This window comes from Mariprofundus ferrinatatus (assembly GCF_002795825.1).
Lineage (GTDB): Bacteria > Pseudomonadota > Zetaproteobacteria > Mariprofundales > Mariprofundaceae > Mariprofundus > Mariprofundus ferrinatatus.
The window spans coordinates 453,296-510,966 of the sequence record NZ_CP018800.1 but is presented as its reverse complement, the minus strand read 5'-3'; the positions used below and the strand labels follow the sequence as shown (position 1 = coordinate 510,966).

57 protein-coding genes and 1 tRNA gene (2 of these 58 running past the window's edge) are annotated in these 57,671 nt (G+C 55.1%); 36 read left to right on the top strand and 22 right to left on the bottom strand.

The annotated features are described in order from the left end of the window. Positions 1-1,206, bottom strand: the 5' portion of a protein-coding gene (gene guaB / locus Ga0123462_RS02495; RefSeq protein WP_100266447.1) for an IMP dehydrogenase. Its footprint begins 270 nt before the window's first position; only the first 1,206 of its 1,476 coding nucleotides appear in the window; the start codon lies at positions 1,204-1,206; its stop codon lies beyond the left edge, outside the window. Positions 1,207-1,591: 385 nt separating this feature from the next. On the opposite strand from guaB, the gene rplM reads away from it, so the two are divergent. From rplM to Ga0123462_RS02450, 9 genes are all read left to right on the top strand, one after another. Beyond that, positions 1,592-2,023, top strand: a complete 432-nt coding sequence (gene rplM / locus Ga0123462_RS02490) for a 50S ribosomal protein L13 (protein ID WP_100264849.1) — start codon at positions 1,592-1,594, stop codon at positions 2,021-2,023. 28 nt (positions 2,024-2,051) lie between these two features. Further along, a complete protein-coding gene (rpsI, locus tag Ga0123462_RS02485) occupies positions 2,052-2,444 on the top strand; it encodes a 30S ribosomal protein S9 (RefSeq protein WP_100264848.1) in 393 nt (130 codons plus the stop codon). Between the two features lie 166 nt (positions 2,445-2,610). Beyond that, a complete protein-coding gene (locus Ga0123462_RS02480) occupies positions 2,611-3,114 on the top strand; it encodes a M67 family metallopeptidase (protein ID WP_100264847.1) in 504 nt (167 codons plus the stop codon). Beyond that, positions 3,111-4,850 (top strand): tetratricopeptide repeat protein, encoded by a 1,740-nt coding sequence (locus tag Ga0123462_RS02475; protein WP_100264846.1) that lies wholly within the window; start codon positions 3,111-3,113, stop codon positions 4,848-4,850. The genes Ga0123462_RS02480 and Ga0123462_RS02475 overlap by 4 nt, the downstream gene beginning before the upstream one ends. Further along, complete coding sequence (locus tag Ga0123462_RS02470; RefSeq protein WP_157821238.1) at positions 4,847-5,380, top strand: lipoprotein insertase outer membrane protein LolB; 534 nt, start codon at positions 4,847-4,849, stop codon at positions 5,378-5,380. The genes Ga0123462_RS02475 and Ga0123462_RS02470 overlap by 4 nt, the downstream gene beginning before the upstream one ends. Further along, positions 5,377-6,264, top strand: coding sequence for a 4-(cytidine 5'-diphospho)-2-C-methyl-D-erythritol kinase (locus Ga0123462_RS02465; RefSeq protein ID WP_100264844.1), 888 nt, complete (start codon positions 5,377-5,379; stop codon positions 6,262-6,264). The genes Ga0123462_RS02470 and Ga0123462_RS02465 overlap by 4 nt, the downstream gene beginning before the upstream one ends. Further along, a tRNA-Gln gene (locus tag Ga0123462_RS02460) sits at positions 6,244-6,318 on the top strand. Before Ga0123462_RS02465 ends, Ga0123462_RS02460 begins: the two co-directional genes overlap by 21 nt. 70 nt (positions 6,319-6,388) lie before the next feature. Beyond that, positions 6,389-7,336 carry a ribose-phosphate pyrophosphokinase gene (locus Ga0123462_RS02455; RefSeq protein WP_100266446.1) on the top strand — a complete coding sequence of 316 codons (948 nt, stop codon included), beginning with the start codon at positions 6,389-6,391 and terminating at the stop codon, positions 7,334-7,336. A 37-nt stretch (positions 7,337-7,373) separates the two neighbouring features. Continuing rightward, positions 7,374-8,699, top strand: a complete 1,326-nt coding sequence (locus tag Ga0123462_RS02450; RefSeq protein WP_100264843.1) for a hydantoinase/carbamoylase family amidase — start codon at positions 7,374-7,376, stop codon at positions 8,697-8,699. 10 nt (positions 8,700-8,709) lie between these two features. Here Ga0123462_RS02450 and Ga0123462_RS02445 read toward each other — a convergent pair whose 3' ends face one another. Both Ga0123462_RS02445 and Ga0123462_RS02440 read right to left on the bottom strand, forming a co-directional pair. Beyond that, positions 8,710-9,327 carry an inorganic pyrophosphatase gene (locus Ga0123462_RS02445; protein ID WP_100264842.1) on the bottom strand — a complete coding sequence of 206 codons (618 nt, stop codon included), beginning with the start codon at positions 9,325-9,327 and terminating at the stop codon, positions 8,710-8,712. Positions 9,328-9,508: 181 nt separating this feature from the next. Further along, complete coding sequence (locus Ga0123462_RS02440) at positions 9,509-9,907, bottom strand: response regulator (protein WP_100264841.1); 399 nt, start codon at positions 9,905-9,907, stop codon at positions 9,509-9,511. A 247-nt stretch (positions 9,908-10,154) separates the two neighbouring features. Between Ga0123462_RS02440 and Ga0123462_RS02435 the strand changes: the two genes are divergently transcribed. Further along, positions 10,155-10,337: a DUF2934 domain-containing protein gene (locus tag Ga0123462_RS02435; RefSeq protein WP_100264840.1), complete on the top strand. Its 183-nt coding sequence runs from the start codon at positions 10,155-10,157 to the stop codon at positions 10,335-10,337. Between the two features lie 183 nt (positions 10,338-10,520). Here the strand turns inward: Ga0123462_RS02435 and Ga0123462_RS02430 are convergent, their stop codons facing one another. Continuing rightward, on the bottom strand, positions 10,521-11,156 hold the full coding sequence (locus Ga0123462_RS02430) for a lysophospholipid acyltransferase family protein (protein WP_100264839.1): 636 nt from the start codon (positions 11,154-11,156) through the stop codon (positions 10,521-10,523). A 94-nt stretch (positions 11,157-11,250) separates the two neighbouring features. Continuing rightward, positions 11,251-11,457 carry a hypothetical protein gene (locus tag Ga0123462_RS02425; RefSeq protein WP_100264838.1) on the bottom strand — a complete coding sequence of 69 codons (207 nt, stop codon included), beginning with the start codon at positions 11,455-11,457 and terminating at the stop codon, positions 11,251-11,253. 363 nt (positions 11,458-11,820) lie between these two features. On the opposite strand from Ga0123462_RS02425, the gene Ga0123462_RS02420 reads away from it, so the two are divergent. Then, a complete protein-coding gene (locus Ga0123462_RS02420) occupies positions 11,821-12,174 on the top strand; it encodes a hypothetical protein (RefSeq protein WP_100264837.1) in 354 nt (117 codons plus the stop codon). 98 nt (positions 12,175-12,272) lie between these two features. Here Ga0123462_RS02420 and Ga0123462_RS02415 read toward each other — a convergent pair whose 3' ends face one another. After that, positions 12,273-12,509: a hypothetical protein gene (locus tag Ga0123462_RS02415; protein WP_157821237.1), complete on the bottom strand. Its 237-nt coding sequence runs from the start codon at positions 12,507-12,509 to the stop codon at positions 12,273-12,275. A gap of 234 nt (positions 12,510-12,743) precedes the next feature. On the opposite strand from Ga0123462_RS02415, the gene Ga0123462_RS02410 reads away from it, so the two are divergent. The 6 genes from Ga0123462_RS02410 (at position 12,744) to Ga0123462_RS02385 (ending at position 18,283) form a co-directional block, all read left to right on the top strand. Next, complete coding sequence (locus Ga0123462_RS02410) at positions 12,744-13,376, top strand: 50S ribosomal protein L25/general stress protein Ctc (protein WP_100264835.1); 633 nt, start codon at positions 12,744-12,746, stop codon at positions 13,374-13,376. A 6-nt stretch (positions 13,377-13,382) separates the two neighbouring features. Further along, positions 13,383-13,958 (top strand): aminoacyl-tRNA hydrolase, encoded by a 576-nt coding sequence (gene pth, locus Ga0123462_RS02405; RefSeq protein ID WP_100264834.1) that lies wholly within the window; start codon positions 13,383-13,385, stop codon positions 13,956-13,958. Between the two features lie 27 nt (positions 13,959-13,985). Next, positions 13,986-15,080 (top strand): redox-regulated ATPase YchF, encoded by a 1,095-nt coding sequence (ychF, locus tag Ga0123462_RS02400; RefSeq protein WP_100264833.1) that lies wholly within the window; start codon positions 13,986-13,988, stop codon positions 15,078-15,080. A gap of 69 nt (positions 15,081-15,149) precedes the next feature. Beyond that, entirely contained in the window at positions 15,150-15,683 is a 534-nt protein-coding gene (ppa, locus tag Ga0123462_RS02395) for an inorganic diphosphatase (protein WP_100264832.1), read from the top strand. 98 nt (positions 15,684-15,781) lie between these two features. Beyond that, the gene (locus Ga0123462_RS02390; RefSeq protein ID WP_100264831.1) at positions 15,782-17,785 is read left to right on the top strand and encodes a sodium-translocating pyrophosphatase; all 2,004 of its coding nucleotides are present in this window, start codon (positions 15,782-15,784) and stop codon (positions 17,783-17,785) included. 45 nt (positions 17,786-17,830) lie between these two features. Then, positions 17,831-18,283: a DUF4389 domain-containing protein gene (locus tag Ga0123462_RS02385; RefSeq protein WP_100264830.1), complete on the top strand. Its 453-nt coding sequence runs from the start codon at positions 17,831-17,833 to the stop codon at positions 18,281-18,283. Between the two features lie 65 nt (positions 18,284-18,348). On the opposite strand, the gene Ga0123462_RS02380 is transcribed toward Ga0123462_RS02385, so the two are convergent. The 6 genes from Ga0123462_RS02380 to mgtE form a co-directional block, all read right to left on the bottom strand. After that, positions 18,349-19,065, bottom strand: a complete 717-nt coding sequence (locus tag Ga0123462_RS02380) for a lysophospholipid acyltransferase family protein (protein WP_100264829.1) — start codon at positions 19,063-19,065, stop codon at positions 18,349-18,351. After that, a complete protein-coding gene (locus Ga0123462_RS02375; RefSeq protein ID WP_100264828.1) occupies positions 19,065-19,643 on the bottom strand; it encodes a D-glycero-alpha-D-manno-heptose-1,7-bisphosphate 7-phosphatase in 579 nt (192 codons plus the stop codon). Before Ga0123462_RS02375 ends, Ga0123462_RS02380 begins: the two co-directional genes overlap by 1 nt. A 46-nt stretch (positions 19,644-19,689) precedes the next feature. Then, positions 19,690-22,785 carry a PAS domain-containing protein gene (locus Ga0123462_RS02370; RefSeq protein ID WP_100264827.1) on the bottom strand — a complete coding sequence of 1,032 codons (3,096 nt, stop codon included), beginning with the start codon at positions 22,783-22,785 and terminating at the stop codon, positions 19,690-19,692. 40 nt (positions 22,786-22,825) lie between these two features. Further along, entirely contained in the window at positions 22,826-24,631 is a 1,806-nt protein-coding gene (locus Ga0123462_RS02365; RefSeq protein ID WP_100264826.1) for an ATP-binding protein, read from the bottom strand. A gap of 150 nt (positions 24,632-24,781) precedes the next feature. Beyond that, positions 24,782-25,717, bottom strand: a complete 936-nt coding sequence (gene trxB, locus Ga0123462_RS02360; RefSeq protein WP_100264825.1) for a thioredoxin-disulfide reductase — start codon at positions 25,715-25,717, stop codon at positions 24,782-24,784. A 69-nt stretch (positions 25,718-25,786) separates the two neighbouring features. Next, entirely contained in the window at positions 25,787-27,148 is a 1,362-nt protein-coding gene (gene mgtE / locus Ga0123462_RS02355) for a magnesium transporter (RefSeq protein WP_100264824.1), read from the bottom strand. Positions 27,149-27,294: 146 nt separating this feature from the next. Here mgtE and Ga0123462_RS02350 point away from each other — a divergent pair, with 146 nt between their 5' ends. The 4 genes from Ga0123462_RS02350 to Ga0123462_RS02335 all read left to right on the top strand — a co-directional run bounded on the left by Ga0123462_RS02350 (position 27,295) and on the right by Ga0123462_RS02335 (position 32,788). Then, on the top strand, positions 27,295-27,714 hold the full coding sequence (locus Ga0123462_RS02350) for a response regulator (RefSeq protein ID WP_100264823.1): 420 nt from the start codon (positions 27,295-27,297) through the stop codon (positions 27,712-27,714). A gap of 61 nt (positions 27,715-27,775) precedes the next feature. Further along, positions 27,776-31,141 (top strand): transcription-repair coupling factor, encoded by a 3,366-nt coding sequence (gene mfd, locus Ga0123462_RS02345; protein WP_100266445.1) that lies wholly within the window; start codon positions 27,776-27,778, stop codon positions 31,139-31,141. Positions 31,142-31,168: 27 nt separating this feature from the next. After that, positions 31,169-32,257: a phosphoserine phosphatase SerB gene (serB, locus tag Ga0123462_RS11515; protein ID WP_232726532.1), complete on the top strand. Its 1,089-nt coding sequence runs from the start codon at positions 31,169-31,171 to the stop codon at positions 32,255-32,257. Positions 32,258-32,338: 81 nt separating this feature from the next. Beyond that, the gene (locus Ga0123462_RS02335; RefSeq protein ID WP_157821236.1) at positions 32,339-32,788 is read left to right on the top strand and encodes a hypothetical protein; all 450 of its coding nucleotides are present in this window, start codon (positions 32,339-32,341) and stop codon (positions 32,786-32,788) included. Here Ga0123462_RS02335 and Ga0123462_RS02330 read toward each other — a convergent pair. Next, positions 32,785-34,044: a DUF1015 domain-containing protein gene (locus Ga0123462_RS02330; RefSeq protein ID WP_100264821.1), complete on the bottom strand. Its 1,260-nt coding sequence runs from the start codon at positions 34,042-34,044 to the stop codon at positions 32,785-32,787. The genes Ga0123462_RS02335 and Ga0123462_RS02330 overlap by 4 nt on opposite strands. Before the next feature lie 185 nt (positions 34,045-34,229). Between Ga0123462_RS02330 and Ga0123462_RS02325 the strand changes: the two genes are divergently transcribed. Beyond that, positions 34,230-37,241 carry a PAS domain S-box protein gene (locus tag Ga0123462_RS02325; protein ID WP_100264820.1) on the top strand — a complete coding sequence of 1,004 codons (3,012 nt, stop codon included), beginning with the start codon at positions 34,230-34,232 and terminating at the stop codon, positions 37,239-37,241. A 20-nt stretch (positions 37,242-37,261) separates the two neighbouring features. Here Ga0123462_RS02325 and Ga0123462_RS02320 read toward each other — a convergent pair whose 3' ends face one another. Further along, the gene (locus tag Ga0123462_RS02320; protein ID WP_100264819.1) at positions 37,262-38,059 is read right to left on the bottom strand and encodes a ferritin-like domain-containing protein; all 798 of its coding nucleotides are present in this window, start codon (positions 38,057-38,059) and stop codon (positions 37,262-37,264) included. Positions 38,060-38,099: 40 nt separating this feature from the next. Here Ga0123462_RS02320 and hflD point away from each other — a divergent pair, with 40 nt between their 5' ends. The 4 genes from hflD (at position 38,100) to Ga0123462_RS02300 (ending at position 41,389) form a co-directional block, all read left to right on the top strand. Further along, positions 38,100-38,765, top strand: coding sequence for a high frequency lysogenization protein HflD (gene hflD / locus Ga0123462_RS02315; protein ID WP_198507370.1), 666 nt, complete (start codon positions 38,100-38,102; stop codon positions 38,763-38,765). Between the two features lie 93 nt (positions 38,766-38,858). Continuing rightward, positions 38,859-39,113, top strand: coding sequence for a hypothetical protein (locus Ga0123462_RS02310; RefSeq protein ID WP_100264817.1), 255 nt, complete (start codon positions 38,859-38,861; stop codon positions 39,111-39,113). Continuing rightward, positions 39,110-39,763, top strand: a complete 654-nt coding sequence (locus tag Ga0123462_RS02305) for an OmpA family protein (protein WP_100264816.1) — start codon at positions 39,110-39,112, stop codon at positions 39,761-39,763. The genes Ga0123462_RS02310 and Ga0123462_RS02305 overlap by 4 nt, the downstream gene beginning before the upstream one ends. 108 nt (positions 39,764-39,871) lie before the next feature. Then, the gene (locus Ga0123462_RS02300; protein WP_100264815.1) at positions 39,872-41,389 is read left to right on the top strand and encodes a SulP family inorganic anion transporter; all 1,518 of its coding nucleotides are present in this window, start codon (positions 39,872-39,874) and stop codon (positions 41,387-41,389) included. A gap of 21 nt (positions 41,390-41,410) precedes the next feature. Here Ga0123462_RS02300 and Ga0123462_RS11685 read toward each other — a convergent pair whose 3' ends face one another. Together Ga0123462_RS11685 and Ga0123462_RS02290 are read right to left on the bottom strand one after the other, a co-directional pair. Continuing rightward, on the bottom strand, positions 41,411-42,226 hold the full coding sequence (locus Ga0123462_RS11685; protein ID WP_198507369.1) for an SPOR domain-containing protein: 816 nt from the start codon (positions 42,224-42,226) through the stop codon (positions 41,411-41,413). Between the two features lie 129 nt (positions 42,227-42,355). Further along, positions 42,356-44,317 carry a penicillin-binding protein activator gene (locus Ga0123462_RS02290; protein ID WP_100264813.1) on the bottom strand — a complete coding sequence of 654 codons (1,962 nt, stop codon included), beginning with the start codon at positions 44,315-44,317 and terminating at the stop codon, positions 42,356-42,358. Here Ga0123462_RS02290 and rsmI point away from each other — a divergent pair. From rsmI to Ga0123462_RS02240, 10 genes are all read left to right on the top strand, one after another. After that, positions 44,316-45,173 (top strand): 16S rRNA (cytidine(1402)-2'-O)-methyltransferase, encoded by an 858-nt coding sequence (gene rsmI / locus Ga0123462_RS02285; RefSeq protein ID WP_100264812.1) that lies wholly within the window; start codon positions 44,316-44,318, stop codon positions 45,171-45,173. The genes Ga0123462_RS02290 and rsmI overlap by 2 nt on opposite strands. After that, positions 45,170-45,532, top strand: coding sequence for a YraN family protein (locus Ga0123462_RS02280; protein ID WP_100264811.1), 363 nt, complete (start codon positions 45,170-45,172; stop codon positions 45,530-45,532). The genes rsmI and Ga0123462_RS02280 overlap by 4 nt, the downstream gene beginning before the upstream one ends. Continuing rightward, on the top strand, positions 45,532-46,119 hold the full coding sequence (locus Ga0123462_RS02275; protein ID WP_232726531.1) for a D-sedoheptulose-7-phosphate isomerase: 588 nt from the start codon (positions 45,532-45,534) through the stop codon (positions 46,117-46,119). The genes Ga0123462_RS02280 and Ga0123462_RS02275 overlap by 1 nt, the downstream gene beginning before the upstream one ends. Continuing rightward, positions 46,116-47,069 (top strand): GSU2086 family protein, encoded by a 954-nt coding sequence (locus Ga0123462_RS02270; RefSeq protein ID WP_100264810.1) that lies wholly within the window; start codon positions 46,116-46,118, stop codon positions 47,067-47,069. The genes Ga0123462_RS02275 and Ga0123462_RS02270 overlap by 4 nt, the downstream gene beginning before the upstream one ends. A 72-nt stretch (positions 47,070-47,141) precedes the next feature. Further along, entirely contained in the window at positions 47,142-47,678 is a 537-nt protein-coding gene (locus Ga0123462_RS02265) for a BON domain-containing protein (RefSeq protein ID WP_232726528.1), read from the top strand. Further along, a complete protein-coding gene (rfaE2, locus tag Ga0123462_RS02260; RefSeq protein ID WP_100264808.1) occupies positions 47,675-48,148 on the top strand; it encodes a D-glycero-beta-D-manno-heptose 1-phosphate adenylyltransferase in 474 nt (157 codons plus the stop codon). Before Ga0123462_RS02265 ends, rfaE2 begins: the two co-directional genes overlap by 4 nt. Before the next feature lie 76 nt (positions 48,149-48,224). Further along, positions 48,225-49,229, top strand: a complete 1,005-nt coding sequence (locus tag Ga0123462_RS02255; RefSeq protein ID WP_232726526.1) for a 4-phosphoerythronate dehydrogenase — start codon at positions 48,225-48,227, stop codon at positions 49,227-49,229. Between the two features lie 174 nt (positions 49,230-49,403). Continuing rightward, positions 49,404-49,943 (top strand): oligoribonuclease, encoded by a 540-nt coding sequence (orn, locus tag Ga0123462_RS02250; protein WP_100264807.1) that lies wholly within the window; start codon positions 49,404-49,406, stop codon positions 49,941-49,943. A gap of 94 nt (positions 49,944-50,037) precedes the next feature. Beyond that, positions 50,038-51,474: an OmpA family protein gene (locus Ga0123462_RS02245; protein WP_100264806.1), complete on the top strand. Its 1,437-nt coding sequence runs from the start codon at positions 50,038-50,040 to the stop codon at positions 51,472-51,474. An 87-nt stretch (positions 51,475-51,561) separates the two neighbouring features. Further along, a complete protein-coding gene (locus tag Ga0123462_RS02240; protein WP_100264805.1) occupies positions 51,562-51,774 on the top strand; it encodes an acetyltransferase in 213 nt (70 codons plus the stop codon). A 92-nt stretch (positions 51,775-51,866) separates the two neighbouring features. Here Ga0123462_RS02240 and Ga0123462_RS02235 read toward each other — a convergent pair whose 3' ends face one another. The 6 genes from Ga0123462_RS02235 to kdsA form a co-directional block, all read right to left on the bottom strand. Next, entirely contained in the window at positions 51,867-52,847 is a 981-nt protein-coding gene (locus Ga0123462_RS02235; RefSeq protein ID WP_232726524.1) for an NAD-dependent epimerase, read from the bottom strand. Continuing rightward, positions 52,844-54,208, bottom strand: a complete 1,365-nt coding sequence (cysS, locus tag Ga0123462_RS02230) for a cysteine--tRNA ligase (RefSeq protein ID WP_100264804.1) — start codon at positions 54,206-54,208, stop codon at positions 52,844-52,846. The genes Ga0123462_RS02235 and cysS overlap by 4 nt, the downstream gene beginning before the upstream one ends. After that, positions 54,205-55,590 (bottom strand): glutamate--tRNA ligase, encoded by a 1,386-nt coding sequence (gene gltX, locus Ga0123462_RS02225; RefSeq protein ID WP_100264803.1) that lies wholly within the window; start codon positions 55,588-55,590, stop codon positions 54,205-54,207. Before gltX ends, cysS begins: the two co-directional genes overlap by 4 nt. After that, complete coding sequence (locus Ga0123462_RS02220) at positions 55,587-55,907, bottom strand: FtsB family cell division protein (RefSeq protein WP_100264802.1); 321 nt, start codon at positions 55,905-55,907, stop codon at positions 55,587-55,589. The genes gltX and Ga0123462_RS02220 overlap by 4 nt, the downstream gene beginning before the upstream one ends. A gap of 44 nt (positions 55,908-55,951) precedes the next feature. Beyond that, a complete protein-coding gene (gene eno / locus Ga0123462_RS02215; RefSeq protein ID WP_100264801.1) occupies positions 55,952-57,235 on the bottom strand; it encodes a phosphopyruvate hydratase in 1,284 nt (427 codons plus the stop codon). A gap of 86 nt (positions 57,236-57,321) precedes the next feature. Next, positions 57,322-57,671: the 3' end of a 3-deoxy-8-phosphooctulonate synthase gene (gene kdsA, locus Ga0123462_RS02210; RefSeq protein WP_198507368.1), read on the bottom strand. The gene runs 475 nt beyond the window's last position; only the last 350 of its 825 coding nucleotides appear in the window; its start codon lies off the right edge, out of view — the gene reads right to left on this strand; its stop codon occupies positions 57,322-57,324.

The window sequence follows — 57,671 nt, the reverse complement described above, 5'->3', positions numbered from 1 at the left end:
GTCCTTGCTTCCCTGTTTCATCGCGCCGATCGAACCCATGCCGCGATACGCCTTGTAGGTGCGTCCCTTGTAGAGAATCTTCTCACCCGGTGCCTCTTCAGTGCCGGCAAACATCGAGCCGAACATGCAGGTCGAGGCACCTGCAGCCATCGCCTTGGCGAAATCGCCTGAGAACTTGATACCGCCATCGGCAATGATCGGCACGCCCAGCTCGCGGCCTGCCAGGGCACACTGCATTACAGCTGTCAGCTGTGGTACACCGACACCTGCGACAATACGGGTGGTACAGATCGAGCCCGGGCCGATCCCCACCTTGACGGCATCAGCACCTGCATTGGCCAGATCACGAACTGCTTCGGCTGTGGCCACATTACCACCCACTACCTGAATCTTGTCACCATACTGGCGCTTGATTTCGCGCACCTGTTCAATGACGCCACTGGAGTGGCCATGCGCCGTATCCACGATAATGGCATCGACACCGGCAGCGTAGAGTGCCTCGAAACGCTCCAGCTCCTTCTCTCCAACGCCAATCGCAGCCGCCGCAAGCAGGCGACCAAGATCATCGCGTACCGCATTCGGAAATGCTTTGGACTTCTCAATGTCGCGTACGGTCATCATGCCGCGCAGCACGCCCGAGTCATCAACGACCGGTAGCTTTTCGATACGGTGCTGGCGGAACAGCTCTTTGCACGCATCGAGATCCACACCCTGATGTACGGAAACCAGGCGCTCCTTCGGTGTCATCATATCTGCCACTTTGGTCAGCGGATCACGTTCAAAACGGATATCACGATTGGTAACAATGCCGCACACCTTGCCGTCGTTGTCGAGAACCGGGAATCCGGAGAAACCGTTCTCCTTCGCCAGGCGGTGTACTTCAGCCAGCGTGGTTTCCGGCGACACAGTCAGAGGCTCCTGGACCACGCCAGCCTCATAACGCTTCACACGCCTCACCTCTGCAGCCTGCTCAGCTGCGGTCAGGTTTTTGTGAATCACACCGATCCCGCCCTCCTGCGCCAGAGCAATGGCTGTTCCGGATTCGGTTACCGTGTCCATGGCGGCGGAAACCACCGGGATATTCAGGCGAATATTTTTTGTAAACTGTGCCGAGGTGTCTGCCGTTCTGGGCATAACACTGCTTGCCTGCGGCACCAGCAGCACATCATCAAAGGTCAGCCCCTCACCTAGCAGTTGCTCGTTCATGCGGATATTACCTCCAAAATCGATAAAAAGAGGTCGGCATAATAGCGGAACTGCCGCCTTCCCGAAAGAAGCGATAAACCACCCCGCGGCAGGCAGGCGCCTCCGTCCAGATGCAGCCCCCTTCACCGGCCTCACAATATCACATGGCGCTGCCATCAGGGGCTGTTTTCGGGTTTTCTGATATGGCGCTACCAATTATATAGATAGTGGATGATGAGAATTGCAAAATGCGGCCTGATGTCCGCAGGCTGAAGAATCACAGAACCACCTGATTAATGCGTAATGGCATTTGACATCAACCACCCCCAACTTATAATGCGCCGCCCTTGCATGGCAGACCCTGTTGAAAAAGGTCGCCATAACAAACGCAAACATGGAGAAAAATATGCGTACTTGGACTGTTCGCCCCGGCGATGTTGAACGCAAATGGTATATTGTAGATGCCTCTGATCTCGTACTTGGCCGACTGGCAACTCAGGTAGCAACTGTTCTGCGCGGCAAACATCGTCCGCAGTACACCCCGCATGCTGATTGTGGTGACCATGTTATCGTCATCAACGCTGAAAAAGTTGCTGTAACCGGCAACAAAGAGAGCGACAAAGTTTATTACCGCCACACTGGTTTTGCCGGCGGTCTGAAGAGCATCACGCTGGGTAAACAGCGTGCACAGCATCCTGAGCGCATCATTGAAGCAGCCGTCAAAGGCATGATGCCGAAAGGTCCTCTGGGCCGTTCCATGCTGAAAAAGCTGAAGGTTTACGCTGGCAGCGATCATCCGCACACCGCACAGCAGCCTGAAGCACTGAAACTGAATTAAGCGTTAGACGCATAGAGGAAACGATAAGATGGCAGAGACAATGTACCGCGGCACTGGCCGCCGCAAACGTAGCGTAGCCCGAGTAATCATCCAGTCCGGCAGTGGCAAGGTTCTGGTGAACGGTCGCGAAGTGGAAAACTACTTCCCGGTTGAGATCGTACGTCAGCAGGCACTTCTGCCACTGACCGAGACCCAGCTCTCCGGTCGCATTGATGTTCGCGTTAACGTAAACGGTGGCGGCATCTCCGGTCAGGCAGGCGCCATTCGTCACGGTCTGGCCCGTGCTCTGCTCGAATATGATGCGGGCCTTCGTCCAACCCTGAAATCTGCAGGCTTCCTGACCCGCGACTCACGTAAGGTTGAGCGTAAGAAAGCCGGTCTTAAAAAGGCCCGTCGCGCTCCACAGTTCTCCAAACGCTAAGTTTCGGAAGCAGCTGTTTCAAAAGGGAAGGCATTTTGCCTTCCCTTTTTTTTGGCCTACGCTTAGCAGGTAGTTGGCAAGCCGTGGGCAGACGATAGGCTAGGCCGCGGCCTATACAGGATTGCCACACCACCCGACCCATCATAGTGCCCATGGAGCATTCAACTTGACTACAGCCGTTTACGAACCTGAACGATTCAGAAGCCCCGAATATCTCGACATCATCGACGCGGCTGAATCATCAAACCGACTCCGTATTGCTGATGATTGCCTGAAGGCAATCAAAGAACAGGGCGAGTCAGGCTATCCGCACGAGATCTGCGGCCTTTTGATCGGCAGGCTGGATGCAGAGGGGTGGCAAATCAGCGAAGTCCGGCAGGTGGATAACCTGAACAGTGAACGGGCGGCAGACCGCTTTGAGCTCGATCCTGCTGCCTATCAGCGCATCGACCGCGAGCTGCGCGGCAGCGGCCTTGAGATCGTGGGTGTCTATCACTCGCATCCGGACTGCCCCGCCAAACCATCGCCAACAGATCTCGGCAGCGCGTGGGAGGGGTTCGCCTATCCGATTGTCAGCATCTGTGATGGAAAAGCGGCATCTCTGCGCTGCTGGTCCGTCAACGACAGTGGCAACCGGTTTCAGGAAATCCGCATTCAGGAGCCTGCATGATCCGCTACCCGGGCGTGATCACCGCCCTGATCTCCTCCCTCCTTCTGCTGCAGGCATGTGCGACACAGATGCCTGCGGATCAGGATGAAAGCAGCAGCAAGACAGAGATGGCACAGCAGCAACTGGCAGAACAGATGCAGCAGATGGAGCCGGAGTTTCTATACCTGGCAGCCCAGAATGCTATCAAGGATGGCAATACGGAACTGGCCGCCGAATTCCTTACCGCACTGGTAGTCAGGGATCCCGATTCGATCGAACCACACGTCCAGCTGGCCGGCCTGCTGCTGCAGCTGGATCGAAGTGATGAGGCCGAGATGCAGATTGAGACGCTGCTGAAAAAGCCGCTCCAGGAGGGGGACCACGAAAAGCTGCTGATTACCCAGGCGCGACTGAAAGTGGGCAGCAACAAGCAGGAAGAGGCACTTCAGCTGCTTGATGCACTGTTTGAGAAGAATCCGGTTCATATCCAGGGACGCGACCTGCAGGCGCGCATCCTTGCCGACCAGAACCGTCTTGATGACGCCCTTGCCGCCATTGATAAGGCCATCCTTATTGAAGAGCTTCCGCAGTTCCGCCTGTTACAGGCCCAGCTCCTGCTCAAGCAGCAGGAGTACCGGGCGGCAGAAATATCCCTAAACCGCCTGAGAAAACTCGCCCCTGAAAATGATGCAGCTGTTCTGATGCTGAGCAATATAGCCCTGAAGGAGAACAAGCTTGCCAAGGCCGAGAAGATCCTGCGCGACTTCCTGCAGGCCAATCCGGACGCCATTCTGGTAGGTCATGCGCTCGGGAAAGTGATGATTCAGGACAAGCGCATCCCGGAAGCGATTATGGTCTACAGGGATCTTGCATCCCGTACCGGTGACAATCCGGAGATTCTGCGAACGCTGGGCATGCTCTATTTCCGCTATCACGACTTTGAAAAAGCGGAACAGACTTTCCGGAAGCTGTACCAGGGGAACCCGGACGATGAAAGCAGGTTTTACCTGGCCTCCAGCCTCGAAGTGTTACAACGACCTGCGGAGGCGAGAGAGCTTTATGAAGCTGTCGACCCCGAAGGCAAGGCAGGCCCCGATGCACAGGTGCGCCTGGCAGGGCTGGATTTTGCCGACAAACAGTTCAAAAAGGCTATGGCACGCCTCGAAAGGGTTCTGAAGTCGGATCCGCAACATGTCGATGCACAACTTCTGCGCTCGGCGATCCGGCTGGCCCATAAGCAGTACAGGCTCCTGCTTGAAGAGACTGAGGTCGCCCTGTCGATGGAGACTGTTCACCCGCAGATACTCTTCAACCGCGCAGTCGCCTATGAGAATCTGAATAAGCATGAAGAGCTCGAAAAGACCCTGATACAGCTACTTGCAGCTGATCCGAAGCACTCCGAAGCCATGAACTTCCTGGGCTACAGCTATGCGGTCAGGGGTGTTCAGCTGAATAAGGCTGAGATGCTTATTCAGCAGGCGCTGGGCATTAAACCGGATGATGGCTACTACCTCGACTCACTGGCCTGGGTTTACTATAAGCGCGGCGAATACGGAAAGGCACTGGAGACCCAGCAGAGAGCCATAAAACAGGTCGAAGACGACCCGGTCATGCATGAGCACCTCGGCGATATTCTCTGGAGGGCCGGGGAGCAGGAAGCGGCACGAACTGCCTGGCAGAAGGCCATTGATGCCAATACGGAGAGCCCGGAGAAACTCAGGAAGAAAATTGCCGGCGGGCTGCAGGAAGGCGAGTGAAGAGAATCCCCGCGCCCCCTCTTGTTGCGCTATTGCTCATGATCGGCATGGCGTTAACGGCCGGATGCGCCAAACAGCCGCCGCAACAATCCACGACGATCGGCCCCTACAGCAACTTCTCGGGGCGCCTTATTGTGATGGAGCCAACACGGCGCTGGCAGGTGGTGATACAGTGGCGTGCCGAGAGGGCAGATCGCGGTGATGTACGGTTGACCCATGCCGCCACCGGCACGGTAGTGGAGTTCCGCTGGGCCGGCCGCCAGATGCAGGTCCGCGACAGCAATGACCACTTCTGGAGGGCGATCAGTGCAGATCAGCTTGGCAGCCACGGCATTGTCATGCCGCCGCAACAGCTTGCCCTGATCCTTCTCGGCAAGATGCCTTCCCACTTCACTGAGGCCAAACCGGATCTGTGGGAGAGCCGGAACTCCGGTCACGCCATCCGCCTGCAGTGGTACGCAGAGTCCAAGAAACTGGTGATGACCGACATCAAGCAGGGGCGCCAGGCCACGCTGATCATTACGCCATGAAACGCTCACTGCCCGCTCCCGCAAAAATCAACCTGCACCTGTTCGTCACCGCCATCCGCGATGACGGCATGCACGAGCTGGATACCAGCTTCGCCTACACCGATATCTGCGACGAAGTGATTATCGAGGATTGCGCCGAACTGAAAGTCACATGCTCCAACCCCTCCCTGTCGGGAGAGCGCAACCTGGTCTATCGGCTGCTGGAGGCATTCAGGGCTCGCCACGGGATAAGCGACGGGCTCGCACTGCATATCGTCAAACATATCCCTGAACAGGCAGGCCTTGGCGGCGGCTCATCCGATGCGGCAACTGCACTTCTGGCCGCCAACAGGCTCTGGAAGGCAGGATGCTCCCTGCAGGAGCTTATTGCGTTTGCCGCGCCGTTCGGGGCCGATATCCCCTGTTTTCTTTACGGCAGGACAAGCTGGGCGCACGGTATCGGCGAAAGGCTTAACGACTATCCGGAAGTTTTGCCCGAGAAAACCCTGCTGCTGGTCTGGCCCGGCAGCGGACTTTCTACCGCCGAGGTGTTCCGTCACTTCGATCATGAAGTGGATAGCGGCCGTCGTTCATTGACCCCGTATGGGGGGGTGGATACCATCCGGCCCAATTCAGCCAACCTCGGAAGAAATGACCTCGAAGGCAGCGCCTGCAGCCTGAGCAATGGAGTGTCGCAACTACTGAGCAGCTTGCGAAAAGAGTCGGTTTTGGCATGGATGAGCGGTAGCGGATCTACATGCATCGCCCTGTTCAGCGATAGCGGACAGGCCGGCAAAGTAGCAGCGCAACTCAAGGCGCAGAATCCGAGCTTCTGGACGCATGTCGGAAGTATGCGGGAGAGGCACCCGCTGGATAGAAAATATTGGGACGTAGCCAAGCGGTAAGGCAGCGGGTTTTGATCCCGTCATGCGCAGGTTCGAATCCTGCCGTCCCAGCCAGTTACACAGCAGAACCTTGATAGAAGCGGTTGATGAGGCCTGCTCTATCGAACAGAGGAGTGATCACACCATGGTCCACGAGAAACTTCGGCTTTTTTCCGGCACATCCAATCCGCCGCTTGCACAAGATATCTGTGAACACATCGGAAAGCCTCTGGGCGAGATCTACATGCAGCGTTTTTCAGATGGTGAAATCTTCCTTCAGGTTCAGGAGACCATCCGCGGCCTGGATGCCTTCTTTATCCAGAGCACCAGCAAACCGTGCAACTCCAACCTGATGGAACTGCTGATTTTTATCGATGCGGCCAAACGCGCCTCGGCCCGCAACATCTGTGCCGTAATTCCATATTTCGGCTATGCCCGACAGGATCGTAAAAGTGCCGGACGCACCCCCATCTCGGCCAAGCTGGTTGCCGACCTGATCAGTCGCGCCGGTGCCACGCGGATTCTCACCCTCGACCTCCACGCCACCCAGATTCAGGGCTTTTTCGACATTCCAGTAGATAATATCTTCGCCATTCCGCTGTTTGCCAAAGATATCGAAGCCAGAAATGATATGGAAAATACCATCATCGTATCTCCGGATGTTGGCGGCGTGGTTCGCGCCCGCGCTCTGGCTAACCGCCTGCACGTGGACATGGCCATCGTCGACAAACGTCGCCCCGCACCCAATGTGGCCAAGGTGATGAACATTATCGGTGAGGTCAAAGGCAAACACTGCATCCTCATAGACGACATGGTTGATACGGCAGGCACCCTGTGCGGTGCAGTGGATGCGCTGCTTGAAAAGGGCGCCACCAAGGTCAGCGCCTACGCCTCACACGGTGTTCTTTCCGGCCCGGCGTCCGAGCGCCTCGCCAATTCCGGCCTGCACGAACTGGTGGTAACAGACAGCATCAAGCAACCGAAAAAGATCATGAAAACCGGAAAAGTGCGCATTATTACAATTGCCCAGCTGATGGGTGAAGCGATTACGCGCATCTACGACGCACGTTCGATCAGCAGCCTCTACGGCTGATCTCTGCGCATCGTCGCCAAAGCGACGGATTGCTCACATGAACTCTATCCGCATTCATCCTGAGGCGATCGAGCGGCGATATGCCCCGCTCAATGCCACGGGAGCCATTGACGGCAATGCGGCAAACGGATTCCTGCGCCCCCCCTACTCCGATCCGGAGAGCGCGGCCATGGCCCTTCTCGAACAGGCCGCATCCGGCCGCGGTCTTAATTGCCGCTACGATGCCGCCGGCAACCTTATCATTGAATCAGCCGGCAACTATTCCGAATGGATCGAGACCGGCTCGCATATCGACACCGTACCGGGCGGCGGCAATTTCGACGGCACAGCGGGTGTTGTTGCCGGGCTTGAAGCGCTGCTTGCGATTCAGCAGTCAGAATCGGTATTAACACGGGGGGTTCGCCTGCGCGTCTGGCGCGGCGAGGAGTCTGCCACCTTCGGGGTGACATCCATTGGCTCCCGGGCTGCATTCGCCACACTTGAACCGCAAGCGCTGGAAAAAACATGGCAGGGAGTGACGCTTGCAGATGCGATGCTCAGCCAGGGCGTGGATCCGGTATGTATCAAGCGCAGCCAGCCGGCCATCAGCAGTGCCGAGCGCGACTCGATTGCCGCCTTTATTGAACTGCATATCGAGCAGGGAAAAGTTCTCGAAACCGGAAATCTGGATATTGGCATCGTGACAGCGATTCGCGGTTCAAAACGCAGCTGGATCAGGATTCGCGGCACATTCGACCACTCCGGCGCCACCCCGATGGGCAGTGAATTCAGGCAGGATGCCAACCTGGCTATGGCATACATGCAGGTGGAACTTGATCACCTGATGCAGCGCACAAACAGCAACGGCGCCGATCTCGTACAGACTGTCGGCATGATCAACCCGCACATACACGACTCCGCCCGACTTCCGCTCAATGACAACGCCGTCACCAAGGTGAGCGGCGCGGCCTGCTTCTCGTTCGAGGTGCGGGGAGCGGATGCCGAAGTGGTGAACAGTTACTGTGAAAAGGCATTCGCCCTGATTCAAAATACAGCCGTGCGGTTCGGCGTGACTGTCGAAATCGACACATTTTCAGATCAGCCGGGCATCGCCGAACTGGACCCCGACATTCAGGCCTTACTTGCTGACGGGTGCGACGAACTCAATCTCAGCCAGATGCGGCTGCCGAGCGGCGCATGGCATGATGCGGGCACAGTCGCCTCTCAGATGCGCCACGACGGCTCCCGGATTCCGGTCGGCATGATCTTTATCCCCTGCCGTGCCGGCATCAGTCACTCCCGCGACGAATACAGCTCCCCTGCACAGATTGCCGCCGGCGCATCACTGCTCGCCACGGCAATGGCAAAGCTGGCAACCATGTAGTCGGGAGTGGTTACTGCCCTCCGAAGTTTTCGTTGTAGTCGTTGATTGCCGCTTCGATCACCACCCTGGCATGCTCATAGCCGTACGGCTCTCCGATCGACACCTGATGCTCCTTGCCCGGCACATACTTGTAGGTGAGGAAATAGTGCATCAGGCGGTCAATCAGCGCCGGTGGCAACTCAGCAATATCATCCACCTTCGCCCATAACGGATCGTCCTCGATGACAGCGATGATCTTGTCATCCGCCTCGCCATTGTCGCACATCGGCAGGCCGCCGACCACGCGGGCATTGAGAATAATCTCGGTCTTGGAGATCGGGCGTTCGGTAATCACGCAGATATCGAGCGGATCGCCATCGCCGCGGCTGGCCTCTTCCATCAGCTTGCCGACACGTTCGCCACAGTATGTCCTCGGAATAAAACCGTAGAGGGTCGGATGCTGCGAAGATGAACGCACCGAACGGTCCACACGCAGGTAACCAGTCGCTTTATCCACCTCATATTTCACCATATCGAAGGGGCATATTTCGATAAATGCCTGCACGCGTCTGGGTGGTTCAGGGCCCACCTCCAGTCCGTGCCACGGGTGTGGACGCCAACGGAAAAACGGTGATGGAAATTGATTCATACACACCCCTGTTTCGGTTATTTATCGTAAACTTATGCTGACACTATAGAAGCCCGACAGGGATTGCACTGGCGTTTTTCCGTGATGGCCAGGAGCTCTAAACCTGCACTCCGCTGCAATATGATGACTGGCTTAGAACGGCCAATGCCTGCCGATCTCCAGGGGGCAATAACGGCCACTTTCAGACATTCAGCAAATCAGCACTTGCTCCAAGAGAGAGCTTTTTAGCAATTAATACCTTAGCTAATTTCTCCAAGGATGAAGCTTGGAATGGTTTATCCACATGCTGAAATACATGTATTTCATTCACATTTCCTCTTTCTGCATGAGCAGAGAGAACCACAATTAAACGATTGGGATATCTTCCGATGACTTTTTCTATCATCTCATACCCATCCATTACAGGCATATCTATGTCAGTAAATACAGCTACAGGGCAAGCAGCTTCCTCATCTTCGATGTATTCTAAATATTTAAGCCCGTTGCTAAACGAAATGATTTCATGTCCGAACAACCTCATTATTTCCGAAAATAATTCGCATAGTGGCTTTGAGTCTTCGACATGATGAAAAAGCGCCATATGATACACCTCGCATATCTAAGTATATCACATGCGGATGATTTGCGTTGATAAATTGCAACGCGCTATTTCTGAATGGCCGGGGTTGGCCGTGAGTCGCCTGTCGTGATCGGCAACAGTCGGCCAACAACGGGCACTCAGAGTGTGTCGAGTAAATCAGTGGCGGTTTAATTTATATCTATCGCCATGCTTAGGTATAGCCTAGACATCTTGATCAGAATTTCAGCCTGATCTAGTGGAGTCACAAATGACCAGAAAAATAAAAGTTTCAAATCGGGGTGCTAAAAATAATCCCGAACAGATCAGGGAAAGAATCTCTAATGCTGCTTATTTCCTTTCTGAAAAACGCGGCTTTGAAGGAGACTGTCAGCTACACGATTGGTTAGAAGCGGAGGCCCAAATCCACCACTGCCATGGAACGGGTAACTAACAACGCCATAAATTGAGCGCATTTTATTGCTGCGCATGCAATTTTGCCGCGAATGGCAGACATTAGTTGAAAGTGTAGTTGTCCAAACTTGGACGTTCTAAGCCAGTCGTCTATTGCAGCAGGGTATCGTTTTGGATTGCACTGGCATGCTGATCTGGGAGCAACCTGCAAGAAAGTCAGTCGTCAGGAGAAGTAACTGTCCGCCTTTTGCTGGACCTCATCCATCGCCTGCTGAACACGCTTTAGTGACTCCTGATCATCCGCATCTTCAGCGATAGATACCGGCTCACCATAGACGAACACGCCCCGACTGAACGGCTTGGGAATATAGAAGTGATCCCACGATGAGGTGATGCGCCACTGTCTTCTGCTCGCATAACAGACCGGACGGATTGGCAGCCCGGTTTTCTTCGCCAGCTGCACCGTTCCGATCTTCACCTTCTCACGCGGCCCCTTCGGCCCGTCCGGTGTAATGCCGAAATCGCACCGCTCCTTCTCAAAGGTGCGCACCATCTGCAGCAGGGCCCTGGCGCCTCCGCGCGTCGATGAACCACGGATTGTCCTGAACCCCTGCAGATGCAGAGCATCGGCGATCAGGGCGCCGTCGCGATGCTCGGAGATCAGCGTGTAACCGCGACACCCCTTCAGCCCGGTTCCCATCATCAGCAGGCGAGCGTGCCAGAAAGCAAAGATATGGCGGGCAGGATCGGCAGGGTCATAGCGGTCGCCGACATATTGCCAGCGGACCGTATGCGACAGAAAGGCGATCACCACTTTGATCAGTCGCGGCAGCAGCCATGCAATCAATCGATCTTTCATCCGTTTTTGCACGCCTCCAGAGTCGGGTTAAACAACTGTCGTAAAGTTAGCATCAATGCATGGCATGCGTTAGCCGCCAGTTTCGTGTGGAAGATCAACCCTTATTGCGTTTGATTTTATAAATCCATCTGCCAAGCATGTAGAAAACCATAAACATGAGTGTCCAGACCAGCGCCTGCACGATCGCGAAACCAAGCTGCTCTGAGCCACCGCTGACGAGTGTAATGCCGATGGCTGCAAACCAGATCATCACGACTACAGCCCTGGCGCCATCATCAAGTTTTTTAAGATCAATATCCATGCCGCCTCCTCACCCATAAACACTGCGCCCTATTGTGAGAGTGCGGGGCGACAGTTCAACCCGAATTTCCGACCTGTTTCGCCGCCTGCCTGCCCCCCGCTCCCAGTAAAGCATCGGGAGAGATGATCTGCAGCTGTTGCGCCCGAAGGGTGCAGGCCATTTACATATCAACGTCTCAATGAGTGCTATCCGGCAGGGCTGCACATGACACGCAAAAGCAAACTAAAGCCGAACCGACCTGTTGCGATATAAATAATAGATATCAGGAGATGTAAGTGTGAACCCTTGGGTCCTGGCACCCAAGTGAACAAATGCATTACCGCCCTGCAATGATGGCAAACCCAGGGCGGCAGGAGAGTGACAATGGGCCAGGTAATTCCGTTCCCGGCGAGTAAATCGCGAACAGCGACAATCGTTGACGATTTCATTCAGGAGCTTGCTGTGCAGATCGGCGCAGAGGGTGCTGAATCGTTCAGCTTTATGCGTGCCGAAGCCGAAAAGGTACTGGACAGATATATTAAAGGCATCAATCTGGAGATGAATCTGATGCTGCCGCCGACGGCAACCAGCCATGAGGTAGAAGCAGTGGCGAATCAGGCAAACAGCGCCATGACGAAAATAAGAGAGGAGTTATCGACTGAACTGTTTGGAATGATGGCTGAAATAGTTACCCTGAAAGAGCAACTGCGGATATTAAAAAGAGCAGGCGGACACTGAACCTCCGCCTGGTGATCGGAACATAGGGCTGAAGCTGTTCCAGGCTCCCGGTAAGGGGGTCGGGCCCTGCCGGATTGGTGCGTTTGATCAGCAGCGGCCTAAAGGTTGCGATAAAGCTCGGAGATCAGCAGCAGCGAAGCGGAAGCGCTGGCATAGGTAAGAAGCGCAATTCTCCGGCCTAACGGGTTGAGCATTTTCATTGGCGGCACAGCATCCTCGAAGCGGGCATACTCATCTTCACGCATGGCAATCATCACCTCTTCACGAGGGCAACAGCGGATATAGACATAGAAGCCGAACGTCGCATTCATGCAGACCAGCAGGATTAAAATCATTACCGCCTGGAGGCTCATCCGCGCAACCGTGTCCTGCAATCACAATCCGTCAATCCAGCTCCCTCCGCCATCGTCCTCTCCCCATATATACCAACCTCTACACCCCACACTGTGACTATACAACAATTGGACTTTTACGCTGCAGTGCATAGAGTGCGCGCCCGCGTTGAAAACCACTATCGACGCGACTCCGTCACGGGACAACCCGACGGTGTTATTTTTGGAGGATATACGATGAGTGATTATATTGTAGAAGCTGAGCTTCGTGAAGAGACCGGCCGTGGCGCAACCCGCCGCCTGCGCCGTGCAGGCAAACTGCCTGGCATTATCTATGGCGGCGACAAACCTGACCTGCCGATCAGCATGGACTACAACACAGTTTCCAAGCTGCTGAATGAAGAGCATTTCCACACTTCCATGCTTGAAGTGAAGGTGAAAGGCTCACGCGGCAAGAACACCGTACTGCTGAAGGACTCCCAGTACGACCCACTGATGGACACCGCGACCCATCTTGATTTTATGCGTGTATCCGCCAAAGACAGCATCACCATGGATGTCCCTGTTGTGGCCATCAACTTCGAAAAATGCCCGGGCGTTGCCAAGGGCGGCATGGTTGCACTGATCCGTCACTCGCTGGAAGTTTCCTGCCGTGCGGACTCCATTCCTGAGCACATCGAGATCGACTGCTCTGAACTCGACATGAACGACACCGTTCACATCGAAGACGTTGCGCTGCCTAAGGGTGTTGAGATTCACCACGACACCAACTTCACCGTGCTCAACATCTCGGCTCCGAAGGGTGCCGGTGGTGGCGAAAGTGAAGAAGGCGAGGCTGCTGAAGCCGCTGAAGAGTCCGCTGAGGACTAAGTTTCAGTGAAGCTGCTTGTCGGCCTGGGTAATCCCGGCAGCAAATACGAGCAGACGCGCCACAACATCGGCTTTCGTTTTCTCGACCTGCTGGCAAAATCGGAGGGGCTGCGCTTTGACGCAGCCCCTCGTTTTCATGCCGAAACATCAATCTGGAACCGCTCGCCAAGCCAGCGCGTTTTGCTGATTAAACCGCAAACATTCATGAATCACAGCGGTGAAGCCGTCGGGGCCCTGGCCCGCTACTATCAGGTGGATGTCGAGGATATCTTTGTGGTTTACGATGATCTCGACCTGCCAAGCGGGAAACTCAGGATCAAAAGCGGTGGCGGCCACGGCGGCCATAACGGGCTGAAGTCCCTCAACGCCCATCTGGAAACAGCGAACTATACCCGCATCAAGATCGGCATCGGGCGCCCGCCCCACGACGATGTTTCGGCCTGGGTTCTGGGCAAAGCGGATGAGGGCGATCGCGCGGATGAAAACCGTATCTTTGCAGCGCTGATGGATGAAATCGGCACGCTGCTCGACGGCAGGGCCGACACTGCAGCCAACCGCATCCACCTCTCTTTGAACAATTAATATGGAAGCAAATTTCAGGAGCAATCCATGGCATTAAGTATCGGCATTGTCGGTCTCCCCAATGTAGGTAAATCCACCCTGTTCAATGCGCTGAACGGCGGCGGAGCAGAAGCGGCCAACTACCCCTTCTGCACGATCGACCCGAACGTTGGAATCGTTCCGGTTCCAGACCGGCGCATCGATGAACTGGCCAAAATCGTCAACCCGCAAGCGATCCAGCATGCCGTGGTAGAATTTGTCGACATTGCCGGACTGGTTGCAGGCGCCTCATCCGGTGAGGGGCTGGGGAACAAATTCCTTGCCAACATCCGCGAGTGTGCGGCCATCGCCCATGTGGTCCGCTGCTTCGAGGATGAGAATGTCACCCATGTGGCTGGCAAGGTCGATCCGATCTCCGATATTGAGATCATCGATACCGAACTGATGCTCAAGGATATGGAGACCGTTCAGAAGGCGAACATCCGCGTTGAGAAGCTCACAAAAACCGGCGACAAGGATGCCAGGGCGCAGCTTGAGCTGCAGCAGCGGGTTCTGAAGGCGCTTGAGGATGGAACACCCGTTCGCAGGCAGGGGCTGAGCGACGACGAGAAGAAGAAACTCAGAGAGCTGTGGCTGCTGACCGACAAACCGGTTCTTTACGTCACCAATGTCGATGATGGCTCGCTGCCCGATGGCAATGCATATGTGGAGAAGGTGCGCGAGTATGCCGCCCAGGAGGGGGCACGCGTGGCCGTGGTGTCGGCGCAAATCGAATCTGAACTTGTTGAGATGGATGCAGATTCAAGAGATGAGTTCCTTGCCGATCTGGGGCTCGCCGAACCGGGCCTGAACACCGTCATTCGCGAGGCGTATACGCTGCTCGACCTGATCTCCTACTTTACTGCCGGAGTCAAAGAGGTGCGTGCCTGGACCATCCATCGCGGCGACACTGCGCCGAAAGCGGCGGCTGTGATCCATAACGATTTTGAAAAAGGCTTTATCCGTGCCGAGACGATCGCCTATGAAGATTTCGTGACACTGGGTGGCGAAGCCAAGGCCAAAGAGGCGGGCAAGATGCGCCTGGAAGGTAAGGAGTATATCGTCAAAGATGGCGATGTGATGCATTTCCGTTTCAACGTATAACAGAAAAAGTCAGTGCAGACAGAGCGATTCGCATCTACACTATCGAAAAAACATCAGGGGGAGTAAATCTTGGATATTTCTAAAATTCCTGTAGGGGCCAATGCGCCCGAGGATATCAATGTCGTGATCGAAGTGCCGCAGCACGCCGATCCGATCAAGTACGAACTGGATAAAGAGTCCGGCGCCGTATTTGTTGACCGTTTCATGCACACCGCCATGCACTACCCATGCAACTACGGCTTTGTGCCGAATACGCTCTCCGATGATGGTGATCCGGTTGATGTACTGGTCGTGAGCCAGTATCCACTGATTCCCGGCTGTGTGATTCCATGCCGCCCGGTTGGCGTTCTGCAGATGGAGGATGAGGCGGGGCTGGATGCGAAGATTCTGGCTGTCCCTGCTTCCAGGCTCAAGCCGTACTACTGCGATGTGAAGGGGCCTGAAGACCTTCCTGCATTCCTGATCGATCAGATCAAACACTTCTTCGAGCACTACAAGGATCTGGAGAAGAACAAGTGGGTGAGGGTGACCGGCTGGGGCAATGCAGAGGAAGCCAAAAAAGAGATCATGGATTCAGCAGCGCGCTATCAGGCAGAAGCTTGACGGTTCAGGTTTAAAACTTCATAAAGGCGGTTGAGCAATCAACCGCCTTTTTTTTGGCTTGCAGCAAACGATAACAGTTCGTGTTAGGGGAGGATTTCATGATCACAAACCTGATTCCGGTCATACTCGGCATTCTTGGCCTGTCGGCAGCATGGTATATCTATCAGACCATCAAAAAATATCCGGCAGGTGAAGGCAAGGTGAGCGCCATTGCTGAAGCGATTCACCTCGGCGCCATGGTGTTCATGAAGCGTGAATACACGATTCTCTCCATCTTCGTGGCCATCGTCGCATTTGCTCTCGGTGTCAGCCTTGGTATCAATACGACAATTGCATTTCTCGTCGGTGCGGCATGTTCCGCCCTTGCCGGCTATTGCGGCATGTTTGCCGCCACCAAGGCCAATGTCCGCACCGCCATGGCCGCACGCGATCAGGGTGCGGGCCAGGCTTTGACCATCGCTTTCTTCGGCGGCTCTGTTATGGGGCTGACCATTGCCTCTGTCGGTCTGCTGGGGCTCGGCACCCTCTATCTCTTTTTCGGCGGCGACCCTGAAACCGCGCACGCCATCCACGGCTTCGGCATGGGAGCATCTTCCGTTGCCCTCTTCTCTCGTGTCGGCGGCGGCATTTTCACCAAGAGTGCGGATGTCGGCGCCGATCTGGTGGGCAAGGTAGAGGCAGGTATCCCCGAAGATGATCCGCGCAATCCGGGCGTAATCGCTGATAATGTGGGCGATAATGTGGGCGATGTTGCCGGCATGGGGTCCGATATCTTCGAGTCCTACTGCGGTGCAATCATCGCGACGATCGCCATGGCTTCCACACTTACTGCGGATGTGCTCGACCCGCTGGGAGCGCAGCAGACGCTGATGTTCCTGCCCCTGGCTTTGGCCTCGGCGGGGCTGATCTGCTCCATGATCGGCATTGCCATTGTCAAAATGCTCTCAGCCCATCAGCCGAAGGCCGCGCTGCGTGCCGGCACCATCGGCGCTTCGCTGCTATTTATCGCCGCCGCCTACTTCGTCATTACGTTAAGTGAGATCTCTTCCCATGTCTGGGGCGCGGTGCTTTCCGGCGCCATTGGCGGCATCATTATCGGCCTGATCACCGAGTATTATACCGGCGACAAGCCGGTACGTGATATTGCCAAGGCGGGTGAAACAGGCCCTGCCACGGTGATCATATCAGGCCTCGCTGTCGGCATGCAGTCCGTGATTATTCCCGTGCTGACCATCGCCGCTATTATATTTATCTCCACCAAGTTGTGCGGCCTCTACGGCGTGGGCATTGCGGCAGTTGGCATGCTGGCCACCGTCGGCATGACCATGGCAATCGATGCCTACGGCCCGGTTGCAGATAATGCCGGCGGCATCGCCGAGATGGCCGGCCTTGGCAAAAAGACCCGTGCCATCACCGACTCGCTTGATGAGCTGGGGAACACCACTGCCGCTATCGGCAAAGGCTTCGCCATCGGAGCCGCAGCGCTTGCTGCACTGGCCATTATCACCGCCTTTGTACAGACCGTGTCTATAAATATCCCTGGCTTCAGCCTTGAGTTATCCAAACCGATTGTACTGGTCGGCATGTTTATCGGCGGCCTGTTCCCTTTCTGGGTTGCTTCGCTGACCATGACCGCAGTTGGTGATGCGGCCTTTGCCATGATCAAGGAGATCCGCCGCCAGTTCAAAGATATCCCGGGACTGATGGAGGGGACGGCAGAGCCCGACCATGCCCGCTGCATCAGCATTGCCACCAATGCTGCCCTCAAGAAGATGGTGCTACCCGGTGTTCTGGCTGTCGTTGCCCCGGTTCTTGTCGGATTCGGACTCGGTGCTGAAGCCCTCGGAGGCATGCTTGGCGGCGCGCTCGTCGGCTGTGTTCTGCTGGCACTGACCATGGCAAATGCAGGCGGCGCCTGGGATAATGCCAAGAAGTATATTGAGAAGGGACACCTTGGCGGCAAGGGCTCAGATACGCATAAAGCGGCAGTCGTTGGTGACACGGTCGGCGATCCGTTCAAAGACACTTCAGGACCATCCATGAACATCCTGATTAATGTGATGGCTATCGTTTCTCTGGTGATCGCACCTCTGCTAGGATAACCGCATCGGTAAAACACCGGCCAATAATTCGAGGAGAGATTAACCATGAGCGATGAACTGAGAGAACACATTACAGACAGCAACATCTGGATGCGGCTGGTCTTCATGCTGCTGTTTGCCGTTATTTTCGGTGCAACCCGCCTGATCCTGGTACTTGCCGTTGCCGTGCAGTTTCTCTGGGTTCTTTTCAGCGGCAACAAAAACGAACAGCTGCTCTCTTTTTCAAGCCAGCTGGCCACCTACCTCTACCAGGCTTACCGCTATCTGACCTTCAACACCGAGAAACGCCCCTTCCCCTTTGACGCGTGGCCATCCGATGCAGCGCTGATTGACGATGCCGTAGCAGAGCCTGATGTTGATGAAGAGCCAGCTGCCCGGGCGAAAGAGAAAAAAGAGCCTGAGGTCATCAAGGCAGCTGAAGAGGAGACACCGGAGATTGATGATGCGGCAGATGTAGCTTCTGAAAGCGGCATCGAAATTGAAGAGAGTAAGAAGTAATTCGCAACCGTTGACTGCAATCAAAAAGGGCCTGCAAATGCAGGCCCTTTTTCATGTTGACCTGCTTAGCCGCCAAGCTCGCGGGTGGCAGCTTCGATATCGTTCTGCAATCGCTTCAGCAGTTCGTTACGGTGAATGGACTTGACCTCATCCGCCGGAATATAGGGGAGAAAGCGGAAGGTGATGGTGCCGGGCTTCTTGATAAAGCCGCGCTTCGGCCAGAGCGCGCCGGCATTATGCGCCAGGGGCAAAATCCCCACCTCAGCCTTGTGGGCGAGGATCACGCCGCCGGGCTGATAGTTGCCGGCAGTGCCAACTGCAGAACGGGTTCCTTCCGGGAAAATCACCACCCAGCGTCCCTCATCGAGTTTTTTCGAACCGTCACTGATCACCTGCTTGATCGCCTCACGCGGGCTTCCCCTGCGGATGCCGATCGTGCCCATCAGTGCCAGAGCCCAACCGAAAAACGGAATATTGAACAACTCGCGCTTGAGAATCCATGTATAGGGGGGTACGAGAATCGGCATGGCCACGGTTTCGGCGGCCGACTGGTGCTTGGCCACCACGACGCAGGCGTGTTCAGGCAGATGCTCCCTGCCTTCGATCTTAATACGAATAGCGCAGAGCAGCCTGAGCAGCACAAAAATGGTGTTTGACCACAGCTTTGCCCAGAACCATGAGGCGGAAAATCCGAACGGCCGAAACAGGATCACCAGCAGCGAAAAGAGCGGTGTCAGGATCATAAAACAGGCATTAAACAGGGCAGATCTTACGGCCAGCATCAGCTATCTCCCAACACGAAATCAACGGCCGATGCCAGATCGGCAAAGGCCCTGATCTCCGGCATCAGCTGACGGGATTTTTGCAGAATCGCATCGCTATCGCCATATCCGCTCTGCACCAGCATGGCGGGCACGCGCGCTGCAAAGGCCGCCTGCACATCACGGACGGAATCGCCGATAAACAGCGCCTGTTCAGGCGAATCGGGAATACCCAGTGCGGCAAGTGATTCAAAAACCATGCCAGGCAGTGGCTTACGGCAGCTGCAGCAGTCGTCCGGCCCGTGCGGGCAATAGGCGACATGCGAGATAAAGCCTCCCGCCTGCTCGATGGCCAGCATCATCTTGCCGTGAATCGCATTAAAGGTATCCCGGTCAACCATGCCACGCCCGAGAGCCGACTGATTGCTGACGATGGCGATCCTGATTCCTGCCGCATGCAGGCGCGCAATCGCCTCCAGACTTCCAGGAACCGGAAGCCACTGATCGGGGGTAAGGATATAGTCAGGAGAATCGAAATTGATCACACCATCTCGATCAAGAAGCACGGCTTTGGGGGTGAAATCGGGGCTATTCGTCATGCATGAACATTACGCAGCATGCACTGCATTGAAAAGGTGAAACAGCCTACGCGTCAATCAGATTGCGGATGACCTGGCTAAGGTATGCAACTTCAAACGGCTTATTCAGAAGCATGCTTTTGTCACCGCCGTGGCTGTCGGCCAGCGACTGCTCGCGATCATAGCCTGTGATAAAGATAACAGGGATATCCTCACGAATTTTTCGAGCCGCCTCGGCCAGTTCGACACCCCCCATCCTTGGCATGACGATATCGGTGATGAGCAGGGATATCTCCTTGCTGCTCTCGCGGAACAGTTGCAGGGCAGATTCGCCATCAGCCGCATCAATAACCCTGTAGCCGATATTCCGCAGCAGTTCAGCGGAGGTATTACGCAGCATATCCTCATCATCGACAAGAAGAATCAACTCATTTTGTCCGGCGGACAACTCATCAGCATGCCCTTCCTGAACATCCAGCACGTCACTCACAAGCGGCAGGTAGATGATGAACTCGGTTCCTGCTCCCTCGGTACTCTCTACATCAATTATGCCGTCATGCCTTTTAACCGCACCAAACACCATGGCCAGGCCAAGCCCAGTACCCTTGCCCACCCCTTTGGTGGTAAAGAACGGTTCAAAAATCTTTTGCAGATTCTTCTCGCCAATTCCGCAACCGTTATCTGCAACAGAGAGGCGCACCATCTGTTCCGTGGCGGCAGGGTAGTGCATCCTGAATGCCTCATCGGGAATAAAGGGATCGAGTCGAACCGTGATTCTGGGCTCAGCCACCCCTTCAACTGCATCGCGGGCATTGTTAATCAGGTTCATCACCATCTGCTGAATCTGAGTACTATCCCCGTGCACATGCAGCATCTCCTTACAGATATAGGAGGCAATCGAGATGTTTTCGGGGGTGGCGCTTCTGGAGAGCGAAATCGCCTCCTTAATGTAGGGACCGACAAGCAAACCACCCATGGAAACCGAATCCCTGCGGGCAAAGGTAAGCAGCTGCTTGACCATCTCGGCGGCCGAGAGGCTGATCCGCTCGACATTCTCAATCTTGTCCAGCGCCTCCTCCGGCACCTGCCTCTTCAGCCGCATCTTGGCCAGGTAGAGGTTCCCCTGTATCGCCGCCAGCATGTTGTTGAAATCGTGGGCGATACCGCCAACCAGCGTGCCGATGGACTCCATCTTCTGGGCCTGCAGGAACTGCTCCTCCATCTGTTTGTACTCGGTCATATCCTGCTGAAGCGATACGTAGTGCGATATCCGCCCATCGTCATCATGAATGGGAGAGATAGTCGTCAGGGCCGGATAGAAGGAGCCATCCTTGCGTCGGTCGATCAGTGTTCCCTGCCATATCCGGCCACTGCTGATCGTTGCCCACAGCTCCCTGTAGTAGTCCGGATCCTGCGCCTCACTTTTCAGTATTGAGGGGTTCCTGCCAATAACCTCTTCGCGCAAATATCCGGTGGTGCGACAGAATGCGGGGTTTACATACTCAATTTGCGCATCGCGGTTGGTGATCATAACCCCCTCGCCCGCCTCTTCCACTGCCTTGGAAATCTTACGTAGCGATAATGCTGTTTTCTCCTGCTCCAGCATGGCAAGTTTGAAATGCGTGATATCATGAACAGTGCCCACTGAGCGCAGGGGTGTTCCACTATCATCATAATAGGTGTTGCAGCGCTCATGGACCCACTTGACGGATCCATCAGGCATCAGCAGGCGATGATCGATATCATATAAGGTTCTGTTCGCCACGGATGAGCGGAAGGCGTCGTTGACGTGTGCCAGATCATCGGGGTGTACCGTTGCCAGGAAGGTCTCATAAGTATTCACAGTGCCGGGCTGCACCCCGAAAATGCGGTAGTTCTCATCCGACCAGCTCAATTCATTGCTGATCAGGTCAAGCTCCCAGTGGCCCAGATGAGCCACCTGCTGTGCCTCCTCATGCCTCTCCATCGTTCTCTTCAGAAGATCTTCAGCCTGTTTGCGCTGCTGATCGATATTGTATGCCGAGATGAGCTGGGCTGATGCCGAGATCAGTGGCTCCAGCTCCGCCTTGATAGCCTCATGATACCCCTCAGCCCTGTTGGCGACACCGACCATGCCGACAAACTGGGCGCCGATAGTAATCGGCAGCCCCATAAAACTGTTCAGAGGCGGGTGCCCGGCCGGAATACCACAGCCTCTCGGGTCATTGGCGGGATTGTTGGCGATGACCATCTCTCCGGACCGGATTGTCTCTCCGAACAGCGATTTCAGGTTCCGGAACTCCATGCCGGAATCTTTATACTTCTCATACAGCGCGTGCGTCTCTTCATTCCACGCAATATTGGTCAGGGCAAATACCTTGAGATAGGGCACGCCCTCATCCGTATGGAGAATGCGGCCGATAAAACCATATTCACTTGCTGTAATGGAGAGGTATTCATCCAGCAGTGTACTGAATATCTCCTGCGCTGGTGCCTCCCTGATAAACAGCTCCTGCGCCAGGTTTATGCTGTCCGTCATCTTCCTGTCGCGCGCTCTCTTCATCTCAAGCCGGGTACGTGAAGAGGTGTTTTCAAAGCTCACGCCGACACATTGATCCGGCAATGCGAAGGCCTTGAACGAGAAGCTGGATGGAGCAATCCGTTCATCACCATAGTGAACATCATCAAGGGTAAACGATTCGCCAGTGCACGCCACCCTGGCAAACTTTGCAGGCAGGTCTAACGCACGAAGCCCGGGAAACGCCTCATCAATGGTCTGCCCGACATGGCTGGAGATATCAGAACGGATAAGCTCAGAGGCAGCAGGATTTGCGCTTATAAGCCGCAGGGTGCGGTCGTTATCGACATTTTCAAGCTGGTATACCAGCAGGCCAACGTCCATGTTGTTGACGATATCATGGATATAGGTTTCGGACTTCCGCAGCCGACTTAACGCACCCCTGGTTTCCCGCCAGCGCCGCCAGGAGAACCAGGCAGCAGCGAAGGAGGCAAACAGCATGGCCATCAGCAGCTCATCAAGCTGAAACGCCTCATATGTATGGAGATAGTCATGAACGACCTCGAAAAGGTCGAGATAGAAGCCTGCTGTCCAGAATATCAGAAATGAAACAACGACGACGACAAGGTCGTTTCGGATACTCTCCCGCTGTTTCTTCATATTCATCGTCAAACAGTACGTCGTATTGCGTACTGATAAAAGTTTTTTAGCAGAGGCTGGCCCTGGCTCCGAGCATTGATCTCATCATCCGGCTAAGCTCAACGATGGCCACTGGCTTACTCATCAGCTTACAGTTATCGAACTGCTCCACCTCTTCTATGCTGCCTGAAGCGTCGTATCCGCTAATGAGGATTGCCGGAATCTTGCTGTTGAGCTGGCGGATCCGCCTGACCAGTTCGGGGCCACCCAGCTCCGGCATCACCATGTCCGAAATCACCATATCTATCTCATCACGATGTGTCATGAAATAGTCCAGCGCTTCCTGTCCATTGGCGATATCAACCACCTGATAGCCGAGGGTCCGCAGAACCTCACCGACAACGACACTCACGGTCTGCTCATCGTCCACCAGCAATACCGTCTCTCCCTCACCGGCAACGGCTTGATGTACGACCCTGCTCAGCTCTTCCCGGGGCTCATGCAGCAGCGGAAGGTAGATGTGAATGGCCGTGCCTTCACCCTCGCGGCTGACAATTTCAAGAATCCCCCCATGCGACTGGACGACTCCGTAAACCATGGCCAGCCCAAGTCCTGTACCCTTACCCGCCCCTTTGGTGGTAAAGAACGGATCATATACCTTGTCGATATACTCAGCGGGAATACCGCAACCATTATCGCTTACGGAAAGCTTCACAAGCTGGCCGCCACTGACTTCGGGATGCGCATTTTGAAACCGATGCGAAGGTTGATAGCGTTCAAGAGTGATTCGAATAGCCGGTTTTTCGACCCCGGCAACTGCATCGCGGGCATTGTTAAGCAGATTCATAAGCACCTGCTGCAGCTGTGTGGTATCGCCATTCACCATCACGCTCTGATCAGTAACATCTGTGATAAAGCTGATATTTTCAGGAATCGCACTCCGCCCCAGCTTAATCCCCTCTTTGATAAAGGCATCAAGCTCAATGGCATGCATCTCAACCCTGCCCTTGCGGGCAAACGTGAGCAGGTGATCCACCATTTCAGCAGCCTGAACACTCAGCAGTTCGATATTATCCAGCTTCTCGGACAGAGCATCCGGATTGTCCATCTTCATCTTGGCCAGGCAGACATTGCCCTGTAGTGCAGCCAGCATGTTATTGAAGTCGTGGGCAATGCCGCCAACCAGCGTGCCAAGCGCCTCCATTTTCTGTGCCTGCAGGAGCTGCTCCTCCAGCTTTCTCTGTTCTGTCATATCCTGTTGCAGAGAGACAAAGTGGGTAATTTCTCCGGCATCATTATGAACCGGTGAGATCCTGATCATGGCGGGATATTCACTTCCATCCTTGCGCTTTTCGATCAGTATGCCGCTCCACACTTCACCCCGGCCTATCTTCTCCCAGAGTGCCTTGTAATGTGCCGGGTCCTGCGTATCACTTTTCAGGATTGAGGGATCTTTGCCTATCACCTCATCAAGTGAATACCCCGTATTCCTGCAAAATGCCGGATTGGCATACTCGATGACGCCATTAATGTCGGTGATCAGAACAGCTTCGCCCGTCTCCTCAACTGTCTTGGAAACCTTTCTCAGAAATTCTAACGATGCATTCATCGCTCCGCTGCTCTGCTCCAACTCCTTCCAGCGGCGCCAGAAATACCAGGACAAGGCAACGGAGATCAGCAGCAGGGGGCCATTAAGATCCCACTGGCCGGAGATGCGAAGGTGGCTGCGCAGAGCGTCAAACAGACCAAAACCGAACCCTGCAAGGCAGACCACACCTGTGACAGCAGCAACAAGAATCAGGTCACTGCGGTACTTCTGGCCGGCTATGGAACCAGACGTACCCTTTTCCGGTCTTCCGATCAAGCCTTGCATGAGATCCTCCCCTTCCTGGGCGCTCTGTTCACCGCATACCGCTCCCACGGTAGAAACTCAGACTACGCCTAACGGCTAAAGCGCCAAACAGTTAAATTCTAAGCGATCACAGGCAAGTGCAGGCCGACCTTATACGAGCCGGCTGCAATACTACTCCTGAGAGGCCAACCAGCGCTCCACATCGAGGGCAGCCTTGCACCCCTCCCCGGCACTTGTAACAGCCTGGCGATAGACAGGATCAGCCACATCGCCAGCAGCAAACACGCCCTCTACCGAAGTGGCCGTACCCTTGCCTCTGGTGATGATATAACCGGTCTCATCCATCTCCAGTTGGCCGGCCAGGAAATCGGTGTTCGGCTTATGTCCGATTGCAATAAACACGCCGTGCACATCAATGTCACGCTGACTGCCATCGACAGTCGAATCCAGCCGGATACCGGTCACGCCCGAATCATCACCAAGGATTTCGTTGGTGGTGCTGTTCCAGGCCACATCAATATTCTCAGTTGCCAGCAGTTTGTCCTGCATGATCTTCTCGGCACGCAGTTCGTCGCGACGATGAATAAGGGTTACCTTGTTGCAGAGATTGGAGAGGTAGAGCGCCTCTTCCACAGCAGTGTCACCACCTCCCACCACGGCCACATCCTTACCACGATAAAAGAAACCGTCACAGGTGGCACAGGCGGAAACGCCACGGCCGGCAAAAGCCTCTTCGCTAGGCAGGCCGAGGTATTTCGCAGATGCGCCGGTGGCAACAATCAGGGCATCGCAGGTGTACGTTCCATCATCGCCTTTCAGGGTGAACGGGCGCGATGAGAGGTCAGCCTCATTGATATGATCCCATATCATCTCGGTGCCGAAACGCTCGGCCTGAGCTTTGAAGTCCTCCATCATCTCCGGACCCTGTACGCCATCCTTGTAACCCGGATAGTTATCGACATCGGTAGTGGTCGTCAGCTGACCACCCGCCTGATGCCCCTGAATCAGAACCGGGTTGAGATTGGCCCGGGCAGCATAGATTGCAGCGGTATAACCGGCAGGCCCCGAGCCGAGAATGATCAGAGAGTGATGAACAGCGTCAGACATTGAGAACTCCATAGAAAAAAATTGATAGTAAACCTAGCGCCACGCCTTTGAATGGCAATCGGCGACAGCTCAGATCAGGAACAGCGTAGCCAGGCCCAGAAACGAAAAGAATCCCACTACATCGGTAACCGTGGTCAGGATCGTTCCGGAAGCCAGTGCAGGGTCAACATTAAGACGCTGCAGCGTTAGTGGGATCACGGAGCCGGCAAGGGCTGCAGCAAAGAGGTTCACCATCATTGCCGCCGCAATAATCCATCCAAGCCGAATACCGAGATCGGGAAACCAGAACGATGCGATCGTACCGATCACGAGAGCGAACGCGAGTCCGGAAACCATGCCGACGGAGACCTCCTTGACCAGCGTCCTGCGCGCATTGTCGAATGTCACGCGCCCCAGTGCGATGCCGCGCACAATCACTGTAAGCGTCTGGGTGCCGGCAATACCGCCCATACTGGCCACAATCGGCATCAACACGGCAAGCGCCACAACCTTGGCAATTGTCGCCTCAAACTGGGCAATCACAAACGAGGCGGCAATGGCAGTCACAAGATTCAGAGCCAGCCATACGCCACGCCTGCGTGCTGTCGTTCCGACAGACTCTGCCAAGTCGTCATCATCCGAGAGAGCAGCCAGCCGGAACATATCCTCGGTAGCCTCGTCCTGAATCACATCAATCACATCATCGGCTGTAATGCGTCCGATCAGCACCCCCTGCTCATCGACAACCGGCAGCGCCAATACATCATACCTCTCAAAGATATGGGCCACCTCTTCCTGATCCTGTCCTGCAAGTGCCCGTGGAAAATCGGCCTTTGCGATCCCTGAAACGATCACCTCCGGTTCAGCGAAAAGGATAGCATGCAGTGAGAGAACACCCGTCAGCTTATCCTCGTCATCCACCACATAAACGTAGTTCAGGTTTTCAATTTCTCTGCCGAAGCGGCGCAGAACCTGCAGAACCTTCTCAACCGACCAGTTATGGCGCACCTTGAACAACTCGGCCTGCATCAGGCCACCGGCAGACTCCTCATCATGGGTCAACAGCTGCTCGATTTCACGCCGCTCAGAAGGGTCCAGCTGTTCGATGACCTCGCTGGCCACACCTTTATCAACAACCTGCAGAATATCGGCGGCATCATCGGAATTGAGATGCTCGACCATATCCTCAACTTCATCCGCCCTGAAATCGGCCAGCAGCTCTTCCTGCATACGCTCAGGCAGTTCGAGCAGCGCCTCTCCCAGCAACTCATCGGGAATATATTCGATCAGGGTCTGGCGCTCGCTGTCTTTGCGACAGGCCAGCAGCAGCTCGCCCAGTTCCGAGCCATGCATCGCTGCAAGCAACTCCTCCAGCCGAGACTCATCCCATTTGGCAAGGTGGAGCGCCTCTTTGCTGCTTAGCAAATTCTGGCTTTCATCATGGTTCTGCACAGGCGCCCTCCTTCTCGTTTGTCGAACAGCGCAAACCTACACCACTGCCCAGATGCTTGAAACGATCACTTCACTAGCCAGATGGGCAAGTACACACAGCCGTCACATTCGCCTAAGTTTAGCTCTTCCCGGGAGGAACAGGCACCATGAGAGGAACGCCCCTTATTCTTACTGTCGATGACGAGGAGATCATTCACATCATCCTCGACAAGATGATCCACCATCTCGGCTATTGCCCGATCCATGCCTCAGGCGTCAGCCATGCACTGCGGACCATCAGGGAGCTCAGGCCTGATGTGATCCTTCTCGATATCATCCTGCCCGGCGGCAACTGCGATGAAATTATTGAAGCGGTCAGAAGCACCCCGGAACTCCGCAATACCGGCATCATCCTGATCACCCACAGCGAAGACCATCGGGAGATCGCCAAACATATCGAGGCCGGCGCCGACGACTTCCTGCTCAAACCGTTCAATACCACCCTCTTCAAGGCACGCATCAACAACACCCTTGCGCTCATCTCGCATCGCAACATGTCAGCCCCGAGAGCAGCCTCAGCAGGCTGAGCCGGGCAGCACTGCTGACAGGTGGCTGCCCCTGCTGCTTTGAGGCAGTATGCGCCGCCCGATGACAGAGAGTAATACGACCGAGAAAACTCAGGCTTTATCAGCCCTGACAGGTCTTGCCTGGCAGCTGGCAGCGCTCGCCCGAAGCAACAGGCTGTCTGTATGGATTTGCCCTGATCTTCGCAGCTACCGGCAACTGGCAGAAGAGACCGCCTTCTTTCTACAGCATGAACCCGGACTGCTCTGGCGATTTCCGGCCTGGGAGGTGCTGCCGTACGATCGTGTATCACCGCACCACGGGATTGTCGGCGAGCGTTTTGCCACACTTGGCCGGCTGCTTGGAACGCCCAATCCGACGGGGCTGATTCTGACCCCCCTGCCCGCCTGGCTGCAGCGCATTGCACCACCTGAATCGGTCGCCTCGCATGTATGGCAACTGGAACAGGGGAGTCCGTTCGATATCACCACCCTTAAATCGCGCCTCTCGGAAGCCGGCATGATTGCAGCCGAGCGCGTGCTGGCACCCGGCGAGTTTGCCGCTCGCGGTGGCCTCTTCGACGTCTGGCCTGCAACCGAGTCAACGCCGCTTCGCATCGACCTGTTCGGCGACGAGATTGAATCCATCCGCCGTTTTGACCCTGAAACCCAGCGCAGCGGTGAGGCGTTAAAGTGTTTCACTTCGGTTCCCGTACGTGAAGTGATTCTCGATGAACCGGGACGAGAGCAGTTTGTCGCCGCATTCCGTTCCCGCTTCCCGCAGCTGCGTAAACATCCGATGCTGACTGCTGCCATGGCCGGACGTCCCCATCCCGGCATTGAAGCGCTGCTGCCATTGGCATACCAGAAAACATCCCGCCTGCTCGACTATCTGCCCGAAGATGTGGCGGTTTATGGGCCTGAAGGGCTTGATTCACAGCAGCTTGCTTTTGCCGGTCAGGTGCGCGCCCAGTTTGAAATGGTGAAGGCCAGTGCGGAGCCGAGCATCAGCCCGCAGGAACTCTATGCGGTAGAAACCCCGACACAGCCCCAACCCCTTGCCCGAACCGCCATCGAAGCAGCGCCATCGATCAGCGATTTCAGCAACCGCAGGCAGCCGCTGCATGCGATGCAGGAGACGTTACTGGATAGAGTCAACAGTGGCTGGCGCATCTCGCTGGTCGCGCATGGCCTTGGCCAGCAGGAGCGCATGCTTGAAGTCTGCAGCGACCTTGCCGGAGAGATCCCCGAACTGCATCCCCTGAGCATTGCCAAAAACCAGAAGTTCGCCAGCTGCATCGGCTACCTCGATACCGGCTTTGCCGTGCCTGATGAAAAACTACTGCTGCTCACTGGGCGTGAACTGCTGGGGCAGCGGCTGCCGCGCAAACGCGGCCGTGGCACTACCGTGCTTCGCGCCGACATTTTCAGTTCGCTCGCCGAACTGAAAATCGGCGACCCGGTGGTTCATGAGGACCACGGTGTCGGCCGCTACCAGGGCCTTGAAACCATGGGCGATGAGGAAGAGCTGGCTGACTTCATCAAGATCGAATATGCCGGCGGAGCCCATGTCTTCGTACCCGTCGAGGAGCTCTCCCGCCTGCACCGGTATAGCGGTGAGGAGTCGCCACAGCTCAATAAGCTGGGCTCGGAGAGGTGGAGACGCACCCGCGAGCGCGTCCAGCGCGACCTGCTGGCCATGGCCCATGAGTTGATTGATATCGAGGCCGAACGCACCTCTGCACGACGCCCGCCATGCAGGCTCGAGGGGCCGCTACTGGATGCCTACGAGGAGTTTGTGGCCCGCTTCCCGTTCGAAGAGACCGATGACCAGGCCGAAGCGATCGACGCAGTGATGGCGGATCTCGCACGGGAGCGTCCGATGGACCGCGTTATCTGCGGCGATGTCGGTTTCGGCAAGACTGAAGTTGCCATGCGCGCTGCTTTTGTGCTGGCCGAATCGGGACGCCAGGTGGCACTGCTTGCTCCCACCACAGTGCTGGCCAACCAGCACTTCAGCAGCTTCTCCGAACGTTTCTCAGGCACCGGACTAAAGGTGGCGATGATCTCGCGCCTGCAGGGGAAAAAAGAGGTCGAGCGTATCACCCGTGAACTGGCTTCCGGTGAGATCAGGGTGCTGGTCGGCACCCACCGGCTGCTCACCGACACATTTGAATTCGCCGATCTTGGTATGGTCATCGTCGATGAGGAGCAGCGTTTTGGTGTCAAACACAAGCAGAAGCTGAAGGCGCTCCATGCCGGCGTTGACCTTCTTACCCTCACCGCCACGCCGATTCCACGCACCCTGCACCAGACCCTTTCGGGACTCCGCTCCGTTTCAATCATCAGCACGCCACCTGCAGAGCGCGAGGCGATCCGCACCATGGTCTCCAGCTTCGATTCGCACATCGCGGCTGAAGCGATCCGGCGCGAACTCTATCGCGGCGGGCAGGTCTATTACCTGCATAACCACGTGAAAAGTATCGGGCGCATTGCCGACAGGTTGAGAGAGGAGGTGCCGGAGGCGGAGATCGGTATCGCCCACGGCCAGATGAGTCCGGCTGAGCTGGACCGCCAGATGATGGCCTTCTACGAAGGGCGACTGCACATCCTTGTCTGCACGACCATTGTTGAATCGGGGCTTGATGTGCCCAATGCCAACACGCTCATTATCGAGCGCGCCGACCTGCTCGGCCTCTCACAGCTACACCAGATTCGAGGCCGTGTCGGACGCAGCCACCGCCAGGCCTATGCCTACCTCTTCACACCGGATCCGCGCGCCATGACCGCCGATGCACGCGAACGGCTGCAGGCGATCGCCGAGCACACCGAGCTCGGGGCCGGTTTCCTGCTGGCCCGTCAGGACATGGAGATTCGCGGCGCAGGCAATCTGCTCGGTGCTGAACAGAGCGGCAGGATTGAAGAGATCGGTCTTGATATGTACATGGAGATGTTAACCGAGGCGGTCTCAGAGGCACGGGGTGAGAGCAGGAAGCCGAAGCAGCCTGTCGACATGCATCTCGGCCTGAATGCCATCCTGCCACCAGACTACGTGCCCCAACCGGGCGAACGGCTGAACCTCTATCGCCGCATTTCACGCGCAACGGATGATGCGCAGATTACTCTGCTCTTCGAGGAGATGAGCGACCGCTTCGGCCGGATGCCCGATGAAGCAAAATATTGCCTGGAGCAGCAACGAATCCGCTGGCGCTCAGAGCAACTGGCACTGGCATCGCTGCGCGGTTCAGCGCAGGGGATGCGACTGAACTTCACCGCCGATTCGCCAATTGAGCCGGTGGACCTGCTGATGCGGGTTCAGAAAGAACCGAACCGCTTCCGTCTCACACCTGATGGCAACCTGACACTACTGCAGGAATCGTCGAATTTTCGCGAACAGCTTAAAGGCTGCATTGCCTTTCTCGATTCACTGCTTGAGAGTTCATCATCGTAATCCCCACCCCTTGCAAGGAGCCGCCACATGCTGAGTAATTTTCTGCTGCCGCCTGACTACGAACTCCCGATCCGGTTAACCTCCCCGCTCTTTGCAACACCCGGAGGCGGCCAGCTGCTTCTCTGCAGCACCCATGATGCATGGCGGCTGCGCGACCATTACGGCTGCGACACACTGGAAGCGGTACAGATGCAGATCAGCCTTGGCGAAGGCAAACGCCTGGATATCTGGCAGTCCGAACTTGAAGCGGCGCACATGAACGCACATATCTTTGGCTGTGACAGTTTCGAGGCCTTCAAGGAGATCTGCGAATCACTGGCGCTTGAGCGTATCGGCATCCTGCAGGTGGCAACCCAGCCGGATTACTGCCGTCTGCTGCTGGCAGGTAGTGCTGATGCCAAAACGATGACCATGCGCCTTCGCCCGCTCTCCGAACGCCTGAAAGTCGATATTGCAGTCACAGACCTTAAACCATCACCCAGTCTATCAGAGCCGGGGCTGCTGCTGATGGATATGGATTCCACACTGATCCAGTGCGAATGCATCGATGAGATTGCCGATTTCATGGGCATCAAGGATCGTATTGCAGCGATCACCCAGCTCTCGATGGAGGGCAAACTCGATTTTGTCGCCTCCTTCACAGAGCGCGTAAAACTGCTCAAGGGGCTTGATGCGGGTGTGCTGCAGCGTGTTCTTGATGAACGCATCACTCTGACCGAAGGTGCGGAATCGCTGATCAGGGGACTGCAGGCACACGGCTGGAAAACCGGCCTCGTATCAGGTGGCTTCACCTTTTTCACCGGCCACTTTGAAGAGAAGCTCGGACTCGACTTCTCCATGGGCAATGAACTTGAGATTATTGGTGGCAAACTGACCGGCGGCTTTATCGGGGACATTGTCGATGCCTCCAGCAAACGTACCGCCTTGCTTACTAAAGCGAAGGAGTGGGATATCCCGATGTCGCAGACTATCGCCATCGGCGATGGCGCCAACGATCTGCCGATGATCGAGGCTGCCGGCATGGGCATCGCCTTCCACGCCAAGCCACGTGTGCGCGAACTCGCCCCCTATGCGCTCTCCTACGGCGGACTTAACCGGGCTCTCGACCTGCTATAGGTAACCCACAATTCCAGTCCTGTTTTGATAAACCCTCTTCTGTTGCTATAGTAGTAGCAACCAAGAAGAGGGCGAGACTATATGAATGTACGTCGAGACATGTTTGTCATTCTGGCGATCACCTTTGCCGCCTACTTTATTTTTTCCCGCTTCGATGCGCTGGAGCGGATCGTCCGATTTACCTCAACGCATGAAAGCCTGGAACTGGATGAACTGATCTCCGCCTCCATCGTCTTTTCCGTCTGCATGGCCATCGCCGCATTCAGATGGTGGCGCGAAATGAAACTGATCAATGATCAACTCAGCAGAAAGAACCGCCGAATCGAAAAGGCGATGCACGAGATCAGGGTACTGCGGGGAATCCTGCCCACCTGCTCCTACTGCAAGAAGATCAAGAATGAGGATGGCTCATGGATGCAGATGGAGAGCTACATCGACAATCACTCCGAAGCGCAATTCAGCCATGGCATCTGCCCCGACTGCTACGAGAAGATAAAAGATATGGGGGAGTTTAGTCCGCCAGCAGATTAATCACCTGACGCTCGGGCCTCCAGCAGCTGGGATACCACGCCATCGGCAAGCTTGGGTTCGAACCAGGTCGATTTCGGCGGCATCACATTGCCGGAATCTGCGACTGCCATGAGGTCATCCATTGAGGTGGGAAACATCGAAAAGGCAACGGCCATTTCGCCCGAATCAACACGCTTCTCAAGCTCGGAGAGACCGCGAATACCGCCGACGAAATCGATGCGCGAATCGCGGCGCGGATCGGAGATGCCCAGCAGTGGTTCAATCAGGTGATCTGCCAGCAGGGATACATCGAGACGGGCCACAGGATCATGCTGTGGAATCAGTTCATCGTGGATGGCGAGCGCATACCATGATCCGGCCAGATACATACCGAAGCTACCCGCCCTTTCAGGGTGAACAGGATCGTCAGCGATTTCAACATCAAACGATTCAGCCACTCTGGCAAGCAGCGCGTTCACATCCAGGCCGTTCAGGTCAGTCACCACGCGATTGTAGTCGAGGATATACATCTGGTCGTGCGGGAAGATCACACTCAGAAAATAGTTATACGCCTCTTCCCCGTTATGACCGGGGTTTTTCGCCTTGCGGGCTGCAGCCACGCGTGACGCGGCCGCCGATCGGTGATGGCCATCTGCAACATAGAGCGCATCCATCTCATCGAATACAGCGGTGATGGTATTGATCTGCTTCTGATCACGAACCACCCAGAGGGTATGCTGCACCCCGCTATCGGCCCTGACATCCATATCAGGCGCATGCCTGGCAACATCAGCAAGAATCCCGTCCACAACGGCATTGGCGCGATAGACAAGAAAGACAGGGCCGGTCTGGGCGCTCAACGCTTCGATCTGGCGTACACGGTCATCCTCCTTGGCAGGGCGGGTAAACTCATGCTTTTTGATGCGATCGGCGTCATAGGCATCCACCGATGCGGCGGCTGCAATGCCGGTCTGCACATGCTCACCCATCTGCAGGCGATAGACGTAGTAGAGGGGGGAATCATCCTGAACAAGAACGCCCTCAGCCAGCATGCGGCCGAAGTTCTCCTTCGACTTTGCATATACGGAGTCATCAAAAGGATCAGTGGATTCTGGCAAATCGATCTCAGCCTTGGAGACATGCAGGAAACTCCATGGTTTTCCTGCAGCTTGCTGGCGTGCTTCGCTGCTGCTCAACACATCATAGGGTGGCGCAACCACGGCATCGGCAAAATTGGCGGCAGGCCTCAGGCCAGCGAACGGACGGATTAATGACATGGGATCTCCAAGGAAAAAGAGACAGGCGTTTTCTTGCCCTGTCGCAGTATCGATTCTGCAATTCTGTTCTTATTGGCATAAATCGACAAGCAAGAAGCAGAAGATACCTGGCCGCCATATATGATCGCCATTTATGCCTGCACGGTAGGTAGCCAAAACAGAGAGAACGATGCTAAGCTCAAGCCATGGTAAGTTCGGACTCCAACGGACATCGTCAAAGTGCCGCCTTTTCCCTGTCAGGGAGAACCATCCGCTACTTTTTACTTACCTTCTTCCCCATTGCAATGCTAATTGCTGCTGTTGGTTTTTCGATCTACTACCTAGAGGCAAAAAACAGGGTAAAGGTTCTGATTGAGCAAAATCGCAGCATGATCGAACGGCAGAGGGAGGCGATCATCCATGACTTCGATTTAATCCTCTCGGATGTGGTCTATCTTGCTGCACAAAGTGAGTTATCAGACGCCTTTGGCGAAAGAGGGCCGGAAGCGCTTGAGGATATTGCCCATGAATACATGGTTTTTTCCCAGTCAAAGAAGATTTACGATCAGGTGCGGTTCATCGACAACGAGGGCATGGAGCGCATTCGTATTAATTTCAATGATGGTCTTGCGTCTGTTGTTCCTGCGGAACAGCTGCAATCCAAACAGAATCGATACTATTTCACTAAAGCGATAAACCTCAAGCCGGGCGAAGTCTATATTTCCAGGTTTGATCTCAATATGGAACATGGTGAGGTTGAGGTTCCGCACAAGCCGATGATCCGCTTTTCCGCACCGGTGTTCACAGAAGATGGCAGCCGCCTCGGAATTGTAGTGGTGAACTATCTGGGAAACCAATTGCTGGAACACTTCGTCAAAATCCATGCCCGCAATCCCCATCTCAGCCATCTGGTCGACAGCAACGGTTACTGGCTGCACAGTAATCCGCACGGTCTCGCATGGGGCTTTATGTTCAAGGATAGGCGTGATGTGCGCTTCCAGAGAGATCATCCCGAAGCGTGGCGTGAAATATCCAGTAAGCTTCGGGGTCACATTGAGAACAAGATGGGCGTCTACTGTTACTCCACCGTAGACATATTTTCCGATGAAGAAAAGAACCCCGAATCGCGCTACAAGTCTGATACCGGCAACTGGAAGATTATCGCCTATAACCCGACAGCCGAAATCGAGGCCATGCTTGCCAGCACGCGACATAGAACCTTTTTATGGGGTGGTGTTGCACTGCTGATAGCTGCATTTATCTCCTTGGCTCTTGCTAGGGCGGTGTCGAGAAGAATTGACGCCGAGAGAGCCGCTTACCTGTCTGAGATCAGGATAAACGAAGCTGTTCGCATAGCACTGGACAGCGTCATCTCTATCGACCATGAGGGGCGTATCATTGAGTTCAACAAGGCCGCTGAAGATACATTCGGCTACAGAAAAGAGGAGATCATCGGCCAAACCATACAGGAGAGTATTATTCCGGACCGCTTCAGAGCAAAACATCTGCGGGGTATGCGGAAACACCTTGATGCCGAGAAGCCATTGGCAATCAACAAGCGCATTGAAGCCATGGCCCAGCACAGGGATGGCCATGAGTTCCCGATTGAACTCTCAATCTCTCCCATTAAAACTGAAGATAGCCCCATATTCACAGCCTTTATCCGCGACCTGAGCGAAAAGAGGCAGAGTGAGGAAAAGATCCTCAAGCTGTCGAAAGCGATCGAGCATGCCGGTGAGTCGATCATGATTACCGACAAAGATGGAAGTATCGAGTATGTGAACCCGGCCTTCTGCAAGATAACCGGCTTCTCTGTAGATGAGGCGATCGGCAATAACCCAAGGATCCTGAACAGTGGCGAGCACCCTGCCGAATATTTTCAGGAGATGTGGGATACAATTCTGGGCAGGAAAACCTGGCAAAGAAGAATCGTGGTCAAACGCAAAGAGGGCAGCCAATTCCCGGCGATCCTGACCATCTCGCCGATTTTCGACAGTGAGGGCAACATCAGCCACTTCGTTGGCCTCCATCAAAGTATCGAGGATTATGAAGCACTGGAAGAGCGGTTCCATCAGGCGCAGAAAATGGAAGCGATCGGTACGCTGGTGGGTGGCATCGCCCACGACTTCAATAACACACTGGCAGGCATCACAGGCAATCTTTACCTGCTCAAGAAAAAGACGAAAGTGCAGCCTGAGATCATCAAACGGCTTGAAACCATCGAAAACCTCTCCTTCAGGGCCTCGGACATGATCCAGCAGTTGCTTTCGTTTTCGCGACGAACCATCGTACAGATGAAACCTCTGAACCTGCCGCCTTTTATCAAGGAGACGGCCAAGCTGCATAAAGTTTCGATCCCTGAAAACATCACCCTTGAATATCAGGTGGGCAGTGAGGCCATCTATGTCAGGGCGGATCTGAACCAGTTGCAACAGGTGATGGTTAACCTTCTCAACAATGCCCGTGATGCCGTTCAGGACAGGGATGATCCGCGAATCACCATCTCCCTGAAGAGATACTCTGCTTCAAAGGCTTTCAGACATGAGCACCCTGAAGTTGATACGCAGGATTTCGCGCTGATCTCTGTTGCCGATAACGGCTCCGGAATAAACGAGAATGATCTTGATCTCATCTTTGACCCCTTCTTTACCACCAAAGACGTTGGCAAAGGTACGGGCCTGGGACTGTCGATGGTCTATGGCACCGTTCAGACACATGGTGGCGTGATCACGGTCAAATCGAAGACCGGCAAAGGAAGCCGCTTTGACATCTATCTCCCGGTCGTTGATTCCGAACCGGCTGAACAGCATGCGCAAAGCGGCCACGAGCCCTCTATCGAAAAAGGTGAGGGTGAAACGATCCTGGTGGTCGATGACGACGAAGTGTTGATTACAACGGTGCAAGAAATAGTGGAGGGCATGGGCTACCGTGTTCTCACTGCGAACAATGGTATTGAAGCCGTTGAACTGTTCCGCTCCCATAACCGGACGATCAGACTGGTTGTTCTTGATCTGGTAATGCCGAGGCTTGGCGGCGTCGAAGCTCTGCTTGAGATGCGCAAGATTGATCCCGATATCCCATGCATATTCACCACCGGCTACGACCAACAGAAAGTGATGAATACTGAGAAAGTCAACGGTGTCGAGGTTCTGCGCAAGCCCTATGAGGTAACTGAACTAGGCCGTCTTATCAGTGAAAAACTCAAAAAAGGCCAGTGATAACAACCCTTATCCCCAGTTTATTGTTCGCCAATCAACATCGCCAGTTCGCTTTCAGAGAATCCCGCCCGCTCGCGTGCATCAATATTGAACGGGCCAAACAGACCCTTTGGATAGTGTTTCTCCAGCAGCTGTAAAAAGTATGGAACCGGCTCCAACCCCCGTTCCCGGCAGAGGTGGCGATACCAGCGATTGCCTATTGCCACATGGCCGATCTCATCACGCAGGATCACGTCGAGAATCGTGGCCGCATTCTCATCTCCGGCCTGGATCAGTTTCTCCTGAATGCCGGGGGTCACATCCAGTCCGCGTGCCTCAAGCACACGCGGCACCAGCGCCATGCGGGCCAATACATCGTAAGCCGTTTTTTCGCACATCTCCCACAGTCCTCCATGCGCGACAAAATCACCGTAATCGGCCCCCAGATGGCGCATATGGGCACGGATCAATTCGAAATGGTAGGCCTCTTCATGCGCCACGCGCAGCCAGTCGCTGTAGAACTCCTCTGGCATTCCGGCAAATCGCTGCACGGCATCAAGCGCCAGATTGATGGCGTTAAACTCGATGTGGGCAATGGCATGCATCATGATCGCACGACCCTGGGTGGTGCCGAAACCGCGCCGAGGCACCCTGCTCGCCTTGATCATCTCCGGACGTTCCGGCCTTCCGGGTGACTCCACTGCGGGAGCACTCCACAGCCGATCCAGCGCTATATCTTCAGACAACCACAGGCTATTCAGCTGCCTTACTGCAGAAAGTTTATCATCAACATTGCTTATCAGCAGGCAGTGTTGCGCCGCTGCTCTTAATTCATTCATCTCTTGAGAAACTCCGCTTCAAACTCCAGCATATCAAACCATGTCCACCGCAGCACATTCCACACACACGTCGCCAATGCATAACCGCGCCATCGCACTTGCAGCACTCACGCAGGCGGTCTATCTGGTCGACGCCATTGCCCGCAAAGGCCTGGCCGATGCGGAGGATAGCAGAGCATTGATCGAAAGTATTTTCATCAAAAGCGAGGAATACACCTCTCCTGCCGATATTTACGGCAGCCTGAACCAGCTGCGCACCGGCATCAGGGTAAGTCGTGAAATCCTCGTCGGCAGGGCCATCCCGCAAAGCAAAATTCTGATGAGCTACTGCGCCGGCCTTCTCACCATTGAACAGCGGCTGAACAAGGATAGTGCGCTACGGGGCAGGCTGGCCGAGGGTATGATACGCATTGACAAACAGAGGCACTATTTCGGAAGCGCCTCACACCCCAGCGTAATTGCTGCCATTGCCGACCTTTACGGGGAGACGATCAGTACGATGAAACCGCGCATTATCGTGCGCGGCAAAACCGAACATCTCAGCCAGAGCGAAAATACCCGCCGGGTACGTACCCTGCTGATGGCCGGATTGCGCGCAGCACACATCTGGCGTAACAATGGCGGCGGACATCTGACACTGCTGTTCAGAAGAAAGGGGCTGTTACGCGAACTGGATCAGCTGCAGGACTCCACTTCACGCATTTGACCCGTTTTTCTCCAGCAACGCGTATATTTTCCCCTTATGAAGATCAAATTATCTGCTAAGCTAGAGTTATCTCTGAAGGAGGAGGTTGAAATAATGAAAAAAATTCTACTCTTATTTTCACTGCTTGCTTTTGCTATGCCTGCACAGGCCGGCATGTTCACAAGCATCGAAGATCGGGCCCAGCAGCTGAGATCACAGCTGGAAGGAAACAACAGCTACCATGCGCATCTGGCACGGGAGCTGACCAAGGTGGCACTTGAAGAAAAAGCACAGCACGACACCAGTGTTGCCAAAGAGTTTATGCGGATGGCTGAAGATCATGCATCTCAGGCTGGGGGTGCACAATGATTATGCGTCTGACAATACTCATCGCGTCCATCTCACTGGCCGCGTGCGCGTCTCATACCAATGTTGATATCGATGAACTGGCTGAAGCAAGGGCTGCCATTGCTGCAGCCAAGGATGCCGGAGCCGAACAGTGCGCACCCGCACTGCAAGCCAAAGCAGTAGCCTATCTCTACTGGACAGCCCATGAAATCAACGAGCATGGATACCACCCGGAAGAGACTGCAGAGCTTAAGGCAAAAACGCTGTCGCTGGCCAACGAGGCACGCAAACAGAGCGGTGTAAACTGCGCTCCTCCTGCTCCAGTCGTTGTCGAAATCATCAAGCTGGACGGTATCAACTTTGAGCACAACAGTGCCGATCTGACTGCTGCATCGACTGCAACCCTCGATAAAGCAGTTGCAACACTGAACAGGCGCTCCGAGATCAATGTTGAAGTTGCGGCACATACCGACAGCTCAGGCAGTGATGCATACAACCAGGCGCTCTCTGATCGTCGTGCAGCCAGTGTGATGGATTATCTGGCAGGTCACGGCATCAGCACCAACAGGCTGAGTTCGAAAGGCTACGGTGAGTCCCAGCCGATTGTCGGCAACGACACAGCGGAAGGTCGGGCCAAAAACCGTCGTGTTGAACTGCGTGTCATGAAATAACCGATCTTATTTATAGTTCGGCAATATCTACGGGTCGCCTCTGGCGGCCCGTATTTTTTGCACTCCGGTTATTAGCGGCTAGAGTGCCGCTCCCCAAGGAGTCACCCCATGTTTCAGCTCTATTACGATCACGCCGCAAAAGCCAAGGATGATATCCTCTCCGGCCTTACCGTAGCCCTCGCTCTGGTTCCGGAAGCGGTCGCCTTTGCATTTGTTGCCGGTGTGCATCCGCTGGTAGGCCTTTATGCGGCGTTCATGGTCGGCCTGATCACTTCACTGATCGGTGGTCGCCCCGGCATGATCTCAGGTGCAACAGGCGCGCTGGCCGTGGTGATGGTAGCACTGGTTGCCCAGCACGGCGTTGAGTATCTCTTTGCCACGGTAGTACTGATGGGAGTGATCCAGATTGGTGCCGGCCTGCTGAAGCTGGGTAAATTTATCCGCATGGTTCCCTACCCCGTCCTGCTCGGATTCGTGAACGGTCTGGCCATTGTCATCTTTCTGGCTCAGCTCAAACAGTTCCAGACCCCTGAGGGCGAATGGATGAGCGGCTCCCCGCTCTACATCATGGCCGGGCTTATCCTGCTGACCATGTTGATCATGCATTTCCTGCCCAAGCTCACGCGCGCAGTGCCATCTGGCCTTGCCGCCATTGTGGTCATTTCAGTGATCGTGATCTTCGGAGGCCTGGACACGAAATCGGTCGGCGATATCGCCAGTATCGGAGGCGGATTTCCGCCGTTCCATATTCCGGAAATCCCGCTGAACTTCGAGACCCTGCAGATCATCTTCCCCTATGCCGTGATCCTTGCCGCCATCGGCCTGATCGAATCGCTGCTGACCATGAGTGTGATTGATGAGATGACCGGCACGCGCGGCCACGGTAATCGCGTCTGCATCGGTCAGGGCGCCTCCAACCTCGTCTCCGGATTCTTCGGCACCATGGGTGGCTGTGCGATGATCGGACAGAGCATGATCAACATCTCATCCGGCGGCCTGCGAAACCTTTCCGGCATCGCAGCGGCCCTGTTCCTGCTCAGCTTTATCCTCTTCGCATCACCTCTGATTGAGATGATCCCTGTAGCCGCACTTGTCGGCATCATGTTCATGGTGGTGATCGGCACTTTCGAGTGGGGCAGTTTCAACCTTCTGAACAAGATTCCGCGCGAGGACTCCTTTGTCGGCATTCTGGTTGCCGTGGTCACCGTTTTCACAGATCTGGCTATTGCCGTGGTCGTCGGTGTGATCGCTACCGCCCTGATCTTCGCATGGAAACAGGCGCGCCACATCTATGCCGACACCCATATCAACGAAGCAGGCAGCAAGATTTATGTCGTCCACGGCCCGCTCTTCTTCGCATCAGTCCATCGCTTCAATGAGCTCTTCGATATCAAAAACGATCCTGAAGATGTAATCATTGACTTCGCCTACTCCCGTGTTGCCGACCACTCGGCAATTGAGACGATCGATTCTCTGGCCGACAAATACACGCAAGAGGGCAAAACGCTTCACCTGCGCCATCTGAGCATCGAGTGCAAAGAGCTGCTGGAGAGAGCCGGTGACCTCGTCGAGGTGAACATCAAGGAAGATCCGCACTACCATGTCGCCGACGACAAACTGGCCTAGCCTGCCTCTGCGCCATATGACCTATTTCGGGTAGCGGTTAATCCAGGCATCTTTATAGGCGCTGTTACGACCCAGACTGGCACGCACCTCATCTGCAGCCTTCCTGCTCTCAAGGTTGGCGATGCGAACCCGGTGATAGAGCTGTTTTCCTACCATGATCTGTACGGTCTCGGCATCCAAGCCATTTGACTTTAACTGATCGACAAAAGCCTGAGCGGACAAAGGATCAGTCACTGAAACCAGATTAACCGCCCATGCAGCCTGATCGGACTGGTTGCCAGTTGTTTCGGCGGCCACGGGTTCAGCGGCCACGGGTTCAGCGGCCACGGGTTCAGCGGCCACGGGTTCAGCGGCCACGGGTTCAGCGGCCACGGGTTCGGCTGTCACAGGTTCGGCTGTCACAGGTTCGGCTGTCACAGGTTCGGCTGTCACAGGTTCGGCTGTCACAGGTTCGGCTGTCACAGGTTCGGCTGCCACGGCTTCGGCTGCCACGGCTTCGGCGGCCACGGATTCGGCTGCCACGGATTCGGCTGCCACGGGTTCGGCTGCCTCGGGTTCGGCGGTCACGGGTTCATCTGCCACGGGTTCAATGACTATCGCTTGATCTACGCCGGAAAAAGCAGGGGCAACCGGAGGATGATATGTTCGTTCAACCTCGCCAACCGAACCGGAAATGGGCCGCTTTGCCGGCTCTTCCTGAGTCATCCAGAGATAACCCGCTAATGCGGCCGCAATGACCAGAAAACCTATGGTCAGGTAGAGGTCCTTTTTGCGCTCCTGTTCATAATAGACCTTTTCAAGGTTCACAGTTTCTGTTGCGGACAGCTTGTCTTTCATGGCTTCACCCGTGTCATCAATGTGATTCAATGACTGAATCCCTTTCCCGGGAACAAGTTATAGATCATTAATATCATTTTCACAACATGACGGCATGAAAATGGGCGACCTGTTTTCGTCTGGATGAATTTATCCTGCAGGAACGATCTCGCCACCCTTGATTCTGAAGATGTCGAGCTGCTTCTGGCCGATGCCGGATTCATCAAAGCGGACATGGCCGGTCATGGCAGGAAAACCCTCTTCATTGTGCAGTTCACGGCCAAGTTCGGATTTTGACAGCCCCAGGCGACTGGTCATTACCACAGCGATACGCATCGTATCATAAGCCAGAGCCATCAGCTCCGAAGTACGGTCACTGCCCCAGGCTTCCCGGTGCGCGAAGCGGAACCGGCGAAGTGAGGCATCATCAGAACCCTGAAGCTCAGCAGATGTGGTTGAAGCTGCAAAACGGGCCCTGGAGAGATAGCGCCCGCGATCATCCATCAGGTGCCCATCCTGCCAACGGCTGCTGCCATAAATCGGCACACCGCTGATATCTGCATAGGCAAGCTGCCCGGCAAGCAGTGACACCTGCCTACCCTCAAGTGCCAGGTAGACTGCATCAAAACCGACCGGCACGCGCATCTCCATATCCATCTTTGGCAGGAACACGCTCAGCTCCTCATCCAGCTCGGCCAGGATCTGATCATCGTCAGTTGCAAGGCGAAGCTCCCTTAGCCTGCCGCGCTGGTCCATGACCCGCGTATCAAGTCGCAGGGTGTGGAGCACTTCGCCGCCCAGCGCCTCAAATGATGAACTGAACATCTCCGCTTCAGACTGCTCTGCAGAGGAGTCGGTAATCACCACCATGCGCCGTGCTTCATGCTGCCATGCATAGTTGGCCATCACATAGACCTGGGCGAGAGGTGAAAGGGTATGGATAAACAGGGAACCGGAGCGTTTGGCAAGGTCGATTCGGCCGGTCAGGCTGATGACAGGCAAGCCCGATTTCAGATGCGGCACCAGCGCCTCGGTGGTATCAGAGAGCAGCGGGCCGATAATCATATTTACAGATTCATCAGCCAGCCTTTTGTACGCCGCCACTGCGGCATCGGACTCCCCTTTCGTATCCTCAACCCGCAGGGTAATAAAGGCGTCTGATCCGACATCAGAAAGAGCAATTCGCAGGCCGCGCAGCGCCTCCTGACCGTATCGGGCATAGGGGCCGGAAAGTGGCAGTAGCACACCAATCGTTGCAGCCCGGAACTCGCCGGATGCCCATGCCCGCAATTGCGATACAACGGCGTGATTCGGCATGGTTGCCGAAAGAAGGTCGGCGATACGACTTACGCCTGCACGATCCCCTGTCATCAGATAAGCGCGTCCGGCATGAAGATCGAACAGCGGCATTAATTCAGCGGAGAGCGAGCCATCACGGTGCATCTCTTCAATCGTTTCCAGTGAAGCCCGTCGGGCTGCCATTCGCAGCCAGCTGTCCCGACCGCCCTGATCAACATCGGCAGCTATCAGGAACCAGCTTACCGCCACGCGCTCAGGCGCTTCCCGGGTAATGGACGGAGCTATATCGAAGATCTCATCTGCCAACTCGCGCGTCAGCCGCTTGTGCTGAAGCGACCACTTCATCCGCTCCAGTGCCCGTCCGGACTCATCCTGTGTGAGCCACCATTTTGCAACCCAAAACGATGCATAAGGAACAAGAGCATGTTCCGGATAGCGTTTCATAACAGCATGCAGTGCATCTGATGCGCCCGGCCTCTGTTTTTCGAGCATCAGCTGCACCTTGCGAAAGGCCGCCTCCTCGCGAATGGGTACTTCCGCATCACGACTGAGTCGATCGAGTTCGGCCAGAATGCGCTCAAGGTCTCCCCCTGCCCGGGCCTGCTGCATCAATGTCTGGATCTCGGCCGCACTCTGCGGCGCTTCAAGCAGCACCCTTGCAGCGGGTCGCTCCTTCATGACACCCCCCTGCTTCGGTCCACAGGCGCTGAGCAGAAGCAGTGTACAGGCAGCGGCAACCAACAGTTTAATCCATCCAGAGGATGAGGCCGCCATTGCAGCATCAGGGTGAGAGCGATAACGTTTCCAGAACATGGAATCGCAAACTAACCGTCAAACCGCTACAGGCCAACTATTCGTCGTTGCCACCCCTATCGGCAATCTGGGTGACATTACCTTCCGGGCTGTCGAAGTCCTGAAAAATGTTGATCTTATCGCAGCCGAGGATACCCGCACCAGCCGCAAACTGTTGCAGCACTGCGGCATCTCAACGCCGATGATGGCGCTGCACGAACACAACGAAGAACAGGCAGCAAAAAAGCTGCTGTCCCGGCTTCTGCAGGGTGAAAGCATTGCCCTGATCTCCGATGCCGGGACACCGCTGATCAGCGATCCGGGCTACCATCTGGTCCGCAAACTGCGCAGCGAAGGCATCCGCATCACGCCGATTCCAGGTGCCAGCAGTGTGTTGGCCGGGCTCTGTGCGGCTGGACTCCCCACCGACCATTTCCGCTTTGAAGGCTTTCTGCCGCGTAGCGGCTCATCGAGAACAACTGCACTACAGAGGCTTGCTGCGTCGAACGAAACCAATGTAATTCTTGAGTCCCCCCACCGCCTGCTAAAAAGCCTGAAGGATTTAATGCCTCTTCTGGAGGAGCAGCGCGAACTGGTAGTGGCCCGCGAACTGACCAAACTGCATGAGGAGTTTGTATCCGGCTCGGCAGGCAGGCTGATCGAACATTTTTCTGAACGTGCACCGCGCGGAGAGATTGTACTGATGATCGGTCCTGCCCTGCCGAAAAACCGGGGAGACATTACCGATTCCGAAATCCACAGCCTTCTGGAAACAGAAGCCATGCAGACCCTTGCACCCTCGGCCAGAGCCAAAGCTGTGGCCAGAGAGCTCGGCATAAGCAAATCCCGGGTCTATGACCTGATCACCGGACAATGAGCACAGCGCAGGGGCGATGTGGAGAAGATGCTGCGGCCCGCTATCTGGCCCGTCGCGGATACAAGATACTGGATCGCAACGTGCGCATCGGACGCGGCGAGCTCGACATTGTTGCAGGCTCAGAATCCCTGCTGCTGTTTGTAGAGGTAAAGGCGCACAAAACAAGAGAGTCAGGACTACTCGCGGTGGATGAGGACAAGTGCACACGCCTCTACTCTGCGGCTGAAGCCTGGCTGGTCCGGCATCCGCAATATTCCGGTTTGCAATGCCGCTTTGATTTAATGATCGTCACCCCTAGGATAGGCTTACCCGGCTGGGTGCCGCCACACATCGAGCACATGAAGGATATCATTAACTGATGAAACCAGAACTGATTAACCAGGCCATGACAGATGGCATCGCACTACGCAGGCAGTGTACGGAAACGTTGACCGAAGTACTGCTGGAAGCTGCCGGTGCGGTTGTCGATTGCCTCAAGAGCGGCGGCAAGATTCTCGCATGCGGCAATGGCGGCTCTGCAGCCGATGCCCAGCATTTCGCAGCAGAACTGGTCAACCGCTTTGAAATTAACCGGAAGGGGCTGCCGGCTGTTGCCCTGACCCATGATGCTTCGGTAATCACCAGTATTGCCAACGACTTTTCATTTGACCGTGTCTTCTCAAGGCAGGTAGAGGCGCTCGGCAAATCCGGCGACCTGCTTCTTGCCATCTCAACCAGTGGCACCTCAAACAACATTACAGCCGCAGCTGATGCCGCAGCCGCTATAGGCATGAAGACCATTGCCCTGACCGGGCGCGATGGCGGTGATCTGGGTCGCAGCAGCAGCGTAAACGTTCATATTAACATCCCGCACAGCGCCACACCACGAATCCAGGAGATGCATATCACCTGCCTTCACATTCTCTGCTCCCTCGTTGATGACCATATGTTCGGAGAAAAACCATGACCGTAAAACCGCTCTCGTTCGCCAAAATGAAACCCGTACCCATTGCCAAACGCAAAGTGGAGAGTGACGGCATGGATTTTGCCGCCCCATACCGTGCCGGGAGCGGATTTGAGAGCTTCCTGTGCAGCCTGCCGAATCTGGGCTGTGCTGCAGACCTGTTTCGGCTTCGTGATGCCATTGTAACCGCACACAGACACAAGAAGCAGGTGATCCTGGCTTGTGGCGGCCATGTGCTTGAATCCGGATTGGGGCCACTGATCTGCCGACTCATTGAGCAGCGCATCATCACTGGCCTTGCCCTTACCGGTGCGGCACTGGAGCAGGATGTCGAGATTGCCATACTCGGCCACACGGTTGCCCCGAGCGAACGCGAGCTCAATGATGGCCGTTACTGCCTGACCGAAGAGACCGGTTGCCTGATCAATGATGCCATCAACTACGGCACCACTGAGAACTGGGGAATTGGGAAAAGTGTCGGCAAACGGCTTCTCGAATCAGAGTTCGAACACCTTGAATACTCGGTGATTGCAACAGCTGAACGTTACGGTACCCCAGTCTCTGTTCACCCTGCGATTGGTGCCGATGCGTTCGGCATGCACCCTGCCTCGCATGGTGAATCGCTTGGCGCCTCGAGCTTCAGAGACTTCCGGCTGCTTGCCGGCATGCTTGCCGAATGCAGCAGCGGTGTAATCGTCAACATTGCCTCGAGCGTCGTCATGCCTCGTGTGCTGCTGCAGGCTCTCGATGCCGCCCGCAACGTCGGTAAAAGCGTTGGGAATGTAACCACAGCGATCATTGACCCGGCAGCCAGTTCATCCGCCATTACTGATGTCATTGAACGGCTGACCCGTCCCGATGGCGAGGGTTATTGGCTGACCGGACCTGATGAAATCATTGTACCCCTGCTCTTCGCCTCGGTGCTGGAAGCACTTGGTGATGAAGTCGGGTGACCACCTATATCCATAATCATATTTCAAGGAGTATACATGTTTAATCTGCGCCTTATTTTTACAGTAATAGTGATGTTTTCACTGACAGGTTGCTTTACAGCTGTTGTCGGAGGCACTGCCGTAGCAACCAATTCAATCCATGATGAGCGCAAGATTGGCACCCAGTTTGATGATGCCGCACTCACCGCCAAAATCGATGCGCGCCTGATTGCTGAAAAGGATATGCCGTCGCGCTGGGTCAGCGTGCAGGTGATTGAAGGCAATGCCACATTGACCGGCCATCTGCCCAGTCAGTCACATATTGACCGGGCCCTCTATATCACCAAGTCCATAGACGGTGTTCGCTCAGTGCGCTCAGAGTTGCTGATTGGAGAGCCTGCAATCAAAAGCATGGTGAGCGACACATGGATCACCACCAAGGTCAAGACGATGCTATTGAACGACGAGCAGGTTTCCGGCCTCACCATCAAGGTGGAAACAGTTGAGGGCAAGGTCTATCTGCAGGGCATTGTTGAGGACTTTGTACAGCGCCAACGTGCCAAGGATCTGACCAACGCGGTTGATGGCGTCACTGCCATTATCGACCTGATGCAAATCGCGCAGAAGTGAACCACGCTGTCGAATGGCAAGCGGCTCGCACCCTGGTTGAACAGTGGCATGCGACAGGCAAAACCGTCGTATTCACAAACGGCTGTTTCGACCTGCTTCATCCGGGCCATATCGACTATCTGAATAAAGCCAGGGCATTGGGTGATGCCCTGATTGTGGGTCTGAATGACGACGACTCCATCACCCGCCTGAAAGGCCCAACCCGCCCGATCAACCCGCTGGCCGACAGGCAGGTGATGCTTGCGGCATTAAAGGCAGTCGATCTGGTTGTGCCGTTTGAAGAGGATACCCCGCTTGAACTGATCAGGCTGCTTCTGCCGGACATGCTCGTAAAAGGCGGTGATTACCAGCCGGATGAGATCGTCGGCGCCAGAGAGGTGCGTGAGAACGGTGGCCATGTCACTGTCATCGATTTTGTCGATGGCCATTCAACCACAGCCCTGATCAGGCGCATTCAGCAGGTCGGATAAATCTGCACAGCAATCAGACGCCTTCAGCCCCTAAAAAATCACTTGATGCAACTCTCTTAACCGTCAGCCTTGATCCATGTCCAGTCCGCTGAAAATTGTCGCCGATGCTCACATCTGGGGGGTCAGGTCCGCCTTCACGCAACTGAACGGATTAAACAGCGAACTCACAGTTCTTGAGAACCGGGATATTACCCGCGAAAAGCTGCTGAACACCGACATCCTGCTCACCCGCTCCTCCACCAGAGTGAATGCGGAACTGCTGCAGGGAACACCTGTTCGCTTTGCCGCCACGGCAACCATAGGCGATGATCACTTCGATAAGAGATGGCTTGATGCCAACGGCATCACGTGGGCCAATGCAGCCGGCTCATCCACCGGCTCGGTTATCGAGTATATGGTGACACTCCTTCTCTACCTGCATCAACAAGGTCGCATCTCCATCCCATCAACCACCATTGGCATTGTCGGGGCAGGTCGAATCGGATCTGCTTTGGGCAAAGTATGCGAGGCAATCGGCATGAAGGTGCTGCTGAATGATCCTCCGCGGATGCGGATTGAGGGAGATGCAGACTTCTCAAGCCTGGATGGAGTTCTTGAAAGGGCCGACCTGATCTCTCTGCATACGCCGATGATCAACACCGGTGAAGATACCACCTGGCATCTTATCAACTCGGGGGTCCTGGACCGCTTTCAGGGGAATGGTCTGATCAATGCAGCTCGCGGTGGCTGTGTAGACAATGCAGCCCTGCTCAGATGGCTGGATGGCGATGCTTCACGCTTTGCTGCACTCGACTGCTGGGAGTTTGAGCCCTCCCCCATGCAATCGCTTATAAAACATCCGCAAATGGCTGTTGCCACACCCCATATCGCCGGCCATTCACTCGACGGTAAGGCCGCCAACACCCTGTATGTCTATCGCGCCCTCTGCCGCTTTCTGAGTATCGAGGCCGACTGGGACATGCTGCTTCAGCTCCCCCCCCGCCGGCTCCCCTTGGCATCGAAGCGGGAGAGGAAGTATGGGACACCCTCTTTCAAGCGGCCACTCGGCTATATCCGCTTCCTGAAGACCATGCCATCATGAAGTCGTGGTCGAAAATTCCAGCCTCAGAGCTGGCAAATGCATTCACCGGCTATCGCAGAAATTATCCGGAAAGACGCGCCTGGTCTCACTGCCCAGTCCGGTTTAACAGCGCCAACAATGAGCTGCTGCAATTTGCACATGCGTTCAGCATGCAAATTGTCTAAAGTAGGGGCTATGACAGTAAATCGAAGTAATCTGGTCTGGATGGATCTTGAGATGAGCGGCCTTGACCCTGATCGCGAAACCATTCTTGAGATCGCTACCATTATTACCGACGGTGATCTCAATATCATCGCCGAGGGACCGAGTATCGTGATTCATCAACCCGATGAGGTACTCGACAACATGGATGAGTGGTGCACCCAGCATCATGCCCAGTCCGGGTTGACCGCCAATGTACGCAATTCCCTGATAAGCATGCGGGAAGCGGAGCGGCAGACGCTCAGATTTATCAAAAAATATGTGCCTGAAAAAACATCACCGCTTTGCGGCAACTCCATCCATCAGGACCGGCGCTTTCTTGTCCGATACATGCAGGAGCTGGAGGCATTTGTTCACTACCGTAATATTGATGTAAGTACGATCAAAGAGCTGGCCAGGCGCTGGTATCCGAATATACAGGCACCCATCAAACAGGCCGAACATCTGGCACTCGCAGATGTTCGAGAATCAATCAGGGAAATGGCTTTCTACCGCGACAAATTATTCCGCTGATTTGTGCCAGTCATCACATAATCCGCGAATAGCATCTGGATGATCCCCGCTTCATAATTCCCGGCATACCCATATGCCGGCAGAGGAGTAGCAGATGCAGTTGCGTCCCTATCTAACGGTTTTACTTTCACTTTCATTTCTGGCCTTCAGCAGCCCCGTTCAAGCCGCCCCAATGGATGATGCCAAATCCGCAATCGGTGAGGCTGAGGCACTTCGTGCCGCTGAATTTGCACCCGAACATTACAATGCCGCCACTGGCAAGCTGGCCGAAGCTGAAAGCCTTCTCAATGCACGTAAAGACACATCTGAGGTGGTGCGTCTGCTTCATGAAGCAACGCTCGATGCCTTGCAGGCTGCCGAACTCTCACAACAGTTTACCAGCAACTTCCCCGAACTTGTCGAGTCACGCGATCGTCTATCTCTGGCTGGTGACGAATATGTACGCGGTGATTTAGGTGAACGTTCCGAGAAAGAGTTTGCAGGTGTGGTCGCCTCAGCAGAAGAGGGAAACATCAGCACTGCGCACCGTAAAGAAAAGATTGCGCTGGGAACCTTTCATGCAGCGCAGGTCGTGGCGGCTCGCGAACAGTTTGTGCGTCCCATCTCCAAGGCAGTAGCTGAGGCCAGAAGAAACAAGGCTCGCGACTATTCCCCCAAAGCGATGAATGAGGCCATCCAGACACAGTCAATGGTGGAGAAGCTCATCAAGGAAAACCCGAATGCCCAGAGTGAAGCTTACAGCCTCTCTCAGAAGGGTCAGTATCTGGGTAACCATGCCATCCGGGTTTCCGGGCTTGGCATGAAATTCAGCAGCAATCCATCTTCGGTTGAATCCTGGGTTGATGCCAGTGATGCACGCATGACGACCCTGGCCAACACCCTCGGACTGAAGCTGGATCGCTCCCAGAGCCCGGATGTGCAGCTGGCACTGCTAAAACAGGCCATTGAAGAGATGCAGGCCGAGCATAAAGCTCAAATCGCTGACGCTGACAAACAGGTGCGCGAGTTGGGTGACAAACTGGCAAAATATGAAGGCGAACTCTCCGATATGGCTGAAGTACGCCGTAAACTGCAGCTCAAGCGTGAGGCTGAAGCGAAAATCAAGCAACTGACCAAACTTTTTGATCCGGAAGCTGTTGAGATTCTGCTTACCCCCGATGCCGACGTTATCCTGCGCATGAAGAAACTGAACTTCCTCAGCGGCAGTGCGGTCATTCCACCGGCAGGTTATCCTCTGCTGGACAATGCCATCAAATCAATCGAACTGTTCGCCGGTCGAAAGGTGCGCGTAGAGGGGCATACCGACTTCATTGGCAACAACGACTACAACCAGAAACTCTCCGAGCGACGTGCCAAAGCTGTAGAAGAGTATCTGAAGCTTCAGATGAGTGCTGAGGGTGATGTAATCACAGCTATTGGTCACGGTGAGGAGAAGCCGATCGCCAACAATGAAACTGCAGCAGGGCGCACCAAAAACCGTCGCATCGACATCGTTCTGATTGCCCCTCCTGCAGTGCCCGGAAACGATTAAGTGGACCCGTCTGCTGGCAAAATTATTAGCTATCGCCTATACTAGTAATACAGTTAGATGACTGAATGATACCCACAGGAGGCTGATATGTTTCTAAGGAATGTTAGTAATGGCGATCTGGCTCAGGTGTTAAAACAGGGCGAGTTGACTGATCCCAACTCAACATCAGTCACTGTTCGCTATCATGCTGGTGAAGAGGCGGGCGATCCTGTCAGTGTCGAAAAATCCGGTCTGGTCTTCCCATCCGGCGAGGCACTACCGAAATGCTGGCTTGATGCGCACTACAGAGTCAGCTTCTAAACAGTTTACGAGGGCCCTCAAGGTAAAAAAGCAGCAGCCGTATGGCTGCTGCTTTTTTATGCGTTATCGAAAGTGGCCATTAAATACAGCCTCTAGCACTTGTAGTAGCCGCGATACCAATCTGCGAATTTCTTGAGGCCTTCTTCAATGGAGGTCGTCGGGGAGAAGCCAAAATCGCGGCGGATTTTGGTGAGATCAGCATGGGTGGACTGCACGTCGCCTGGCTGCATCGGATACATCTCTTTGATTGCTTCGACACCGAGCACGTTCTCCAGCGTTTCGACGAAATAGCCGAGTCTTTCGGGATGGTCGTTGCCAATATTGTAGATGCGGTAGGCAGGACCGGCCTCATCCGCTTCAGGAGGGTTGTCGAACACCTTCAGCACACCATCGACGATATCATCGATATAGGTGAAATCGCGCTGCATATCTCCGTGGTTGAATATTTTGATCGTCTCGCCTGCAAGGATCGCTCTGGTGAACCCGAAGTAGGCCATATCCGGCCTTCCCCATGGGCCGTAAACGGTGAAGAAACGGAGCCCTGTGCATGGGAAGCCATAGAGATGCGCATAGGAGTGAGCCATCAGTTCATTCGCCTTCTTCGTGGCTGCGTAGAGCGAGATCGGGTGATCGACAGGATCGGACTCGCTGTAGGGAAGCTTTTTGTTGGAACCGTAAACGGAACTGGATGATGCAAATACCAGGTGTTCGGCGTCAACCGCACGGCACCCCTCAAGAATATTTACAAAGCCGGTGAGATTGCTGTCGGCATAAGCATGCGGATGCTCCAGCGAATAACGCACGCCGGCCTGTGCAGCCAGATGGATGACACGGGATGGTTTCTCGGTCTTGAACAGATTAGCCACCGCATCGCGATCAGAAATATCAATCAGAAAGAATCTGAAGCCTTTATGCTTTTTCAGGCGAGCCAGTCTCGCCTCTTTCAGGCTGACATCATAGTAATCATTAAGATTGTCGATGCCTATCACCTGCAGGCCGCGATTGAGCAGCTGTTCGCAGACATGCATACCGATAAACCCGGCAGCGCCAGTTACCAGCAGGGGAGCAGTCACGCCTTCTTCCAGATTGTGCCGCCCACCGTATCCTCCAGCACTATACCCTGCGAACTCAATTCATTACGAATGGCATCAGCGCGGGCGAAATCACGTGCCTTCTTCGCCTCTGTCCGTTCCGCAATCAGCGCTTCGATCTTATCGACATCGGCATCACCGCCCTGAAACCATTCATTCAGATCATGCTGGACAATGCCGAGCAGGCTGACAATGGCATTAAACGATCCTGCCAGTTCTGCAATATCCTCGCCGCTATCAGCTGCCCGGTTCACGGCCCGGCATAGATCGAACAGAACAGCCAGCGCTTCAGGCGTATTGAAATCGTCATTCATCGCTTCGATAAACTTCCCGGGAAGCTCTCCCGCACCATCATGACCGGAAATGCGCTTCTTCGTCTCATAAAGGCGGTCGAGCGCTGTCTTGGCCTCATCAAGTGCCTGATCCGAGAAGTCGAGCGGTGAACGGTAATGGGTGCCCAGCATGAACATGCGCATCACTTCCGGATGATATTTCTTCAGCACTTCGCGAATGGTGAAGAAGTTACCCAGCGACTTGGACATCTTCTCGGCATTGATATTCACAAACCCGTTATGTAGCCAGTAACGGGCAAAGCCGCCATCGTTGGCAGCCCTGGCTTGGGCAATCTCATTCTCATGGTGGGGAAATTTAAGATCCATGCCCCCGCCGTGAATATCGAATGTGGAACCAAGGTGTGAACAGCTCATCGCCGAGCACTCGATATGCCAGCCCGGACGCCCCGGACCCCAGGGCGAATCCCAGGCAGGCTCACCTTCTTTGGCCATTTTCCACAGCACGAAGTCCAGAGGATCGCGCTTGGATTGATCGACATCGACGCGGCTTCCGGACTCCAGATCATCGATATTCTTGCCTGATAACTTGCCATATTCGGAAAACTCCCGAACCGCATAGAGCACGTCGCCGGAATCCGAGACATAGGCATTGCCTCTCTCCACCAGCACCGCAATCATGGCAATCATCTCATCCATGTGCGCGGTGGCACGCGGCTCATGCGTCGGCCTCTCGCAGCCCAGTGCATCGGCATCCTCGTAAAAGGCAGCAATCATTTCGTTGGTCAGTTGATCAATGGCTATGCCGCGTTCAGCAGCACGGTTGATGATCTTGTCATCCACGTCGGTAAAGTTGCGTACGTAATCAACCTCAAATCCGAGCTGTTTGAACCAGCGACTGATCACATCGAATACCACCATCACACGTGCATGACCGACATGGCAGTAGTCGTAAACGGTAACGCCGCAGACATACATGCCGACTTTGCCCGCAACCAGGGGCTCAAACGCCTCCTTCTTGCGGCTGATGGTATTATAAACCTGTAACGTCATGACTCTGCCTGCCTTATCGTATCTCTTAATCGAATCTCGATTTCCTCACTACCGAGAAAGTCGACCACAGCCGACATCTCTGGGCCGTGCAATGCTCCGGAGAGTGCCACGCGCAGCGGCATAAACAGTGCCCTTCCCTTGCAGGCGGTTCTCTCTTTCACAGCATTCGTCCACTGTTTCCAGTCTCCATCGGCCAGCTGCTGCCAGCACTCCAGTGCAATACGGTAAAAGTCGGCCCCCGCTTCCTTCACAACTGCGATTTCCTCAGATCCGAACGGAGCAGCCGCATCCAGCAGACGCTGAAAATGCTCGGCATCGCTCGCCAGTTCCAGATTCCTGACAACCAGAGAGGTAAATCCATGCAACTGCTTCGAGTCCACATCGGGAACATAGGGAAAAAGCAGCGGCATCAACGCAGTGATATCCAGTTCATGCAACAGGCGAGTATGCCAGCGCCACATCTCCTGATCCGACCAGCGCACCGAACTGGTCGATACATGCTCAGCGTTAAAATGGTCGGCAAGAGCGACGGGATCATGCAGGCCATCCGGCATATTGGGGTGGCCAAGGCGCGTCATAGCCTGCAGCAAAGCCTCGGGAAGCAATCCATCCTCGCGCAGTTCGGCGATACTGTGACTGCCCGTACGTTTAGAGAGCTTGGAACCGTCCTCGCCGAGCAGCAGCCCGTGGTGAAGGTAAACCGGAGGTGTGTAATCGAGACTGTGAAGAAGCCATACCTGATAGGCTGAATTGGTCAGGTGATCATCGCCGCGCAGTACATGGGTGATACCATCCAGCGCATCATCAACTGCATTGGGCAGCAGAAATGTGAAACTGCCATCAGAACGGACAACAACCGGATCATCGAGATCACGGCGCGCAAAGGTAACATCCCCATGCAAGGCATCGGCGACAGTGACCTCGCCCTCGGGTGCATGCACAGCCAGACGCCAGACATACGGTTCGTTTTCTGCACGCTCTTTTGCCTCGTCGGCAGGGATGGCTCTGCAGTGCCCCGCATAGCGCGGCGGCAGGCCGCGAGATGAGGCGAGTTTACGATCCAGGCTCAGCCTGGTTTCACTGCAGAAGCAGCGGTAGGCGAGCCCCTTCTCAGCTAGGCTATCAAGCGCGGTGCGGTGTTTTGCAGCATGTTCTGACTGAAGGTGAATCGCACCATCCCAGCTCAAACCGAGCCAGGTCAGATCGGCCTTGATCGCTTCGATATATTCGCGCTCGGAGCGACTCTGGTCAGTATCTTCAAAGCGGAGCAGAAAAGAGCCGCCATATCTCTTGGCATAGAGCCAGTTGAGCAGGGCTGTTCGAACATTCCCCAGATGAAGAAGGCCTGTCGGTGACGGCGCAAACCGGGTAACAACACTCACTGACCACTCCCCTTCTCTTCTTCTTCCACCCGTTCAGGCATCATCACGATGATCTCATCCGGATAGACGTAACCCAGTTCGCGATGCACCAGCTCCTCCAGCGCATCGGGATCATTCCGTAGGCGGAGCACCTCTTTGGCCAGACGCTCCCGCTCGGCCTGCTGCTCTTCAAGCTCACCGCGCAACAGTTCGGTCTGCATCGCCTCCTGGCGATATACCAGATAGCCGTGATCTGAAAAGATCAGACTCCAAACCATGTAACCGAGACCTATTGCGGAGAGGCTCCAGAACAGCCCACGGCCAACTGCTCCAGCCATATCAGGCAATTACAATGCCGGTCGGCACGGCAAAAGCCTGTTGATCAGGAACGCTGAGCGAACGCGCCACGTCCTGCGAAGCGTGCGGCACTGCCAAGCTCCTCTTCGATACGGAGCAACTGGTTGTATTTCGCCATGCGGTCCGAACGTGATGCGGAACCGGTCTTGATTTGGCCGGTAGAGAGAGCTACAGCCAGATCTGCGATGGTTGCATCTTCGGTTTCGCCGGAGCGGTGACTCATCATGCAGCGGTAGCCGGCATCGTGCGCCATGTTCACAGCGGCAATAGTCTCGGTCAGCGTGCCGATCTGATTCACCTTCACCAGCAGCGCGTTGGCTATACCCTTCTCGATACCCTCTTTGAGAATCTTAGGGTTGGTTACGAAGAGGTCGTCACCGACCAGCTGCACACGATCACCAACACGATCGGTCAACAGCTTCCAGCCATCCCAGTCATTCTCATCCAGTCCATCCTCGATGGAGACAATCGGATACTGGCGGCAGAGTGAATCGATAAGGTCGACCATACCTGAAGAGTCAAGCTTGCGGTTACCCTCGCCGGCCAGAACATATGAGCCACCACGGTAGAATTCGGACGCCGCCATATCGGAACAGATCACGACATCATGGCCCGCTTTCAGGCCAGCCTTCTCTATCGCCTCAAGAATGACAGTGATGCCCTCTTCGTTGGAGCCGAGATTCGGCGCGAAACCGCCCTCATCACCCACAGCAGTAATATGGCCGCCCGCCTTCAGGACTGACTTCAAGGCATGGAACACCTCAGCACCCATATCCAGCGATTCGGCGAAGGTGGATGCGCCGGTCGGAGCAATCATGTACTCCTGAAAATCGATGCTGTTATCGGCGTGAGAACCGCCATTGATCACGTTCATGCACGGAACCGGCAGCAGGTTGGCATCACTGCCACCCAGATAGCGGAACAGCGACTCACCGTTCTCGGATGCCTGCGCCTTTGCCACGGCCATCGAAACGCCGAGAATTGCATTGGCTCCAAGACGCCCCTTGTTCGGGGTACCGTCAAGCTCGATCAGTTTGGCATCGACCGCTTCAAGGTTAGATGCATCCATACCGTTGACTGCAGCTGCAATTTCCCGGTTTACATTGCTGACAGCGTTTTTCACGCCTTTACCACCGAGTCGGGATCCGCCGTCGCGCAGCTCTACCGCCTCTCGTGATCCTGTAGAGGCACCGCTTGGCACCGCTGCGCGGGCAAACGCTCCGCTGGCCAGCTTCACATCGACCTCAATGGTCGGATTGCCACGCGAATCGAAAATTTCCCGTCCATGGACTGTTACAATTTCACTCACTTTCTACTCCTGTTGCCCGACCCTATTGTCGAACATCTTCCTTACGTTATTAATTTTATCCCGGCCGATCATCCTGATCGCTCCGGTTAACTCTCTTTAGCAACCGCATCCAGTCGTTTCAGGCGATCCAGCAATCTGGGAAGATCGGCAAGCGCCAGTGAATTCGGCCCGTCTGAGAGGGCACGATCAGGATCCGGATGCACCTCCATGAATAGTGCCGCAATACCTGTCGCAACGGCCGCCTGAGAGAGACCCGGCACAAACTCACGGTTACCACCGGTAGCGCCGCCAAGACCACCCGGCTGCTGCACCGAATGGGTGGCATCAAAAACAACAGGGGCACCGAACTCTTTCATGACCAGCAACGAGCGCATATCGGAGACCAGATTATTGTAACCGAAACTTGCGCCTCGTTCACAGAGCATGATCTGGTCGT

Coding starts and splice junctions, on each gene's coding strand:
- Ga0123462_RS02390 (WP_100264831.1), top strand. CDS start 15,782: ATGATCACAAACCTGATTCCGGTCATACTCGGCATTCTTGGCCTGTCG.
- trxB (WP_100264825.1), bottom strand. CDS start 25,717: ATGTCTGACGCTGTTCATCACTCTCTGATCATTCTCGGCTCGGGGCCT.
- Ga0123462_RS02430 (WP_100264839.1), bottom strand. CDS start 11,156: ATGAAAGATCGATTGATTGCATGGCTGCTGCCGCGACTGATCAAAGTG.
- Ga0123462_RS02280 (WP_100264811.1), top strand. CDS start 45,170: ATGAGCACAGCGCAGGGGCGATGTGGAGAAGATGCTGCGGCCCGCTAT.
- Ga0123462_RS02365 (WP_100264826.1), bottom strand. CDS start 24,631: ATGCAAGGCTTGATCGGAAGACCGGAAAAGGGTACGTCTGGTTCCATA.
- Ga0123462_RS02415 (WP_157821237.1), bottom strand. CDS start 12,509: ATGATTTTAATCCTGCTGGTCTGCATGAATGCGACGTTCGGCTTCTAT.
- Ga0123462_RS02320 (WP_100264819.1), bottom strand. CDS start 38,059: ATGAATGAATTAAGAGCAGCGGCGCAACACTGCCTGCTGATAAGCAAT.
- ychF (WP_100264833.1), top strand. CDS start 13,986: ATGGCATTAAGTATCGGCATTGTCGGTCTCCCCAATGTAGGTAAATCC.
- Ga0123462_RS02455 (WP_100266446.1), top strand. CDS start 6,389: ATGGTCCACGAGAAACTTCGGCTTTTTTCCGGCACATCCAATCCGCCG.
- Ga0123462_RS02465 (WP_100264844.1), top strand. CDS start 5,377: ATGAAACGCTCACTGCCCGCTCCCGCAAAAATCAACCTGCACCTGTTC.
- Ga0123462_RS02240 (WP_100264805.1), top strand. CDS start 51,562: ATGTTTCTAAGGAATGTTAGTAATGGCGATCTGGCTCAGGTGTTAAAA.
- Ga0123462_RS02475 (WP_100264846.1), top strand. CDS start 3,111: ATGATCCGCTACCCGGGCGTGATCACCGCCCTGATCTCCTCCCTCCTT.
- Ga0123462_RS02300 (WP_100264815.1), top strand. CDS start 39,872: ATGTTTCAGCTCTATTACGATCACGCCGCAAAAGCCAAGGATGATATC.
- mfd (WP_100266445.1), top strand. CDS start 27,776: ATGACAGAGAGTAATACGACCGAGAAAACTCAGGCTTTATCAGCCCTG.
- Ga0123462_RS02220 (WP_100264802.1), bottom strand. CDS start 55,907: ATGGCTGGAGCAGTTGGCCGTGGGCTGTTCTGGAGCCTCTCCGCAATA.
- Ga0123462_RS02330 (WP_100264821.1), bottom strand. CDS start 34,044: ATGTCATTAATCCGTCCGTTCGCTGGCCTGAGGCCTGCCGCCAATTTT.
- Ga0123462_RS02375 (WP_100264828.1), bottom strand. CDS start 19,643: ATGACGAATAGCCCCGATTTCACCCCCAAAGCCGTGCTTCTTGATCGA.
- hflD (WP_198507370.1), top strand. CDS start 38,100: ATGTCCACCGCAGCACATTCCACACACACGTCGCCAATGCATAACCGC.
- Ga0123462_RS02450 (WP_100264843.1), top strand. CDS start 7,374: ATGAACTCTATCCGCATTCATCCTGAGGCGATCGAGCGGCGATATGCC.
- Ga0123462_RS02440 (WP_100264841.1), bottom strand. CDS start 9,907: ATGGCGCTTTTTCATCATGTCGAAGACTCAAAGCCACTATGCGAATTA.
- Ga0123462_RS02435 (WP_100264840.1), top strand. CDS start 10,155: ATGACCAGAAAAATAAAAGTTTCAAATCGGGGTGCTAAAAATAATCCC.
- Ga0123462_RS02380 (WP_100264829.1), bottom strand. CDS start 19,065: ATGCTGGCCGTAAGATCTGCCCTGTTTAATGCCTGTTTTATGATCCTG.
- Ga0123462_RS02275 (WP_232726531.1), top strand. CDS start 45,532: ATGAAACCAGAACTGATTAACCAGGCCATGACAGATGGCATCGCACTA.
- rplM (WP_100264849.1), top strand. CDS start 1,592: ATGCGTACTTGGACTGTTCGCCCCGGCGATGTTGAACGCAAATGGTAT.
- Ga0123462_RS02325 (WP_100264820.1), top strand. CDS start 34,230: ATGGTAAGTTCGGACTCCAACGGACATCGTCAAAGTGCCGCCTTTTCC.
- Ga0123462_RS02245 (WP_100264806.1), top strand. CDS start 50,038: ATGCAGTTGCGTCCCTATCTAACGGTTTTACTTTCACTTTCATTTCTG.
- Ga0123462_RS02410 (WP_100264835.1), top strand. CDS start 12,744: ATGAGTGATTATATTGTAGAAGCTGAGCTTCGTGAAGAGACCGGCCGT.
- Ga0123462_RS02385 (WP_100264830.1), top strand. CDS start 17,831: ATGAGCGATGAACTGAGAGAACACATTACAGACAGCAACATCTGGATG.
- Ga0123462_RS02310 (WP_100264817.1), top strand. CDS start 38,859: ATGAAAAAAATTCTACTCTTATTTTCACTGCTTGCTTTTGCTATGCCT.
- serB (WP_232726532.1), top strand. CDS start 31,169: ATGCTGAGTAATTTTCTGCTGCCGCCTGACTACGAACTCCCGATCCGG.
- Ga0123462_RS02270 (WP_100264810.1), top strand. CDS start 46,116: ATGACCGTAAAACCGCTCTCGTTCGCCAAAATGAAACCCGTACCCATT.
- Ga0123462_RS02265 (WP_232726528.1), top strand. CDS start 47,142: ATGTTTTCACTGACAGGTTGCTTTACAGCTGTTGTCGGAGGCACTGCC.
- rsmI (WP_100264812.1), top strand. CDS start 44,316: ATGGAATCGCAAACTAACCGTCAAACCGCTACAGGCCAACTATTCGTC.
- Ga0123462_RS02425 (WP_100264838.1), bottom strand. CDS start 11,457: ATGGATATTGATCTTAAAAAACTTGATGATGGCGCCAGGGCTGTAGTC.
- Ga0123462_RS02305 (WP_100264816.1), top strand. CDS start 39,110: ATGATTATGCGTCTGACAATACTCATCGCGTCCATCTCACTGGCCGCG.
- Ga0123462_RS02370 (WP_100264827.1), bottom strand. CDS start 22,785: ATGAATATGAAGAAACAGCGGGAGAGTATCCGAAACGACCTTGTCGTC.
- orn (WP_100264807.1), top strand. CDS start 49,404: ATGACAGTAAATCGAAGTAATCTGGTCTGGATGGATCTTGAGATGAGC.
- Ga0123462_RS11685 (WP_198507369.1), bottom strand. CDS start 42,226: ATGAAAGACAAGCTGTCCGCAACAGAAACTGTGAACCTTGAAAAGGTC.
- Ga0123462_RS02420 (WP_100264837.1), top strand. CDS start 11,821: ATGGGCCAGGTAATTCCGTTCCCGGCGAGTAAATCGCGAACAGCGACA.
- Ga0123462_RS02290 (WP_100264813.1), bottom strand. CDS start 44,317: ATGTTCTGGAAACGTTATCGCTCTCACCCTGATGCTGCAATGGCGGCC.
- cysS (WP_100264804.1), bottom strand. CDS start 54,208: ATGACGTTACAGGTTTATAATACCATCAGCCGCAAGAAGGAGGCGTTT.
- Ga0123462_RS02445 (WP_100264842.1), bottom strand. CDS start 9,327: ATGAATCAATTTCCATCACCGTTTTTCCGTTGGCGTCCACACCCGTGG.
- Ga0123462_RS02350 (WP_100264823.1), top strand. CDS start 27,295: ATGAGAGGAACGCCCCTTATTCTTACTGTCGATGACGAGGAGATCATT.
- Ga0123462_RS02335 (WP_157821236.1), top strand. CDS start 32,339: ATGAATGTACGTCGAGACATGTTTGTCATTCTGGCGATCACCTTTGCC.
- Ga0123462_RS02255 (WP_232726526.1), top strand. CDS start 48,225: ATGTCCAGTCCGCTGAAAATTGTCGCCGATGCTCACATCTGGGGGGTC.
- rpsI (WP_100264848.1), top strand. CDS start 2,052: ATGGCAGAGACAATGTACCGCGGCACTGGCCGCCGCAAACGTAGCGTA.